Raw genomic sequence first — 57671 nt, forward strand, 5'->3', positions numbered from 1 at the left:
CTCTCTGCCTGCATCACAAAACGCTGGTTCCGAGTCTGCATTTCAACACGCCTAATCCACACATTCCCTTTGCTGACTTACCGCTCCAAGTCCAGAACGTTACAGAATCGTGGCAAACAACGCATCGTCAACACACAGCAGCAGTCAGCGCTTTTGCCTTCGGGGGAACGAATGCTCATGCCGTATTGCAATCAGCTCCCGCGATCGCCGCTACCCATAGCGCTCCTGAGCGGCCTGGTCATGTCTTAGCCCTAAGCGCTAAAACGCCTGAAGCAGTGGAAGCTAAAGCCCAACAGTTTGCAAGTTGGCTACAGCAGACTGAGGAAATGCCCGTCGCACATATTTGCCACACCGCAAATGTGGGACGAGATCAGTTTGCTCACCGAATTGCGGTGAAAGGCACAACGCGCGAGGAACTTATCACAGCTCTACAGCACAGTACCGTGGCTAGGGTTGAACCTAACGCTGAAGTTGTTTTTCTGTTTACCGGTCAAGGGTCTCAGTATGCCGGTATGGGTCGTGAACTCTATGACACCCAGCCTGTTTTCCGAGACACCCTGGATCACTGTGCAGAGCTGCTGACACCCTATCTAGAAGAACCCCTCATCGAGATCCTGTTTGATGCAGGTGATCATCTACACCAGACGGCTTATACTCAGCCCGGTCTGTTTGCATTGGAATATGCGCTGGCAAAGCTGTGGCAAAGTTGGGGCATCAAGCCAGCCGCTGTTTTAGGCCATAGCGTCGGTGAATATGTCGCAGCCTGTATTGCTGGCATCATGAGCTTAGAGGATGCCTTGAGACTCATCGCCCAGCGCGGCAGGCTGATGCAGTCTCTCCCTGCAACAGGAACCATGGCGGCAGTCTTTGCTAGCGAAGCAGCTGTGACTAACGTACTGGCGGAATTGAATGAAACTGTGGCGATCGCCACTATTAATGGCCCTACCAATACCGTTATCGCTGGCACCACATCAGCTATTGAAATAGCTACGACTCGCTTTAAAGCCCAAGGCATTCGGACCCAACAGCTTCAGGTTTCCCATGCATTTCACTCGGCGCTAATGGAGCCTATCTTGCCGGTGTTTGAGCACATGGCCAGTCAGGTGGACTATCGTCCAGCTCAAATTCCGATTGCGCTTAACGTGACCGGAGAACTGCTAAAACCGGGTGAAACGCTGAATGCCACCTACTGGCGACAGCATGCTCGTCAGGCTGTGCGCTTCTCCCAAGGTCTGGAAACACTACAGGTGAGTGGTTTTCGTTGCTTCCTCGAATTGGGTCCGCAGCCCATTCTTTGCGGCATGGGACGGCGCTGTCTGACAGATAGTGACATTATTTGGTTGCCGACCTTAAAGCGACAGCAGAGCGATTGGGTCGGGATACTGTCGAGTCTAACGACGCTCTACACACAAGGCTATTCCATCAACTGGGAGGAGTTCGATCGCCCCTATAGCTACCCGAGACTCAGTGGATTGCCCGCCTATCCATTTCAACGACAGCGATACTGGATTGAGATGCCTGAGCAACTCTCAGTCACGACGCCAACACTCTCAACGGCCAAAGCCGCTTACGCAGACTGTCTGTATGCAGTTGACTGGGAAGTCAGTGCTCTGCCGTCTGAGACTCCCGCTACCAATCTTGGCAACTGGCTCATCTTTACCGATCAGCAGGGATTGGGACAGGCCCTATTAGCACAGTTGAAGGCTCGGGGCGCTACGGTCACTGTGGTCGAGCGAGGGGATGTTTCTCGGCAGATTCAGGGCGATCGCTGGGTTCTTTCCCCCACAGATGCCGATGGATTTTCCCGAGTCACGGCGATCGCAACCTCTAAAGGCCCGTGTCAGGTCGCGTATTTGTGGAGTCTCGATCAGTCATCTCAGGACCCGAATGACCTCACAACCAGCGGACTAGCGCTGTTGCAGCTCACGCAAACGCTGGTCACACAACAGACTCAGGCAAGGACATTATCTCTCTGGATTATCACGCAAAACAGTCAAGCTGTAGCGACGGAGGGTCCGCCGCTCACGCCCATGCAGGCTCCTCTTTGGGGATTCGGTAGTGTTATTGCACTAGAACATTCAGAGCTATGGGGCGGCTTAATTGATGTGGAATCGCCAACCACAGACACTGCTAATTTGGCAAAACAACTGCTGGCCCACATCGCGGCGACAGATGCGGAAGATCGAGTAGCGTTTCGTCAGGGTCAGCGCTGGGCAGCCAGAGTGCGATCGCTGCCTGCACCCACCGCCTCAAAATCCACCACCATCCAATCCACCGGGACCTACCTCATCACTGGAGGATTAGGCTCTTTGGGACTTAAAGTGGCCCAGTCTTTGGTTGATCAAGGAGCCAAGACGCTAGTACTGGTTAGCCGCCGAGGGGAACGTCCCCAACACGCTGAAGCCCTAGCAAAACTGCGTCAGAAAGGCGTCACAGTGCATGTCAAAATCGCTGACGTTGCCGATACCGCAGCCGTCACAGCCTTATTTGCCGATCTGCAAACCCATCTGCCACCCTTGCGCGGAGTTGTGCACGCAGCAGGAACATTGGCTGATGGTCTGTTGATTGGACAAACTTGGGAGCGATTTCAAACCGTGATGCAGCCCAAAATTCAGGGCGCGTGGAACTTGCATCAGGCAGTACAAGACAAACCACTGGACTTCTTTGTTCTATTTTCGTCCGTTGCTTCGCTGCTGGGATCACCAGGACAAAGCAATTATGCTGCTGCCAATGCCTTTCTTGACGCCCTAGCCCGTGTTCGTCATCAGCAAGGACTACCCGCTCAGTCTCTCAATTGGGGACCTTGGCAGGGAACCGGACTAGCGTTACAGAATCAGCAAACCCTTCAACGTCTGAAGAGTCGCGGGCTTGAAAGCTGGTCTCCAGAACAGGGTATTCGTCTGTTTGAGCGATTATTAAGCAACGGAGCTGAGATACCGCCCCAAGTGGGTGTCTTCCAAGTGAATTGGGACACGCTGCTATCTCAATGGCCAACGACCGTGCCGGCCTTTTTCAAAGACCTCACGAAGAAACACTCTGCAAATCAGGATGACAGTACTCGCCAACAGATTGTGTCTCTGAAGGGACCTGAGCGCATTGAAGCGCTCCTGACCTACCTCACAACTGAAGTTGCTAAGGTTCTGGGACGCTCTGATGACATTCCAGCAACCAGTAACCTGCTGGATATTGGCCTTGATTCCCTAATGGTTATGGATTTGCTTAGTCTCTGTAAGCGAGACTTAGGGCTGACGCTATACCCCCGTGAAGTCTTCGAGCATCCAACGTTAGAGGCGCTTAGTCAATATCTAGCTCACGAGCTAGAGCGTATCCAACTAGGACAGTCTGTTCCATCGGCGTCGCCAACTGATGAACAACCCGACTTGACAATTCCGATTTGGGGTCGCGATCGCCAGTTCTCGACCGTAAAATCCCAAAACGAATCAGCTATTTTCTTGTTAAGCAGTCCCCGCTCAGGCTCCACACTGTTGCGGGTCATGCTGGCCGGTCACTCTGATCTTTTTTGTCCGCCGGAACTTCATCTACTTCCCTTTGAAACCCTGGTTGAGCGCCAGTCTGCTTTGGCTAACAGCTATTTGGACCAAGGACTGCAACGGGCTTTGATGGAGTTGAAAGGGCTAGATGCAGACGCGAGTCAGGCTTTACTAGACGAATGGACAGCTGCAGGCATGACAGTGCCAGAGATCTACCGCAAGCTGCAAACGCTAGCAAGCGATCGCCAACTCGTCGATAAATCACCGACCTATGGCTTCAGCGCCAGCACCTTGAATCGCGCCGAGCAGATTTTTAAGGGAGCCAAATATATCCACTTGGTACGCCATCCCTACGCCGTCATCGATTCGTTCGTCCGCAATCGGATGGACAAAATCTTCGACCTGGCGGATACCGATCCCTATCGGCTAGCAGAGCGCGTATGGACGATTAGTAACCAAACCATTCTCAACTTCCTGGCAACGATCGATCCCACTCGACATCATTTCATCCGCTACGAAAATCTTGTCACTCGACCAGAAACCGTTATGAAGCGGCTCTGCAAATTTTTGAGTATCCCGTTTCGCTCTGCAGTGCTTGACCCCTATGAACAACGGGAGCAACGAATGACTGATGGCGTGAAAGCCCAGTCCAGACCGATTGACGATCCCAACTTTCATCAGCGCCGTGCGATTGACCCAGAGTTGGCTCAAGCTTGGAAGCTGGTCGCTTTGCCCCACGAACTATCCCTCGACAGCGAAGCATTGGCTCAGCAACTGGGCTATGCCCAGCTGGAGAAGGCAGATTCTGCAATCGCGGCTGCCCTCACATCAACGGGACACCCACTGGCAACCCTGCAGGAGCACCAGATTCACGTGCGGGGTTTAGACCTTTGTGTTTGCACTTGGGGAGCGGATACAGGGCAACCCATCCTCTGCCTCCACGGCGTACTTAATCAGGGAGCTATTTGGGATGCGATCGCTCCGGCGCTTGTGCAGCAAGGGTATCGTGTTATCGCCCCAGACCTACGAGGACATGGTAAATCCGCCCACGTTGGACCGGAAGGCAACTATCAGCTCTTAGACCATCTTGGCGATATCGACGCCCTAGTTCAACAGTTAGGGCTAGAAACTTTTCCCGTTGTTGGACACTCGATGGGTGCGGTCATCGCAGCATCCTACGCCAGCGCCCGTCCCGAGCAAATTCAGTCGCTGACTTTAGTAGAGCCAGTGGTTCCCAGCGCTGAAACAGATTCCTCTGCTGAGCAGTTGACGACTCACCTTAACTATCTTGCAGTCCCTCCCGTTCATCCCATCTATGCCAGTTTGTCTGAAGCCGCTGATCGCATTCAAAGAACGATTCCAGGGCTGTCTCTAGCCTGGGCTGAAAAACTGGCCGCTCGGATCGTGGAGCCGGTTAAAGGAGGCGTCCGCTGGCGTTGGGATGCCCGATTGCAGGTGCGCACCCGCTTTGGTTTGAGCGGAGGTACTTTTACTCGCGATCGCTACGCTCAACTTTTGCAGCATATCCAAGCCGCCACCACGCTCATCTTTGGTAAACAAAGCGATTTCAACCGCCCAGAAGACTTGACATTCCAACAGCAGAATCTACGCGGTGCCAAAGTCGTCTCCATTCCGGGCGGACACCACTTACCGCTACAGTCTCCAGCAGAAGTTGCTAGCGAGCTTCTAAAGCGGTTAGGCGACCTGTAGAAAAGCAGACTTGTCACTGTTCATCACTACAGCCGCGCGAAACAGACTGCTGCTAAGACAATCAGTCCTAGCAGCACTAGGGGAACCCAAAAATCGATGGGATGAATCATAAAACAAGAGAATACAGCTTCTCAATATCGCCGTCGCTAGTTTCATAAAAACAAAACGGCAGGCCGTCTGGCTATACCGCTAAGCGCCCGGATGCTATTAAGTGCCCATCGCTAGATGGCTAGAGCTATAGCGGTATGCATTTGAGTCAAGCACACCCCATTTCCTATGCCCTGCTCCCTTAAGACACTGAAATGTACTTGACCAAGCTGCACAGGCTTGGATGGCTAAAGCTATAGATTTCTATCGAAGTTTGTCTAAAAGTCCCTGGATTATGGCTCGATATCCGGTGAACGGTGGTAAAACAGGGCTATAGAGCCTGTCAGTGCCTGTTATGAGTTCTTCTTCCCAGCGAAAACGCAACCGATTCCGTACCCAATCCACTCTTAAAACGACATCTCACACTAGAAACAAACCGCAAGATTCTCATCAGACACACCCTTCACCAACGCTTTCAACAGCTCAGGCTGTCCCCACATTGGGGCGTCGGCTATTGGCTTGGGGATTAGAGGTTGTAGTTTTTGGTGCCAGCATTGCAGGTCCTTTTTATCTAGGAAGCCACCTCAACAGAATTAGCGAAGCACAGCGCACAGATCTTTCACCGACGCTCCAGATAGTGCAAGAAGGAGCGGCAAAGGCATTGGGACTATCGCCGCGATCGCTCCCTGAAAAAGTTCCCCCTCTAACCAATCTGTTGTGGTCGTTTTCCTTAGGCTTACCGCTGATACTAGCAGCAGGCCACATTTACAGCGTCAGCCGTTCTGGTCGCAGCCTACCCAAGCGATGGATGGGCGTTCAAGTTCTGGCACTCAATGGACAGATGCCAGGGCTGCGGCGTACTCTGCTACGAGAAGGCATTGGGAAGTGGGGTAGTCCACTACTACTCGCTTATGGCGTTTGGCAACTGAGTGGGGCCTTTCCAGTTGTCGGTGTACTGTTTGGCTTAGGCACTTTTGCATTGCTGGGTGAAAGTCTGACAGGTTTGGGGAATCGTCCTCGGCGGGCTTGGCACGATTGGCTAGCGGGCACCTGCGTTGTTGATCAAGAAACGGGTGCGATTATTCACCTTTCAAGTCTCTGGGATGCAGAGGCGAACTTCTCGGATGCCCGTCGAAGAAATCTCTCAGGTTGGGCACAGGCGGTTGGCCCTACCACAGTCGTCATGAACCCAACACGGCAAACCTGGCGAAAATCTGAGCTGAACTTCTCGAAAATCGGGCTTGGGTGTGGCTTACTGCTAGTGGTTGGAGGACTCATTGGAGTCGGCACTCACTTTTTGGCCGGGCGATCGCTCATCGCAGCTCAGTCCGCCGAAGAAAACCTCTACGTCAATCTTGTTTCAACGCTCACGAACCCAGAACTTGACCCGGCAGCTCGACGCTCCGCTGTTCTGGCCTTAGGCAATCTACCGGACGATCGCGTTACCCCTTTATTGGTTGACCTTATCGCGCAAACAGACGATGACCTCTGGCTAGATGCTCTCCAGCAGGCCCTCGTAGCGCGGGGAACAGAAGCCTTTCCTTACCTGCGTCGTTTAAACCAAAGTTTGACAACCGACTTAGCAACTCAAGGCGATCCCACCCGCCGTCGCATTTTGATTGTTCGTCTGCAAACGGTGAATCGGATTGTCACGAAGCTGCTGGTGCTTGAAGGCAGCGATCGCCCATCATGGCTCGACCTCAGCCGTATGCACTTGGGCTATGTTGCTGGCAACAATAGCGACTTCAAACTTGTTCTCAAAAATCAAGACCTGTCAGATATACAGTGGCAGGGATCCGTTATGACCCAGGCTCAACTTCAAGGAGCCAAGTTCTACAGTCCTGGAGCAGACGATCATCCTGATACTTATGACGATCGCATGGCAGACCTCAGCGGCGCAGACCTAACGGACGCTAATTTGACTGGGGCTGACCTTTCCCTCAGCCAGCTTGTCAACTCAGGGTTATTACGAACTAACCTGAATCGAGCCAATCTCACACTGGCGAATCTCAGTGGAGCCAACTTGGAAAATGCCACTTTGATTCAGGCTCAATTAAATGAAGCTCAACTCATTGAGGCTAAGCTATCCAAAGCAGATTTGACTGAAGCAGAACTCTTTAGGGCCAATCTCACAGGAGCTCGCTTAGCAGAAGCAGATGCCGCAGGTGCTCAGATGATCGGGGCAGACCTACAAGGCATCACAGCCCGTTCAGCCAATTTGAAGGACAGTGACCTGAGCAATTCGTCGCTAGAGAATGCAGATTTTTCTGGAGCCACTTTACAGGGAGCTAATCTCAGAAATGCTGACTTGACTGGCACTAATCTCAGAGATACCGACTTGCGGGGAGTCTGGCTACAGGGTGCGATTCTGGATAGGACAGACCTAGCAGGAGCTATTTTGATGGAAAGCGCCAGGAGTAGCGATCGCGGTTTCGTCGAGGCAGTTCCTAATTTGACCCATCAGAACCAATTTGAAGGAGTAGACTTCAGTCAGGCCCTCAACCTAACGCCTCAGCAAATAAGTTTTATTTGCACCCAAGGAGGCATCCATCCCACCTGTAGCCGACCGACCCAGCAGTAACCGCTATCATGCAACGAACTCGTTTATCCACTCTGATTGAATCTGTTTCAGCTCAATTTGGTCGCTGGATATTTAATCCTTGGCGACGGCTTTCCCTCGTCATTATTGGGCTTTTATTTGGCAATTTCTTGGGTATTGCAATTTCTTCAATCGCCGGACAAGCAGCTGAATTGGATGTGATCATCTCAGCCATTCTGCTGCTTGCGGTCGAATTCGTGAGTTGGCTCGTCTATCGTCGCCCTCCCCGAGGTGTAGATAAGCGCAATAGTTTGCTCATTGAAACGCTTAACGCGCTAAAACTCGGCCTCATCTACAGTTTGTTTGTGGAAGCATTCAAGCTAGGGAGCTGAGATCGCTTGCAAGCTTTTCAAAAAGGTCAGCGATCGCGCCTGAATAGTCTCCCAATCACGCTTAGCCAACAAGTCTTTGGGGAACAAGCTACTGGAAACACCGACTGCGATCGCTCCAGCATGAATAAAAGCTTGCCCCTCCTCTAATAAAATCCCGCCTGTAGGAATCAGAGGAATATGCCTTAGGGGTCCCTGTAGGTGACGAATATAGGCTGCACCCCCCACGGATTGACAGGGAAAAACCTTAATACTGCTTGCTCCTAATTGCCAAGCCGCCATAATTTCAGTTGGCGTCAGCGCCCCTGGAGTGACCGGAATATCATGATGTTGACAGAGCTGAATCACATCCGGATCCGTATAGGGCGCAAAGCAAAATTCTGCTCCAGCGATAATTGCCGCTTTCATGTCCGTGCTGGATAGAATAGTGCCCACACCAACTCGGCAATGGGAGGGCAACCCTTGACGCAGTTGGCTAATTAAATGGGCAGGGCGATCGCTATTCCAAGTCACTTCAATGAGATGAAATCCGCCTTTCGCTGCTGCGTGCGCCATCGCAATTCCCATGTCTAACGTTGGGGCACGCAGCACTGCGATCGCACGATGTTGCTTTAGCATTGCTAGCCAAACGTCTCTATCCATAGCTCTTCGGAAACGTACGCCTAGTCTAACTCCGTAGAACAGACGCAAAATTCCTATAAGCCAAGAAACCTGAAGTCAACTCAAATAGTTGACCTTTCACCGTAGTTGTATAGCGATCCTATTTAGATTTTGCATCAGGTTTTCCTAGGAAAACCTGATGCAAAAAGCCTTCCCGCCAAAAGAATCATCTGGGATGGCTATATGACTTGGAGACTAGCGAGAACGATAAACCCCGTACCGTAAAAGAATCATTGAGCTGCTCCTTATCTCCTAACTTTTGCTATAGATTTTCCCTATTGATTCTATTGATATGACATCAAAATTTTTCAGAGTGTTGCCTCGCAAAAACCTCAGACTCTTAACTCAAAAAGTTACAGCGGTTAGGCAAGAAATTTCAGGCAGGTTTCGTTAATATTCAATTGCGTATGGCATGAGGATAAAATGATCCTGCTGATTCAGTAGGATTTGGAGCTTTTGAAGCACACTTAAGAACCACAACAAGCATTCGTGGATGAGATAAATTGCTGCTGCTCTGACACCAGATTGACTAACAAAATTAATTAACCGTTCAAGTTCTAACCCCTGTGTTCTCCAGCCTATAGCTGCTAATCACTCGCTAATTTGAGGGATTTTACGCAGTTTTTTCCAAATTATTCAAAACGTCCAAGCTAATGCTATGACTCTGCCTTCAGGATCAGAAAGAGAAATCGAAGATGCCAAGCTGCTGCTTGAAGAGTACAGCTTTGACCTGAGCGGGTTTCAGGCAGGTGAGCTAGTGGCGATTTGGCAACAGCGACTAGAAATGAGTCCTAGCTGGATTCGTTCAGCTGTTCTAGAAGCGCTATATCAAGGACGATACAAAGCTTTTTCGGTGGAACAAATTTTACAAGGTTGGAAGCGGCGGGGACATCCTATTCGTCATTTCAATAGTGAATTTGAGCGGATTGTTTTGGGTCCAATCGATCCAACTGTCAGCAAGTACGCTGCCATGACGTCTTTGCGCCCGTCGGAACTTATGGCCCCACAGGTCAATCAGGCTCCTGGTGTACCGTCCACAGAAACAGCGCCAACCAACGAAAAACGGGCGGCAACTACTGCTGCGGAAGATTCTCCGATCAGTTCCCCACTGAATCAAGCGGACGAGTTACCGCCAGATGAGCCGCATACGAAAACGTCTGAGTCAGAGCCGGCATCAAAAACAGCAGCGGTTGACGTTGTTGAAACAAGTGTTTCGGAAGCAGATATTCCTGATGCAAACGCTTCTAAAGCAGATATTGCTGAAATAGAAGATAAGATTGTGCCTCCTTCAGCTAATGCGACTGTTCAGGGTAACAGCCAGTCCTTCCTCTTCAACCAGCCCGAACCTATTCAGAAGTTCGTTCCTCATCTGGAAGCTTCGGGATTCTATGACCGTTTACAATCAGTTTTCCGACACTCACTGTAAAAGTGAGTTTTAGCGTAACGAGCTGCAGCTGAATCAAGCTCATCGAGACTACACTCCCGCATTAAAGAGCTGATCGGCTGTCAGGCGCAATGAGATTGCGGGTACCATTACGTTTGCTACTCACTCAATCTACCGGTTAGCATAGGCAGCCATTGGTTCTTTGATAAAGCGAATATAGAGATGCTTGAAAGTAGACTTGACCACGCGGGGCATCCCAAAATCAATTGGCATAAGCTGGGCAGGAAACTGCCAGTCCGCGATCTCCAATATCTCTGGACGCTGCAATGGAAAGTCAATATCCTCTAGATCTGGACAGAGTCCCAAGCGCTGAGACTGAGCCACGGTTGGAATTGCCGCCGGATCGCCCTGAAGAACCTCTACCAGTGCCCGATCCAATGCAAAAACGTCCGTTGAGGCACCTAATAATCCCAAAGCACGCGGTTCGCCACCACTGGGACCGTTCCCTTCATGACCGATGATGCCATCCACAATGGTGAGTTGGGGAGAAATCGCACGAGCGGTTTCAACGAGCATTGTGCCGAAGCGATCGCGATCTTTACCGGCCTCCATGTGCCACCACGCTTTCATCTTGCCGGGAACACAGCCAAACAGGTTTTTGACGCCTAGCGTCAGCGTTAACTGGACGTGAGATTTCACCTTAGGCAGGTTAATCACGACATCCGCATTCATCGCCTCTTTAGACAGTCGTAGATGAGCAAACTCTCCACTAGCAGACGTTGCATAGCGCTGCCCTTGCAGTTCCCGTACAGGCACCTCAGCTTTTTCTAGCCAAGGTAAATAACCGTTAGCCTCCGCTACCCCATGAGCGCTCCCAAACGCTGGACTATCCCCCATGAAAGGATGCCCCCCTGCTGCTTTGACCAGTTCAGCAACACAGTAGACAATCTCAGGACGAGTGACACACTCCTTGGTGGGTCTAGCTCCTGTCAACAGATTGGGTTTGAGCAAAACGCGATCGCCCGGCTTCACAATCCCTTCCATACCCCCAAAAGGCGCTAATAGCTGTTGAAGTTTCGCTGTCACCTCATCGGTAGCGTAGCTTTGCGCTTGCAAAAGGGAAACGGTTGAAGTCATGGAAATTCTTCTAAAAAGCTATCTATTTTCTCTAGAGTAACCTGAGTTCAGATTAAACAAAACGCTGTAATCCCTGTCCAGCAGGAGCATTTAAAGAATACTTCTGGTGATTGCCATCAGAAGGTTCTCAATAAGGTGCCGAACAAAAATGCTTTCGGCTATTCACCCCTATGGGACATCTAAACCAAGAGCAAGCGAATCGAATTCCTTTGAAAGCCTTAAATCGCAAGAGTTTCTTAACTCGAATTGAGATTGGATTATGGCATATAGCCGTCGCCAGTTCCGTTATGATGGACTCTTCTGTATTCCTCCATCTTTTCTCTTTATTTTGAGCTGTAGAAACTGAAAATTAAGGACACAATCCAAAAACCTATGACCAACGGTCCTTCTCCAAACACACAATATCCATCTGGCCAAACTCGGTTGGTTTATCTCAAAAGCATTATTACCAATCCTAATATCATTGTTGGCGACTATACCTACTACGATGATGCCGATGATCCGACAAACTTTGAGCGCAATGTGCTTTACCACTTCGATTTCATCGGTGACAAGCTAATTATCGGCAAGTTCTGCTCCATTGCCTCCCAAGTCAAATTCATCATGAACGGGGGCAACCACCGGACAGACTGGTTCACAAACTATCCTTTTCCCGTGTTTGGGCACGGATGGGAAAAAGCGATGCCTCAGGAATGGCCCTATAAAGGGGACACGGTCATTGGACATGACGTCTGGATTGGCTACAGGGCCACCATAATGCCCGGAGTCCAGGTTGGAGACGGAGCGATCATCGCGGCTCAATCTGTGGTGACCAAATCAGTCGCTCCCTATACTATCGTTGGTGGTAATCCGGCCCGAGAGATTCGTCAGCGATTTGACGATGCCACGATTCAAACCTTGCTGGATATTCAGTGGTGGCATTGGGATATTCAAACCATCACCCAAAATCTCCAGGTTATTTGCGGTGGCGATTTAGATGCGCTTCGACAGGTCACCCCGAGTTAGATCTCTACTTACTGAGGACATCCAGGCGGAGCATTGAGACTTGAAGATGGCCTAAAGAACAGACCCAACGCAGAGCGAAAGCCGAGCATTCCATAACGATGATAGGAACACCCGGCTGGGAAAAGGCTATTTGAACTGAGACGTTGGTTTAACCGAGCGCCTCTAGATAGTCACGAATGCGGTTACGGCGCTTGGGTTGACGCAGTTTTTGCAACGCTTTAGATTCGATTTGGCGAACACGCTCACGGGATAGCTCAAGAGCGCGACCAATTTCAGCCAGAGAGTAAGGCGTGCCATCCTTCAGACCAAATCGGAGATGAATAACATCCCGCTCTCGCTCAGTCAGTTCAGACATGAGCTGCTTCAGATCGCGACGCAGCGATTCCCGCATCATCAGCTCTTCTGGAGAGATGCTATCAGTCTCCAAAAGTTCGCCTAGTTCAGTATCACGCTCCTTGCCGACCTTAGTATCCAGAGAGACTGAGCGCGGTACTCGCACCAGCACCTCTCGGACCTGATCGGGCGTCATATCAAGTTCCTTAGCCACATCCTCCAGGCTAGGGGTATGGCCCTTATCTTGAGACAGCTTACGCTGCGCCTTTTTAATTTTGTTGAGCTTTTCCGTGATGTGAACGGGCAAGCGGATGGTGCGGCTTTGGGTTGCGATCGCCCGCGTAATACCCTGGCGAATCCACCAATACGCATACGTGCTAAAGCGATATCCCTTAGTTGGATCAAACTTTTCAACAGCTCGTTCCAGACCTAGCGTACCTTCTTGAATGAGGTCCAGTAGTTCTAGCCCACGATTCTGATACTTCTTTGCCACAGAAACAACCAAACGTAAGTTGGCCTTGATCATGTGATCTTTAGCCCGGATGCCTTCCCGAATGACCAAATCCAACTCATCCGTCGAGATATTAGCAAGACTGGCCCAAGCCCGCTTCCCTTCAGACAGCGTTGGCTTAAGTTCTGCCAGAGGAACGTCCGACTCTTTGGCCCAGCGCTCTAGTGAAGGACGATAGCCTAGATGAGAAGTCAGGCGATCGCGCGTTCGCATTAAACGGGCATAGGTTTCTAGAACACCCCCGCTCTTTTCACCCGTGCTGTCGCGCAACTCAATCAATTGCATATAGCGTTGTACGTGTTGCGCTTCTGAAACTTCCTCATCTCTCTGCAATAATCGAACACGTCCGATTTCCTGCAGATAGAGACGTACCAGGTCCGTTGTGCGACGAGTTTTAGTTTGGTTAACGCCTACAGTGTCACCTTCCATCAGATCGTCATCTGATGACATCAGCTCCATATCCTCGGGAGGAGTTACTTCATTGAGATCTTTGTCATCGAATTCATTGTCGGTCAGAGCCTTCATATCAGAATCTGGTTGGCTGGTTGTATAAGTCATAGGACGTTTTGAGGTAGCTCCAGGGGTGCACAACGAGGCTGGCGACTTCAGACTTAATATGCCCAGTTGCTCGTGACCAAGCATCAAACAATTAAGTTCCGGCTTTGATGCATGCAATTGCCCCAGAAAGATCAGGAGGGGGCTGGCCCAAGTCTAGAGAGTCAATTTCAGACCTTAAGTGACTTGAATCAGGTCAGTAGCATAATCTACGTCACGCGATCGCCCAATTCCAGATTTTTCCGCCGAAGATTCACAGGATTTTTGTCAACGGAATTTACACAAAATATCTACATATAGAGCAGCCACTATCAGCCCTGCACCAGTTCCAGGGTCAGGAGGACTTAGCCCGATAGATCACAGTTCACTGCTCGGGGCAACTGATTCTTCCTTCAAAGGTCTCTAACAACAATCCGTATATTTTTTAACCTTTCATAACTAAGTCATGAAGTCACAATGACATATCTAGCTCTGCCTATCCCCAGCGTCCTGGATTGAGTCGCTGTTGGGGATCAAACTGCTCTTGCAAACGAGACATCAGCATGCTGACAGACTCCTTCAATGCCCAAGGCTCTATCGTGGCTTTCCAGTCGGCTGGCGCTTCCAGTAGCGTCAAATAACCACCAGTCCCTTGACACTGCGATCGCACTGCTGCCAGCCCTTTGAGAAACGTTGGGTCACCGTCTAACCACAAGGTCCCAAGGCCACTTCCTGCATGGATTCGAGCCTGCCAGGTATCGACGGGAAACGTAGAGTGAAGCGTCTGCATCAAATCAACAGCTTTTGCTGGCAGGATGCCAAGTTTTGCGATCGCGATTCCAGTTCGTTTGTCCGCCGAAAATAGGGTCTGGTTGATGTTCTGCCAAAACTGAGTGTCGTTCTCATCACTCAAAACCTGAGATCCTAAATCGTAGGGCTGCGCAATTTTCCCTAATAGCTCTACTTGCTCAACAACACCAGCCTCAATGCTCTGAAATTGTAGGGCCAGTCCAAAGGTATCAGCGTCTCGCTTGGATAATAGTCCTGACGACACCAGATCCATAGCCACAGGTGTCAGTGAAGACTGCAAAACATCAGCTGCAACAGACTTGATAGACGCGGCATTTCCCACTAGCAGTACCGTTCTGGATACATCGGGTAGTGGATAGGTCCGAAACGTGAGCTGAGTGAAGACCCCCAAAGTACCAAAGGAACCACTCATCAGCTTCATTAGGTCATAGCCTGCAACATTTTTAACAACACGGCCTCCAGCTTTCGCCATTTGACCGTCATGACGCACAAAAGAAATACCAATCAGCATGTCGCGAATGCCACCGTAACGCTGTCGTAAGGCTCCGGTATCTCGCGTCGCAACAATGCCACCCAAGGTTGCCCGTTGAGGGTAGGCTGGGTCGATAGTCAGAAACTGTCGAGTCTTTATTAAGTTAGCTTGCACCTGAGCAAATGACGCTCCTGTTTGCGCTGTGAGGGTTAAATCACCTTCAGCGTGTTCAACGACCTGATTGAGTTTTTGAGTGCTGACAACCAAGTCAACTTCGCTGACTAACGCCCCCCACGTTAGCTTACTGCCACTTCCGCAGGGCATAATGCGCCACTGATTCTGATGGGCGCAAGTCATAACTTCTGCCAGTTGCTCAGGATTTTCAGGATAGGCAATGCAGTCTGGCGAAGATTCGGATGCGATCGCCCCTTGTATCGTCTGTCGCACTGGCTCAGCTAATACGTCCCAGGAAGTAACCTGCGCGTCCCCCAGAATAGCTTGTATTGTTCGGGTGATAGACCCCATGACATATCAGCTCCCGCCTACCTTCTCTTAGTGTAAGACAGCCACGCATTCTCCCTGATACTCTCTATTTCGCTGCCATAGCTAACCTAGTGAGGTCTATCTAGCTTTAGCCCTGTAAGCTTGTGCAGCAAGAAAGCATCTATAGCCTTGTGCAGCAAGAAAGCAGGGAATAGGGAATGGGGTGTGCTTGACTCAAATGCATGCCGCTATAGATGCGCCAGATGGCTCGTCGTCTTGTCTTAACGGAACTGGCGACGGCCATATGTGCGAGTATCAAAACGGGTTAGACCAAACCGTTATGGGTAACCTCCGAATCAACAGCAACTTTGCATTGTGAAGGTGATCAATGCCTCTAGCACGTTGCTCCCAGATTAGATAGAGTGTCTAACAAAAGAATATTAGGCAGTGGCATAGACTATGAAAATTGCTCTCACAGCAGCTAGCCTCATGAGCAGTCTCTCACTTTACGGATCTCCTGCTCTAGCCCAAACTACCGACTATTTTTGTTACATCGTTCAGCCCAATGGGCGTTTAGTGGACTTGACGGAATTTTGTGGAGGTTACGAAGAGATTTCCACAGCTGTAGGTTCCGGCATGTCTCCTAACAACACTTCGTCACCGGCAACGCCTAATTCTATATCCGCCGCACAGGGTGACTTGCCGATGAATTGTAATTTTAGCGATCCTCAGGTGGTCGACAATACAACCTCGTTAAGGGTGTCTTACGACTTTTCCTGCTTAGCACTGGACGATGTTCAAGCGAGCGACATCACTTTAGAACTTGCGATCGCTGATGATGCGGTCAGCTTTGGCTTGCCTGTCATACAAGCAATGCCTCCCCTGGCTGCTGGCGCAACTCATAACTCCAGTGTGACGTTCAACAGCGTTGGACGCCCTACTGGAGAAACGGTTGTGTTTGAATTGTCTTATGTTGTCCAAGAGCGCCCGCTTTAATTGATTCTGGCAGCAGAGACATGCTCAACATGCCTCTGCCAAAACTTTAGAGTCCCTTTTTAGTCAATGTTGATGGAAGTCGGGCCGCTACCGCCACTGGGAGCACCTACACGAACCTTGCGGCAGGCGAGGTAGAGGCGATCGCGCCAGTCAAAGAAGGGTTGATAGCTGATGTCATCCGCTAAGCCAGGAACCCCCTTGCCACAGATACCTTCCGGCAAATCGACATACTGGCTAGAGGGGAACTTGATATACATCGTGATGCCTGCAACAGCCAAATCCGCCAGCGTCGGCTGATCGCCCACCAAATAAGGGTGGTCCGATAACATCAGACAGAGTGATTTCAGTGCTTGTTTGAGCACTCGGGTCGCTTCTTTGATGTCTTCGGGACCAAAACCAACACCTGCCCCCAAGATGCTCAAGATGTCGCCAGGCACAGCGCCCACCAGATTTTTAACCAAATCGGGAGTCGCCGCAGGTAACAACGCTGTTCGGAAGTTAGGATGCTGGCTGAATGCGCCAATCATGGCTTTGCGCCCTTGAATACCCAAGGATTCGTCCGCCCAATCTTCTATCGCCAAGCACAAACCTTTCTGATAGGAATCGGTCGGCAAAAGGGGACGTTCGGGATACTTCTCTTCTAAATAAAGGGCAATCTCAGTGGAATCCGGAACCACCTCGGTGCCATCTTTGAGGACAGGAACTTTGCGCTGACCTGACATTTGAAACAGTTCAATTTGCCCTACCCCAGGTGTGACTTCAATAGCCTTATAGGGGAGCTGCTTGTAGTCGAGAATTAGCTTGACCTTTTCACTATAGGCAGAGGCTTCAAACTGATAAAGCTCTAGCATTGCAATACCTATGCACAACCTCGTTTACTGTATCGTGCTTGCCCCAGCAGCCGCACAGGTTGTGTTGGCAGAAGGTTGTGATTCGACAATGACCTGGGCGTATTCCGTATTTTGTAGAAGTTGCTGCACAACTAGCTCAGCGCGATCGCTCGCCTGCTGGAGAATACCTTGATCGCAAGCCGCCTGCAACAAACGCTGAAGCGCCACTTCTTGGGCTTTGTCCTGCAATTCTGGAGCCCGATCAGGCCCTAGACCCAGAAAACCTCGGTCGTAGTCAAATACTTGGGAGCGACTAACGTCGATCTTGCTATCCAGTATCTTAGGCCCAGGCAACGTAACCCTCAGGACATCACCACCGTCTTGAACATTCTCTGGCGCAATTTCACTCAAATCGACGCCCGCCCGCACTTCTCCATTGGCGATGTAAATCAGCGTCGTTTTACCCACCTCATAATTTGCAAACGTGCGGGTGCTCGAAGTTGGGACAACAGCCTCCATGGTGAAAACCGCAGTGGTAAGGTCACTTGCTCCGCGAATCTGCTGCACCACGACTGTTTGAACATCCGCCTCTTCCACAGGTTCAGCAGGCATAAAGGCTGATCGAATACTGTTGACGAAATCTTCTCCAGAGCGCCATAGCCCAACTCCGGCAATCATCCCAATCAGCAGCATCCCACCTGACAAGCTGCCGGCCAAAGTTTGGAGAATTCTGAAGATTAGAGGCGATCTCCGAGATGGGGGTGCCTGTTCCTCCTCCCGAACGCTATGAGAGTGCTCTTTCCGCAAAGGTCGCTCTTTTTTGGGAGGGGGGGGTTTCAGTCGCATGGGCAGTTGCTCCAGATGGATGATGGCAGTATTCAGTATGCCGTAGAGCCAAGCTCACGATAGAGGTTAGCAAGAAAATAGATGCTTCAAATCAGCAAAATCCGATCTCAAGCAGACTAGTTCAAAGGTATCACACTTATTTTAAGGTCTGTCCTGTTGGTCTTATATAGGCGTCGCCAGCCCCGTTAGAACAAGACGGCGAGCCATCTGGCTAAAGCTACCTATATTAATATGACGTTCTTTTTGAGAAAAAGATGCGATCGCCTCCTTAGTCCACCATGATGGAGAATGTCAATTGGCAAAACGAAACCCTTGAAGCAGTCCGGCAAAGTTTATCTAGTGGGTGCAGGCCCAGGTGCTGCAAATCTATTGACGGTTCAAGCTCATCAGTTGTTAAACCAAGCGGAAGTCTTAGTCCACGATGCCTTGGTGAATCCTGACGTGCTTGCTCTAGTGCCAGATGAATGCGAGATTCACGCAGTGGGAAAACGAGGGGGTCAACCAAGCTGGTCTCAATCAAACATTGACCAGTTGCTAGTCAATCTATGCCAGCAGGAAAAACAGGTTGTTCGCCTTAAAAGTGGGGATCCCTTTATCTTTGGTCGCACGATTTCCGAAATTCAGGCCCTCAAAGCGGCGAACTGCGAGTTTGAGGTGATTCCAGGCTTGTCATCGGCAACAACGGCGCCCTTATTGGCCCACATTCCCTTGACCGATGCAGTTTTGGGGAGTCAATTCACCGTGTTGACTGCCCATGATTTAGAACTGCATGACTGGCAAGCTTTATCCAAGATGGCCACGCTCGTTATTTTGATGGGCGGTAAGGCATTGCCAGAAATTTGCGATCGCCTTATTCACTATGGGAAACGTCCTGAAACCCCCGTTGCCATCATTCGCTGGGCCAGTCAGCCTCAACAGCAAATTTGGACAGGCACACTACTGACGATTGTCCAGCAGACTAAAGGAGAGCAGCGATCGCCCTGCATCATTGTTATTGGAGAAGTCGTGGGTCTGCGTCCTTATTTGCAGCCGTTGTAGAAGCGTAGAGGAATTATAAGAGAGATATAGCCCTATGCAGTCTGGTCAAGTCAATCTCAGTGTCCTAGGAGAGCAAGGAATAGGGAACAGGGAATGGGGTGTGCTGACTCAATACGTGCCGCTATAGGCGTGGGAGTAAAGGAGGCTAAGGGGTCTTGGTTCAGCATTAGCAACAGCCATGGCATGTCGGTCTTACACCGATTTTGTAGGACTACCCCTCACCCTCAGACTCCCTATCTCCCTAAAGCCTCACGTCATCAACTCAACAAATCACCGGTCTCTTGCAGCATGTGCAGGCGGTGATAGAGTCCGCCCTGGCTAAGCAAATCATCATGACTGCCCATCTCCAAAATGCGGCCCTGATCAAGGACAACAATGACATCAGCATCTCGAACGGTGCTGAGACGGTGAGCAATGATGAGCGTTGTGCGGGTTCCGAGAATACTTCGCATCGCGAGCTGAATTGCCCGCTCTGACTCGTAATCCAAGCTTGAGGTCGCCTCATCGAAAACCAGCACATCGGGATTCATCAACAGAGCGCGAGCAATGCCCAACCGCTGCCGCTGTCCTCCTGAAAGGCGCACACCCCGCTCACCGACCACTGTGGAATAGCCTTGGGGCATCAGCTGGATGAACTCGTCTACCCGAGCGATCGCACAGGCTTCGTCCACTTGGGCACGGGTCACGTCGGGATTGCCATAGGTCAGGTTGTCCATTAGCGTTCCGTTAAACACGTCCACCTCCTGGTGAACGATCGCTAGTTGCTTACGATAGCCTGTGATGTCTAGCTTGCGGATATCTTCGCCATCAATCAGAATGCGGCCCTGCTGAGGTTCAAAGTAGCGGAACAGGAGTTTGACTAAAGTCGATTTACCCGAACCGGATCGCCCTACCAGAGCCACGGTTTGCTTAGGTTGAATCAGGAGATCAATATCTTGTAGTACGGGTCGGTCTGCGTCATAGCCAAAGCTCAAGTGCTCAAAGTGAACCTTACCCGTGAACTGATAGTGGGTGATTGCGTCAGGATGCTTGGCGACACTTGCTGCTTCAATTCCGGTTGGAAGCTGAAGAAACTCGTGAAAGCGCAGCATGGCAGCATACCGACGGGCAAAAATCTCTGCCAGGCCACTAATCGGCTCCAGTTCGGCATAGGCCATGCTGGATACCGTCAGGGTAGTAACGAAGTGGCCGAGAGAAATTTGTCCCCGCAAAGTGGCTATCAACGTCAATACCAATACGCCAAATACGCAGCTTTGAATGAAGAGTTCTTGCCAGGTTAGCAACACGACATAACCCCGGTGGATGATTTGTTCCACAACGGTCAGTTCTCGTTGTAATCGTTGTCCCTGACGAGCTAATTCGTCATGTTCAGCCGCAAAAGCTTTAACCGTTTTGATATTGGTGATGATTTCAGAGGTCCGGCTCTCGGTTGTCTCCATGTAGCGATCTAAGGCTTGTTCTTTACGATTCAGCCGAATGAGGTCCCGCATACTGTAGGCCAGAATCACCACAAAAGACAGGAGAAAGAGACCTGCAATGCGCCAGTCGATAATCCAAATAACGCAAAAAATTCCGAACACTCGCACTAATTTAGGCAAGAGCTGACCTGCGATTTCAGGGTAGGTCCAAGTGTGGTTTGATAACCCTCGGGCGACCCGTCCCGCAATGCGTCCCGGATTATGCTCATCGTAGAAACCGACAGGCAAACTGAGCAGCTTACGAACAACGTCTAGAGAATGGTCGCGACGGCTTCGAAGAGCGATATCCCAGTGGAACCAGACGCCTAGCCATGGCTCAATAGGTGCTCTAACAACAGTCACGATGAAAATCATCCCCAGAAGTAAGCCCAAAGTGAGCGATCGCGTCACCTCTTGGCCGGTTATGATCGCCAATCCTTCAACTAATCCCTGCGCCAGCTTATCTACAGGCTGGTCAGAGAGGAGATTTAGCAGCTGCCCAATTGCATAGGGTACGACCAAATCCACCAGCTCAAACAAGCTGCTGGCAACAATACTGAAGACCGCGATCGCTTTATAGTTTTTGTAGTAGTGAACAATGTCTGCGAACTTTGCCATGATGAACCCGTGAGTTCTGCGAATTTGTCTAGCATATACTACATATACTACAAACGACTACATTTTCAGATAATTGATTGATCGCTTTAGCTATCTAGTACTACTACGCGGAATTCAAAAGGCAAAATTCACCATCCAAAACTAGATTTGAAGGGTGAGCCTATTTCTGCCGTAGTGTTCTAATAGTCTGTCGGGCTTGAGTTCTGGAAAAACTGAAGCGATCGCAACGCAGTCCCGACACAAGCCGCAAGGAAGACCATCAAGTTTTAGGATCTAACCTTTTTGACTTTGAGCTTGCGGGTCAGTTTCTCTAGACTTAAAGCTAGAACGCCTAGAGTCACTAAAATAACGCCAATCCACTGGATGAAGTGAAGGGTTGATTTTTCACCCGGTGTAATCAGGTAGGCCAGGATAGCTGTCAAAACAGGACCACTGGAGGCCACAATAGAAGCTTGAGCTGCCCCCATCAGTCGCACTCCGTAGTTGTTGAACAGATAACCCAACAAAGTGAGCGTGCCCAGCAACACGCCTGATAAATAGAGTCCTGAATAGCTATTGGGTTCTCCCGTTTGGAGACCGAAGAAGGAACCACCGATCAGAATTAGACTAGTGAGCGAAAAAATAGTTGTGAATTGCACAACACTGACAGGAACAGGATGAAATCGTCGAAAGCTCAACTGCATTGAAATGAGATAAAGCGCAAAAGCAGCACTGGAGAGCAATCCTGCAACTATACCCCAGACCGAAACAGGCCCAAAGGTTAGGTCGTTCGTGATGCGGGGAAGCGCTGTAAATACAATGCCGACCGTGATTGCGAACATAACCAAGCCCCGTAGAGGGGTAGGGCGATCGCCAAAAAGGAACCAGGCCAGAGGCACCGTAATCAGCGGATACATAAACAGCAGCGTTACCGCCACACCAGGACCAATGTCTGAAATCGCTTTGTAGATCAGCACCTGCGACATGAACAGGAACCCACCACTTGCCATTACTTGAAAAAGCGGACGCTTATCGTTTGCCTTGAAGAATTGGCGAATATCTGACCACACTCTGGGATAGATGCGCCCTGCTACCAGCATCATGAGTGGCAGCACAACCAACATTCTCAGCCAGAGCAGCATCAATGAATTGGGAATATTGAGCGGAAAAATACCCTCGATGGGAATACGTCCAAAAATCTGTCCCCCATAGCCAATAATTCCAACTAGAACGTTGTGGAAAGACAAGGCCAGTGTAGACAAGATGATAAAAATCAATCCCTTCTGAAAAGCAGACGTGGAATTGATGGCTTTGGCCGACTGGGCTGCGGAATTCTGACCAGCAGATGACGCCCGCGGAGCAGACATCGACTGGGGCGAACCTGCTGCATTCGACGAAAAGGCAGCAGAGTGCTCATGGGGTAACGAGGGTCGAAAAGGACCATCTGACTGCTGATAGCCGTAGAGTTGTGCGGGAACTGGACCACCATGCCCGTTGCCGATAGACGGAATTGCTTGAGGACGAGCAATTTGGGTTTGCAGTTGAACACTGAGACGATTAACTAAAGCATCTAAGATGGCTTCACCCTGTTGCTCCATGCTGTGCATACGATTAATTTGCTGAGACAAGGAGCTTTGATAGCTGTTGAGGTCTTGCTGTAGGGAATGTAAGGTTTCGTTCAGGCTGGAATCTAATGAAGACAGTAGCTGGTAGGCATGCTGCAGAGATTCTTGTTGCGCCGAACCATTGATCGCGCCGCTATTGTGTAATCCTTCCACTAGGCGACTTTGCAGATGAGACGCGAGAGCCTGAGCGAGACGCTTCGCCCAAACCTGCTGTTGAGCCAACTGCTGGCGACTCAGTTCGGTTTCCTCTTGGCTCTTCAAAGCCGTGTATCTCTTTTGCAGCGACTGATATTCTTCCTCAAGGATTTCAATGTCGTTGAGTAGACGATGCTTCGTTCCTTCTAAGCGAACAATATCCTGCTTTAACTGTCCTGAAAGGTCATCTTGTAGCGCTCTCAGGTCTCGGGAAAGGCCCCGCAAAACCTCACGGGCGGCTTTTCCCTCATCTTGTGGATTATTGGGTTTTTTATCCGATTGGCCCATGAATATAGCTGCCTCTAATCTGGCGCGATCGCCCTCTCTAAACTACCTAGTCAGTTAACGCTATTCCTAACTTATTGCTGCTATTGTGCTCAAAATTTTGAAAAAGATCTCGTTTATTTAAGAACTGCGTTGTTAACTGAGCCTTCCTTCGAGACCTTCATAACTCATTTCTGACAAGCTACCGGTGTCCCCATATCTCCAACTTGGCCCCCTGTTTTCCCACTTTGAAATAAAAGAAAGATCTCGTTTGGACTGCACACGTTGCCTAAAACGATGATATACCTCCCAAAAACCAATGATTGAATTTTCCTAACCACACAATCCACCTCAAAAACGGGATGGGCGCCTCAATTTTATGTTAGAAGAGTGAAGTAGCTGTCTTGTCAGGAAACCTTTTAGCGATGTTTTTTCCCGGTGCTGCTGTGCGCGTGGTTAACCTTAGCGATACCTACTACGGATTTCAAGGGCAGGTGCAGCGAGTTTCGGATGGTAAGGTTGCCGTTCTGTTTGAAGGAGGCAACTGGGACAAGCTAGTTACTTTCAATGCTTCTGAGTTGGAGCCGTTGGATAAGCGTCGCGGCAAGAAGTAAATCAACAATTGGGGTTCTGGTTGTAGTGCCTGTGAAGACGCACTGAATATTTCAGAGACAACAGGATGGCAGTGGTTAAACTAGAGGGGCAATTTTATTTGCCACTGTAATGCTATGCCTGACTACCCTGGAATTAGTCGCGATGCTTTTCGCCATCCCCTGGACCAGCAAGCTGAAGCTACCCTTAGGTCTGTGCCAGGGTTTGACATCGTTGCGCGGAAATTCGTCGAGTTCATGTACGAGCGACCCCAGTTTGTTTCGCTCATGGGCAACAATGTGCAGGTTGGGCCTCAGCAATACGCTAGTCTCTATCAAATGTTTCGCAACTGTGTGCGGGCACTAGATGTGCAGCCGGAACCTACGCTTTTTGTTGCTCAAAATCCTCAGGTAAATAGCTACGCAATTGGGGAAGAGCATCCCTGCATTGTCATCAACACAGGATTGCTGGACCTTCTGAGTGATGATGAAATTCGTACCGTAATGGCTCATGAGCTGGGGCATGTCAAATGTGGTCATACGACTCTGACGCAAATGGCAATCTGGGCCATGAATACGGCGTCTGTCATTGGCGAGCTAACCTTTGGGATTGGTAATGTTGTTAGCACTGGTCTCATTTACGCCTTTTATGAATGGCGACGGATGGCTGAGTTGTCTTGCGATCGCGCCGCATTACTGGTTACTGACAATTGGCAACTTGTCGGTCAAACGATGATGCGCATTGCCGGTGGCAGCAACCGCTTTGCCCATGAGTTGAATTTTGCCGCGTTTGAACAGCAGGCTGAAGCCTATCAGCACCTTGATGAGGATGGGCTTAGCCAGGTCTACAAATTCCTGCTCTACAACGGCAATGGTCAGGGGCCAATGCTGAGCCATCCGTTTCCGGTTGATCGCCTCAGCTACCTGAAGTCTTGGGCCAATTCTGACGAGTATCATCGGATTAAAGCGGGCCATTATCAGCGATCGCATACCGATGGAACGGTTAATGTGGGAGCCACCGCCAGAAATGGTGAGGTAGATCGGCTGCGCCGAGAACTCGCCGATTTACAGGATGAATTGGAAAGGCTCAGACACTTATAGCTCAGCACTTTGAGAAATAGGCTAGTGGTGAGTCAATGATTTATTGACGGGTAAAGGTGACATTCATCGAGCATCCCATTCGACGGCAGCATCCGCCACTGCTTGATCTACGGTCTTTTGTCCTAGCATGGCGGCTTGCAAATTAGTGTAGATAGCTTTTTGCAAGACTTTGACATCTTCCATCGCTGGAATCAGAACCTCAGCATCCTGCATTTGTCCTGCACTCACTGAACGCGCCACTGTCACAGGCTGGGCATCTGCTGGAGGCTCCGTGAAATAGGTATCAGATAGCGCGGCTGTTGTTGATGGCAGAACATTAGCCGCTTTTGCGAAAGTCAACTGGTTGGCATCATTCGTGACATAGAGAGCAAACTCAAGAGCAGCTTCCGGTGCATCGGTAGAGCGAGGAATCACTAAGTTCATAACAGCAACGTTTTTCTTGCCGGTCTCTCCAGTGATTTGAGGACTGCTAGCGGTTGCCTCTGCAATCTCTGGTGCGTTCTTCTCAATAGTGCTGAGGAATTCAGCTCCTGCCGCAAGAATGGCAGTTTCACCGGCCTGGTATAGCTCTACTGCACGCCGATGCCCTTGGGTCAGTACTTCGCGCGGCAGCAACTCCTGTTGATATAGGTCTGTCCAATATTGGAAAACGGCCTTGCCTGCTGGCGTATTAAAAGCAGCATCGCCATTGTCGTCCACTAGAGGCACGCCCATTTGCACAAAGGACTGCAATACGTCGGCAGCATCTTCTGGGACAAAGGAGATGAAAAAAGCATATTTGCCCGTTTTTTCTTTGATCTCTCTAGCTACGGTTGCCAACTCAGCATAGGACGTGGGTGGCTCAGTAATTCCGGCTTCTTCGAACAGAGACCGGTTGTAAAGGGTGACACGAGTGGTGAGGTACCACGGCAGCCCAAAACTTTCGTCGTCTAAGGTGTTGGCAGTCCAAATTTTGTCGAGATAGAGGGCTTTTGCATCGGAAGAAACGCGATCGTCCAGAGGCAGCCAGGCTTGTTTACTCGCCAACTGAGAAGCAAAATCCGGGTTCAGGTTGACCACGTCAGGGGCTGTGCCTGCAGAAACTGCCGTTAGAATTTTGCTTTGCATATCTCCCCATGGCACATCAACCCAGCGCACGGTGATCTCTGGATTTTCGGCCTCAAACTCAGCAATCAGCGTATTGAAGTAGTCGGTGAAGTCTGGCTGTAGCTGCATGGTCCAGAATTCGATTTCTTGAGGACCATCGGAGGCAGCACCAGAAGTTGAATTGGGGTTGCCGCAGCTGATGAGCCAGCTAGCCAGTAGACCGATCGCCATCCAGAGACCAAAGCGTTTCCAGATACGGGAAATGTGAGCCATATGTTTTTGGAACTGTGGGAGAGACGATTCAAGGATAATAGAACATCGTGACCACCACTAGACATTAGGATGGCGTATTACAGGGGCTGTCATCATTTAGCGCTCAAATATTTTCGACAACCTGCGAATACTGCCATTTTGAATGCTGACAAAGCATTAAGTGCGGGAATGGATTACTGCCCAAATACACCTACAGGAGGACGGTGACTTGACTGGCGCAAGCGATCGCTCTTTCTCTGGCTTCTGCGACGGTATCTCCCAGCGCTAGCGCCACTCCCATACGACGATTGGGATAACAGCGGGGCTTGCCGAATAGCCGGAGCTTGCTGGTGGGAACGGTAAGGGCTTTGGCCATGCCTGTGTAGCGGGGATGATCGCTGGAGCCAGTAGCCAGAATGACGGCTGAGGCTCCTGGTTGCACCAGCGTGATGTCACCGATGGGGAGACCTGCGATCGCTCGCACATGCAATTCAAACTCGGAGATGTTTTGGCTGATCAGGGTGACCATACCTGTGTCGTGAGGTCGAGGACTAACTTCGCTGAAGTAGACCTTTTGGGGCTGATCCGGTGCTCCAGCAATGAATAGCTCTACCCCAAAAACGCCCCATCCGCCTAAAGCATCCGTGATGGTTTTGGCGATTTGCTGACATTCTGTCACCGTCTCGGGATGAAGCGGACAAGGCTGCCAAGATTCCCGATAGTCGCCAGATTCTTGACGATGTCCAATGGGAGGGCAGAAGAACGTGCCATCTTGAGCACGAATGGTCAGCAGGGTAATTTCGGTCTCAAATTCGATGAAGCCCTCGACAATGACTCGGGTCGCCTGTCCCCGACCAGCCTTGTGGGCATAGTTCCAGGCAGCATCCATATCCTCGGGCGATCGCACTAAGCTCTGCCCTTTTCCTGACGAACTCATAATGGGCTTAACCACACACGGCAAACCGATGTCGTTTACAGCTGCCCGATAGGCTTCCCAAGTCTCGGCAAAGCGATAGGGTGAGGTCTGCAAATGCAGTTCTTCCGCTGCCAAACGACGAATCCCTTCTCGGTTCATGGTGAGACGGGTCGCTTTAGCTGTTGGAATGATAGTCCAGCCCTCTTTTTCTAAGTCCACTAAGGTGTCTGTCGCGATCGCCTCGACCTCAGGCACGACTAAACTGGGTTGCTCTTGCTCAATCACTGTCCGAACCTGTGTCCCGTCCAGCATGTTGATCACGTGAGCACGATGAGCTACTTGCATCGCGGGAGCATCCGCATATGCATCAACAGCGGTAACTTCTAACCCAAAGCGCATGGCCTCTAGAGCAACTTCTTTTCCTAATTCACCCGATCCCAGCAGCAGCAAGCGTTTTGCATCCGATAGGGTAGGGGTTCCCCAAATAGACTCATCGCTTTGAGCAGCCATCTCACGCATAACATCACACCCAATCAGGACAAATCGATAGATTTTTTCGATTTTTTCTTATATTAGTTGGTTCACTTTTCTAGATTGTGTGTAACATCTCAGGTGAATCAATCAATAAGTTTCCAATTTTGAACGATTTTGGTTGGTTCTAAAGGAGTCTTTAGTGAGTCAACCAAAAGTTTTTTGGGGTTAATGATCGCATTAACGACTTAAAAGGAGGGGTGCAGATTCTCGGCTTGCTCTAAAGTCAGGTTGAGAAAGACATAATTGAATCGGATCTAATGCGATCGTCTATGGGGAAGCAGTCGCTTTGCTGATGCCAAGCTTGGCGTTTGCTGAAATTACGGATAAGTGTGTCAAGCTCGAAAATCGTATTTTTAGCGGCGATCGCTCTTCGAGAGCTTTCCTGATCCCTGAGAAATTGTGTCCTATTTAGTTCGGTAGCAATTCCGACCTAAATTATGTACTATGCTTTAGCACAATTTTTGTAAACGTTTACTTCAAAATTGGCTTAGCAGAGTACAACTAGACATCCGTTTTTGTTAATGAAGGTGTGAACGGAGACGACGGTGAACATCATTCAGTCCCTATTTTCCTCCAAGCGTCAGAGTGTAGGTATTGAGCTTACTCCTGAACGGGTTAATATCGCCCAGGTACGAAAACAGGGGCAAAAGCTAAAGCTTGAAACAAGATCTTCTGTTGAATTGCCTGAAGGTGCTTTTCAAGAGGGGCAGATTATTGATGCTCCTGCAGTTGCAGAGGCCATTCAGACCGGGTTGGTCGAGGGGCGATTAAAAACAAAATATGCTGCGACGGGTATTCCAGGTCGAGCCATTACTCGCGTCATTCCAGTTCCTTCTGAACTGGATGAAAATGAGCTTCGGGAAATGGTCCTAAATCAGGAAGCCAGCCTCTATTTGCCTTTCCCCCGAGAAGAGGCAGACGTTGATTATCAAAAGCTAGGATTTTTTGTTGACGAGGATGGAATTGAAAAGGTCCAAGTTTTGTTAGTTGCGGTCCGAAAAGAAATTACAGATTCCTACATCGAGACATTTCAGCAAGCAGGGATCAATCTTGCAGTATTAGAAACAACCAGCTTTGCGCTGATCCGAACGATTCGCGATCAGCTACGGCAGTTTACTCCACAAGAGGCTGCTGCGATCGTCGATATCGGTTTTGAAAGCACAGAAATTTCTATCGTTGTCGATGGCATTCCTCATTTTTCCCGCTCGGTTCCCATTGGAACATTTCAAATTCAGGGGTCTTTAAGTCGTGCCATGAACTTGCCGCCGTCCCGCAATACTGACTTGCTGCAAGGAATGACGGTTCCTACGACGCCTATGGATACAGTTGGATCGCCTCAACCCATTACAGGCGGGGCTTCAAATCCAGGGACTGCTGCAATGCTCAGGATTTTAGGCGAGCTTTCAGATGAATTAAGGCGCTCAATTGATTTCTACCTCAACCAAGCTGAAGATATGGAAGTCGCTCAGTTGCTGTTAGCTGGGCCTGGGGCGGCGATTGGGCAACTGGATGAATTTTTTGCTCAGCGATTAAGCCTCCCTGCTAGCCAGATAGATCCAGTGGCAGCGCTTTCGTTGGACGTAGCCGAGGACATTGCGCTAGAAGAGCGTCCTGGGTTAGCGACGGTGATTGGTCTTGGGCTAAGAGAGGTATAGGGCATGTACGGTCTAGACATCAATTTTCTGAAAGATCGGGAAATCCGGCCTGTTGAGGTGACTCAAGTTAAGCGAGCGTCCCCAGCCGGAAATCGAACCCCCCTGTTCGTTGGATTGGCAGTGGCGATCGCGGCGTTGGGTTTAGTCGGCGGATACTGGCTGTATCTCCAAAACGCAATCCAGCGCTTGGAAGCACGAGAACAGGAGCTAGATGCTGCCATTGCCACCATTCAGGAGCAGCTTCAGCAGATTGAAACTGTGCAAGCGCAGATTGAACTGGTGCGGCAAGAAAACCAGGCGTTCGTGAACGTCTTTAATCAAATCCGTCCATGGTCTGCATTCTTAAAGGAATTGCGCGATCGCACTCCAGCCCGCATTCAGATCGTCTCGGTCTCCCAAACAGCGGGTACTCCAGTACCCACGAGTGGAGTTGAAGGCGAAGGCACTCCCCCACCAGCAACCGGAGGCGTCAACGTGAGTGGGGTGGCTTGTTCTTTTGATGATGTCAATGACTTCCTATTGACGCTACAGCGATCGCCTTTATTGGAAGCGAGCAGTGTTGCGATCGCCAACGCACAAAAGCGAGATGAATTACTCGATCCTGATATTGATGGCGTCTGTCCCAATTCTCCACCCAATCGACCTGAAGTATTGGTGGACTTCACTCTGGAAGGAAACTTCTCCGATGTTCCTTCTGCCGATTTGCTAGACATCCTAGACCGTCAGGGAGCTGTGGGTTTGGCAACTCGAATTCGTGCCCTTCGAGATTCAGGAGTAATCGAGACACCATGACATACAACGACGATTTTGTTCCTGTTGAGGACATGGAGGATCTTGAAGGCCCGAGTTATCCAGTGGCCTTCGGTGTTGAGCTAACGCCCAAAGTTCAAGGAATTGCTTTGGCGGTGCTGGGATTAGGTGGAGCCGCTTTCCTGTTCACCCGCATAGTGACACCACTGCAAATCGAGAAAAACGATTTGGAAGCCCGCATTGAGCAAAAGCAAAACACCCTGGACAATCAGGAAGAAAGCTTACGGCGAATTGAAGAGGTCCAGGCTGAGCTAGATCGTGTGCTGACTCAGCGAGAAGGCATCTACAGCCTGTTGGGCGACCCCAACAGTCTAGACACGCTGCTGCTAGATACCAATCAACAAATCGAAAGGAGCAACGCTTCGATCGCTGAGGCGATCGCTGGCAATTTGTCTGAAGCCCAGGCCGCTACACTAACGTCCATCGGTCTGAGTCAGCAGCAAGTTGATCGCATCATTCGCGAATTTGCGGCTGATCCAATTGCCCAACGACAAGTCTTCACGTCAGAACTGATCAGCTTTGACCCCGTTGGCTTACCCAGTCCTGTTGGGGATGAGTATGGTCCAGAGCTGAACGGCAAGTTAGAAAAGCAGATTGTCAACGTAAACCTTCGAGGTCTCTTCCCTCAAACGCAAAACATTCTTTTCAACCTAGAGCGACTGGAACCCTTGCTCATCATTCGAGATTTCAATCAATCGCTGGCAGATATTCCAGCAGGCGTTGAAACCGAGGAAGAAGAGTTCAATCGCTTAGGTGTCCGTCCCCTACAAACATCCTTCACGATGGAAGTTTTAGTGCCCATCGGCGACCCCCGAGAACCTCCCATCCCCCCTGCTCCTGTGCCTGCCGAGGGCGAAGAAGGGGCAGAAGGAGAGGCCCCTGCCGAAGGCGAAGCGGCTCCAGAGTCATAGTGGTTCGATTGTGAGGAGTGAGCCAATGTCTGCAGGGGGGAGTCAATCATCATCAAAATCCAGAACTTTTGTGAGAGGGAGTGAACTGTGAAACGATTACTAGGATATGGAAGTTGCTTGGCGGGCAGTACCCTGTTGGCTCTAGCCGCGCAACCAGTGTATGCAACATCCACCATGATCACAGGGGTAGAAGTTATCCCGACTGATGGTGGAGCGCAGATCATTCTGCAAACGGAAGCAGGGGATGTTCCAGAAGTATTTGCGGTCAACCAGGGGCATACTCTGCGAGCCGATATTGTCCGAACCCAGCTCCGACTAGCCGAAGGAGAGCAGTTCGTACAGCAAAATCCAGCTCCTGGAATCGAGGCGATCGCACTGACGCCGTTGGACGGTAATAGCGTTCGACTGACTGTGGATGGGAGCGATCGTATTCCGATGGGAACCATCGGCGAATCCAGTAATGGCGGTATCATCATTGACGTTGCTGCTCAGCCTGAAGGAACGGTCCCTCAAGCCAGTACTCCGGTCCCTGACGAGTTAGTGACCGTTCCTGGTGAACCGGAAGCCGCTGACGATATTATCGCCGTCCCTAATCCAGAAACGGTCGCTCAGGCAGAGACTCCTGATGCGCCGCCAGAGACGCTTGCCGAACCAGAAGAGGCAACTGAGGGGGAAGTAGACTCCACGGCACCTCAACCGGATGTTTTGGTTCCTAATCCCCAAGTCATTATTGAGGGTGTGCCAGTACCTGCCCCTGAGGTGCAGGTGACGCCGCCATTCTTACCCGCCGCAGTGGCTCCTCCGGTTGGAGATATTGCCGTTTCGGAAACTGTTCCTGACTTCGGTGTCATTGATTTGGGCACTGCTGAACGGGTTCCCAGACTAGTTTTGCGAGATGCTCCCTCACGGGAAGTGCTGTCTTTGCTGGCAAGAGCCGCCGGTCTAAACCTTGTCTTCATTGATGCCAATGGGCAAGAAGAAACCGAAGAAGCTGCCGCTGCCGCCGCCGGAGAAGGGCCTCCCATCAGTCTTGATATTGAAAACGAATCCGTTCAGGACGTCTTCAATAGCGTTTTGCGCGTCACCGGTTTACAAGCCAACCGTGTAGGCAGAACCATTTACGTGGGGCCGAATCTCCCCACCTCAGCTCAAAACATTGTTGTCAGATCTCTGCGCTTAAACCAAATTGACGCAGCGGTTGCTAGTAATTTCTTGGTGGGCTTGGGAGCTGAAAGCGCTGTTAGCCGGGAACGACAAGTCACCTCTGTTAACGCAGTCTCCGTTGAAGAGGGTGTTCCCCCCATTACAGAAACGCAGACGACCACTGAAGAAAGAATCGAAACTCAGCGGGCTGAATATGAGGATAGCAATCCTATCTTCCGTGGTCTTCAGGTCATCGCTGAAGAACGAACCAATTCAGTCACGCTAGTAGGCTCACCTCAGCTAGTTGAACTCGCTACTGCTCAGCTGGTCCGGCTCGACCTCCGCCGCCGTCAGGTTGCTGTCAACGTCAAGGTCATTGATATTGATCTGAATGCTTTGGATGCCTTTGGCACCAGCTTCTCATTCTCGATTGGCAACTTTGACTTCGCTTCCCAGGGTGGTGTTGGCGTCATCAATTTTGGCGGACAAGCTCCCGGTGGAACAGGCTCAGTTCCTGAGCCTGGTGTGGTTCCCATTGGTCCTCAAGACCTTTCTGGGAACAATCCTGCTTTATCAACAGGAGACTTTCTCTTCCAGGTCCTGGCTACTGTTCAAGAGGGGAATGGCAAGATTCTGACTGATCCGACCCTGATTGTGCAGGAAGGCCAGACCGCCTCTGTGCAACTGACGGAGGATGTGATTACCGACTTTGAAGTTGATCAAGAAGTCACTGATACTGGACAGGTTTCGCAGACCCTTAGCGTAGAGACAGAACCTGCTGGACTGATTCTTCAGGTGGATGTTCAACGCATTGATGACAATGGTTTCGTAACGCTGTCTGTAGCTCCCTCAATCTCAGCTCCGACAGGGGTCGCAACCTTCGGATTCACCGGGGTAGACAATGCCTTCGTAACCCTTCTGGCCGAACGTCAGCTTTCCTCCGGTCAGATTCGTGTCCGAGACGGTCAGACATTGGTGCTGTCAGGCATTATTCAAGAAACTGATCGAACCACGGTCACAAAGGTGCCGATTCTGGGTGATTTACCTTTGTTAGGTGCGCTTTTCCGGAGTACGAACCGTGAAAATTCTCGTCAAGAGTTGGTTGTGCTGCTGACACCTCAGATTCTAGATGATTCTGAAGAGTCGACTTTCGGTTATTCCTATACACCTAGTGAAGAAGTCCAAGAATTACTGGAGCGCTAACACTTAGCCATCGTTTTTGAGTTCACACACCTCCTGTTCTGGTAAAAAGGCCAAAACCCTCTCTCTTAAAGGGCTTTGGCCTTTTTTTTCGCTTTGGTAGGAAGGCGGAAAGGACGTAATTACGTTACCTTTCGTAAAAAATCGCCGGAATCGATATAAATTAAAGCTTTCAACGATCCATATTTTGAAAGTTGCCCTTAGAATGGGGCAGTGAAATTCCGGGATGTCAGGGGTTTCAGCGATTCGGGCAAAGAGACCTCTTTGTTTCGATCGCCGCCCTGAGATCTCTGTTCCCCAGAAGGAGACTCACAAACATGAACAAAGGTGAATTGGTTGATAAGGTTGCCGAGAAATCGGGCGTTACCAAAAAGCAAGCTGACTCAGTTCTCACGGCTGCCATTGAAGCCATTATGGAAACGGTGTCTAGCGGCGATAAAGTAACCCTGGTTGGCTTTGGCTCTTTTGAGCGTCGTGATCGTAAAGAGCGGGAAGGTCGCAATCCCAAAACGGGTGAAACGATGGTTATTCCTGCAACTAAAGTGCCTGCCTTTTCTGCAGGTAAGCAGTTCAAAGAGATGGTGAGCAAATAGAAATCAACAATTCCGTTGGAAGATATTCCGTTTAATACTCGACCTAATCATGGGGGGAACGTTGAGTGGGCTGCCCAAGTGGCCCGCTGTTCTCCCCATGATTTGCTTGATTTCTCTGCCAGCATCAATCCTTTGGGTCCACCGGATTCAGCGATCGCAGCCATCCACAATAATCTCGATCAGCTATCCCGCTATCCCAATCCTGACTACAGCACTCTGAAACAGGCTCTGGCACACCACCATGGTATTTCTCCAGCATGGATTCTCCCTGGCAACGGAGCCGCCGAGCTGTTAACTTGGGCCGCTCGATCGCTGGCTGAACTAGAGGCCGTCTATTTTTTTACGCCTGCTTTTGGCGACTACCAGCGATCGCTGACAACCTTTAATGCTCCAACGGTTGCTTGCCCAATCTCCCTTACTGCGGCGGAAAATAATGCCGTTGATTGGGTTACCACGCTTCATCAGCAGCTATGTCATGCCTCTAATCGTTGTGGACTCCTGCTAAATACCCCCCATAACCCGACTGGGTTGGTCATTCCTTTAGACCTGCTGACTGAACTCTTAGAGACGTTTGCCTTAGTCGTGGTGGACGAAGCCTTCATGGATTTTTTGCCGCCTGAAGCTCAATGCAGCCTGATTGATCAGATCGAACGATGGCCCAATCTAATTGTCTTGCGATCGCTCACCAAGTTTTACAGCCTGCCTGGATTGCGTTTAGGCTATGCGATCGCTCATCCCGATCAGCTTCAGTGCTGGCAGCAGTGGCGCGATCCTTGGCCTGTTAATATCCTTGCAGCAGCGGTGGGTGCAGCCGTCTTGCAAGATCACGACTATCAACAGCAAACCTGGGAATGGCTGGCGACTGCCCGCTCAAAGCTATTCGAGCAGCTTCAGGCTATTCCTGGCTTGCATCCCCTACCGGGACAGGCAAACTATCTTCTGATTCGTTGCGATCGCCCTGGCTCGCAGCTCCAGCTTGATTTACTGAAGCAACATCGCATTTTGGTCCGCGACTGCTTAAGCTTTCCTGAGTTGGGCGATCGCTACATTCGCGTTGCCGTCCGCTCTGCAAAAGAAAACGCGATACTTGTCAAAGCTCTCACTCAGTGCAAAACTATACCTTCTTAGTCCACAACAACCCAAAAAGCTGAAGCCATTGCAATGAAGAGGATAAGCTCTTAACTCAGACCTTTGCTATAGAACTTTTCACGGACAAGTTTCAGGCTTGTTTTTATACTGATTCAATTGCGAAAGCTAGTGACCTCATGGGAATTCTGACAAGGAATCTTCCATCGTTACGCGAGGTCATATGTTCGGGATATTAGCATCAGTTTTAGTAGCTCAAGTTTCTACCACAGACTGGGTCTGCTGGATGGATATGGGATATGGCCCTGTTGATATGAGCAATATTTGTGGAATAAGTGCCAATGCCGAAGCATCATCAAATCAAAGTGAAGAAACAACCGCTGAATCAAATACGCAAAACGAGCCAGCCTTTGCTTATGGCACATTTATCCCATTACCTGGTGTCTGGGAATGCGCAGAGGCAAGATCCGACCAAGTTATCAATAGTGCCGCCCAAACTTATGAAGTTGGTATGTTTGAACGTTTTTTGGATCAGTGCGCTGCTGAACTAGGGGTAATAGCTACCTTCAATTCTCCGAGCGGTCGGCTAGAAATTGTTGAACCAATAAGGAATGAAGGATTTTGGGTCAGGGTTCCAGATGATCGAGAGGGTTATGGACCCTTCGAGCGACGGAGCGAAGCTCAAGAGTGGGCCAAGGAAAACTTTGTACAATTCTTCTAAAACTGCAAAGTTTACCTCACTTAACTCCGTGACCTGGTTTATCCTGATCCTATTGGTTCACGAGAGAATTTTCCGTGTTTGAATACCTGCTGCGACGATATCAGCCTACTCCAGGAGACGTTCTAGAGGTACTAGAACTACATCAGTTGGCTATTGAATTTAAGCAGGAGCAGCATTATCGAGAGGCCTTAGAAGCTCACTATCAGGAATACGATCAGCTCGTCGAACAAAACCAGCGAGATCATGCCGCAATGCAGCAAGAACCAAATCTATTTGCGCTCTTCTGCAAAAAGCGTCAATAGGTTGACAACGACGCTGGCTAACCTAGAACTTCCAGTTCGTTTTCTCTCAAGTGAGCTTTGAAGGGACGCTTTGCGCCCTCAACCTGAAATTGAACAATCACCGGAAAATTAGCGCTGATAGGGCGACCTTGCCAATCGGATAAGACAGCCGTGACTTCACCTTCTAGCCCTTTGCCATCATAGGCGGTATTGCGATGCAGGGGATGATGGTAGAAAATAACCGATTCTTTGATGCGAACGCGATCGCCAACCTGCATTGCCAACTCAGCCTCCTCTCAGCACTAGCTTCCGCCCTCACTAGAATGGAGCGGCTCGCCTCTTTTCACAGCTTTACTATCTTGACACAGGTTGTTACAGAAACTACTTTTAGCCGTTGACTTCTTCATTCAATGGCTGAGACTCCAACTCATTTTGCAGCTGTGCCAAGATTGCATACTCTGGCTGAAGTTTTTCCAGCAATCGCTGATAGATAGGAATGATCCTCTGATAAACCTGAACGTTTTGCGCTATGGGCCGATGCTGATAGGTGGTGCCAATCATGTCCGAAGCAACATCCAGACTATCAATTTCTCCTAGTGCCAACAGTCCTAAAATAGCGGCCCCAAAACAGGAACTCTCATAGCTCTCGGGAACCATAACTTCGCGATTGAAAACATCGGCTAGCATTTGTCGCCAAAGCTTGGAACGAGCAAACCCACCTGCAGCCCGAATGCTATTGGCCTCTCCAATGGTGTCCTGCAAGGTTTCCAATACCAAGTACAAGTTATAGACGACGCCCTCTAATACAGCTCGAATCATGTGAGCCTTATTGTGGTGCATCCCCAGACCTACGAAGCTTGCTTTTGCATTGGCATCCCACAGCGGCGATCGCTCACCTGATAGATAAGGATGAAAGATCAATCCCTCAGCGCCCGGACGAATCGTATTGGCGATCGCGGTCAACATGTCATAGGGATCCCTACCCAACAGCTTTGCCGTATCGATTTCTGCATCTGCAAGCTGGTCTCTAATCCATCTCAGGGCAATACCACCGTTATTAATAGCGCCGCCAATAACCCAATGATCTTGAGTCAAGACATAACAAAACAGAACTCCATCCGGGTCTGTCTTAGGTTGATCGACAACAGCCCTGACCGCACCACTGGTACCCACTGTTGTCGCCACTACTCCTGGCTGAATAGCACCAACACCCAGATTCGCCAACACACCATCACTCGCACCAATGACGACGGGTAAATCAGCAGGCAGCCCTATTGTGTCCGCACAGGACGTTCGCATTGTCTGACAGATATGTGTCGTTGGCACAAGGGTCGAAAGTTGTTTGGGCGAAACTCCCGCTATCTCAAGCGCCTCACTGTCCCAATCCAGCGCCTGTAGATTCAGTAGTCCCGTGGCAGAGGCGATCGAGTGATCCACCACATACTGCTCGAAGAGTTGATAAAACACATACTCCTTAATGGAAATAAACCGAGCAGCTTGCTCAAACAATTCAGGATGCTCGTTCCGTAGCCACAGCATCTTAACTAGCGGAGACATGGGGTGGATAGGGGTTCCCGTACGTCGATAAATTCTTTGACCCTGCTCTGAATTTTTAAGCTTGGTAGACCACTTGGCGCTGCGGTTGTCGGCCCAAGTGATGCTTTGGGTCAGGGGACGGTGCTGTTCGTCCATCAGGATCAGGCTGTGCATAGCCGCACTAAAAGACAGGCAAAGAACCTGCGCCGGCTCTATCCGACTAACAACATCTCGTAGCGTTTTGATGACAGCCGAAAAGATTGCTTTGGGGTCTTGTTCCGCTGTTGCGTGGGTTGGCGACAACAAAGGATAAGGAACAGCGCTTTTGTGGACAACTTCACCACTTTTTGCAAAAAGGACAGATTTAGTGCTGGTAGTGCCAATATCGACACCGATGACATACGGGTTCTCAAACATGACTTTATAGGAAAAAACTTGCGACAAAAACCACTCCAAATCCCACTGCTCCCAGGATTGTTTCCATGACTGTCCAGGATTTGAACGTAGCAGCTTCGTCCATGCCGAAGAAGCGACCCACTAACCAAAAACCAGAGTCATTGACGTGGGACAGTACAGTCGCCCCAGAGGCGATCGCAATCACCAGTGCTCCTACTAGTGGAGCCGAATAGTTACCAATTTCAATAGCCGGAGCGATAAGGCCAGCAGCCGTTACCATCGATACTGTTGCCGAACCCTGACTCACACGGACAACTGTGGCAATCAAAAAGGCTAGGAGAATAATCGGTAGATTGGAAGCCGCCATGAGATTGGCCAACGCTTCTCCAATTCCCGTTGCAACCAAAACTTTACCGAAAACGCCACCTGCCCCCGTGACCAGAATGATGAGGCCAACCGGTTCGAGCGATCGCGTTGCAAACGACTGTATTTCGCGCATGGAATACCCCAATCGCGTTCCCAAGAAATAGAACGACAGTAACGCCGCTACAATAAGCGCTGTAAAAGGGTGACCAATAAAACTAATCCAGCCGCGAATGGTACTGTCCTCAGGCAACAAAACGGTCGAGAAAGTGTTCAATAAAATGAGTACCAGAGGAACCGCAATAATGGCGACAACCAAACCGAAATTGGGGATGCGCTTCTTCTCAGCGGTATCAGCTTTAGGATTATGTTCGTCAAGAATATGGGTAGGAACATCCAAGTGAATCTGCTTGGAAATGTACTTACCAAAGAAAATGCCACCAATCAGAGTGGCCGGAATTCCAGCTATTAAACCAAACAGGATAACCCATCCTAAATCGGCTCCTAAAAGGGATGCGACAGCCACAGGACCAGGCGTTGGAGGGATAAAGCTATGAGCAACAGCGATGCCCGCAACAAGCGGAATTCCGTAGTACAGCAAAGATTTTCCCGTTCGTTGCGCCAAACTGTAGACCAGCGGAATAAACAAGATTAGAGCAACATCAAAAAAGACAGGAATGGCCACGATGATGCCAGTAGCCGCGAGTGCCCATTGGGCTTTATCTTCACCAAATCGTTTAACAAGGGTGTTAGCAATTTGTTCAGCCCCTCCTGAAACCTGAAGGATTTCGCCAAACATCGCCCCCACACCAATCACAATGGCGATGTATCCGAGCGTACTGCCCATTCCTTGCTGAATAGTGTCAGCAATTTCACTGGCAGGAATACCGCCTAAAATTGCGACTACAAGGCTAGAAATCAGCAGCGCAATAAAGGCTTGCAAGCGCAGAAAAATAACCAGAAAGAGCAGTAGGGCAACACCCAAAACTGCAATAAAAACGAGAGAAAAGGTAGACATTTCCAAAAAAACTGTTTCAAAAAAGCTGAGCCACTCAAAGGATTTCAGCACATATGGCTAGCAGGAAAAATACTATTCACCAACTGGTAGTGACAGGAGCAAATAGCCAATTCGTCGCTGCGGCATAAGGTATTTGATTGGCCTTATTAATAGGGTTTAATTAAACACCCATAAAAACATCCTTCTAGGGAAAGAGGCCCTACAAAAAAGTGCCCTGGTTTACAGTTACAAGCAGGATGTTTTGTAAACTAAAATGAAGCTTATGCTAATTCAATTTGAGGGCTTGCAACCCATCAATTTTTGTAGAGCAAGCGGAAACTTGTTCCTCAAAACACTTCACAGAGAACGTGATATAGTCCCATGGCAATAGGTTCGGCTACATAGCTGTCGCCAGTTCCGTGAGGACAAGACGGTGAGCCGTCTAGCGATGTGCATCTGGATGCGATTAGGTGCACAAGTCTGAAAGGCTAAAGCTATAAAAATCCAAATAGCCCTCCCTGAACAATATCAGGGAGGGCTTTGAAGTTAAGGTCTTAGGAAATCAGCAGAAGACCTTAGGCGTTTGCCTTTGCCAGGATACGATCGCGCAACGCATCCGGCACCGGATCAAGATGATCATAGTGCCAGCAGAACGTTCCTACACCCATTGAGAGCGATCGCAGTTCTAAAATCAAGTTCTGCATTTCTGATTCTGGGATATGGGCTGCAACAGTGTCCCAACCCTGCCAACCAGCTTTGGCTTCATAGCCCAAAATCTGGCCGCGATGGGTGCTAATTAGCTTCAAGACCCCTGCCGTAAAGCTATTCGGTACAGAAATCTCAACCGCATCGACCGGTTCCAGCAAAACTGGCTCACACTTCGGCAATCCCTCTTGCATAGCAATCCTCGCGGCTTGCTTGAATGCCTGATCGGAACTGTCCACCGCGTGATACGAGCCATTCGTCAAGGTCACAGCGACGTCCACCACTGGAAAACCTAGCGGCCCCTGACTGAGATATTCCCGCACCCCTGTCTCAACGCTGGGGATATATTGACGTGGCACCACTCCACCCACGATCTTCTGATCGAAGTTAAAACCTTGGCCCCGCTCTAGGGGACGAATGTCTAGGCATACATCGCCAAACTGCCCGTGGCCGCCTGTTTGATGTTTATAGCGACCGCGAATTTCTTTGCCCACTTTACGAATGGTTTCTTTGTAGGGAACCCGTGGTAAGTGAGTCGTCATCGGCAAGTTGTACTTGCGACGTAGCCGATCTAGAGAAATGTTCAGATGAACTTCTCCTTGGCCCCAAAGAATCACTTCGTGAGTATCGCCGTGCTGTTCCCAACGGAGAGAAGGATCCTCCTCCATCAGCTTATTCAGCGCATCCGTCAGCTTCACTTCATCACTGCGATTCTCGGGCGCGATCGCCAATGCATACACCGGAGCCAGTTTTTCTGCCGTTGGTAGCTCAACATTAGGCGTTGATTGAGTCGATAGGGTTGTACCCGTGTGGGCATGGTCCAAACGAGCAACCGCTACGATATCGCCAGCGTTCGCTTTTGAAAGACTCTCTTGCTGTTGTCCCATGAGTCGATAAAGACCGCCCATGCGATCGCCATTCAAGCAGTCGCCATCACTCAAACTACCCTGCCAAATTCTGACCAGAGACAGTTTGCCGCCTTGGGGCGAATAGAACGTTTTGAGGACTTGCGCCAACGGCTCAGTCACTGAAGCATCAACCCCGCGGTTTTCAGCCGTTACGGAGGCATCCGGTGCTTCTTTAACTAAGGCATCCCAAAGGGGACGTGAGCCAAAGTCTTCGGAGGCAATTCCAAAGAGAACCGGCACGATCAAGTCAGCACCTAAGTCTTGCTTCAGATCGCGGAGAATTTCCTCTTCAGGAGGCTGAATATCTTCTAGCAGTTCCTCCAGTAAATGATCATCAAAATCAGCTAAGGTCTCTAGCATTTCTTCACGAGCCGCCTGCTCCTGCGCCTTCAAAGACTCAGGTAAAGGAACGTGATCAGCTGGAGCATTAGCATGATAGTGGTAGGCTTGCTCAGTGATTAAATCAATAAAACCAACTAGTTTTTGGTCCTCTCGAATGGGATATTGTTGCGGCAAGATAGGTCGGCTAGAAACGGTTTTTAAGGCCTTTAAAACCTCTTGGAATGGAGCCGCAGCCCGATCCATTTTGTTGACCCAAATGAGGTGAGGGATCTCCCAGCTATCAAGAAACTGAAATAAGGGAGCCAGGGTCAATACGCGATGAGGATCGGCCTCGCAGACAATAATGGCGGCATCAACGCCAATCAGTGCATTGTCCGTTTCTTGCTGCAGTTCAACGGAACCGGGACAGTCCACAAAATTAAAGCGAATGCCGCCGTACTCAGTACAGGCGGCATTTAGTTCCACACTCATGGTGCGATCGCGGGCTTCAGGCGTAGCATCTCCTAATGTATTGCCTTCTTCAATTTTGCCCTTACGAGTAATCGCTTGACTGACATAAAGCAAGCTTTCTAAAAGTGTTGTTTTACCACTAGAGTAGGGGCCAACAATCGCAATGTTGCGCGGCCCCGATAAAACTTTCTGAGTCATAATTTACCCCTTCCATTTGGGTAGAACAATCTCAACAAAATTCCCGTAGCGGATAGAAACTGTGTTGACCTTGAAAATCAGTTGATGCGCTGACTTAGCTTCACATTAATCCTTTCATAACCCTAGCGATTTTCTTGTTGAAAAAAATTCACGACTCTAAGTTTCGTGAGTAAGTGTAGAGAAATATGAATCACTGGGCATGCTGTATTACTGCTTTGCGAAGAACAATTTTGGCTCATCAAATCTTAAGAAAAAAGGGTTTTTTCGTGGTTTGTAGACAATTCTTTAGAAAGCCAGGGGTGAAACTTATTAGCATTATTGGCGCGATCGCCATAGGCTGTTTCGCTATTGGCATTCAAAATCAGGCTTCAGCCACATTGCCGACACCAGAAGATCGCTCCGCTCTCAGCTCTGAGAGCATTGCTTACACCGAAATACTCGACTACGGAGCTGCTTTAGAGGAGCTGCAGCGTTCTCTCACATTCAGAGGTGAGCCGCTAAATCCCAGAGCGGTTGCTGCCCTGATTCCTTGGCTATCGGACACATTACCTGGCGCGATCGCGGTAGACCTGGAGGGCACCGTAGCAGACACCAACCAATTTGGTGGGGAGGTCTATCCCTTAGAAGAGGGACGTATCTTTGCAGAATGGACTGACGCTGGAGACAGCAAATTTGTCGGTTATCAGCCTGTCGGTCGCCTTGATAATGGCGTCCATGTGCTGAGGGTTTGGATCAATACAGGCGGTTCCGGTATATTCCCATTTCTCATGTTGGTGAGCTTTGATCTCGACACCGAAATAGACAACGGGTATGTACGGCAGCGCTTGGTGATGACAAGACGAGGTGAATTTGCTTTGGGCGGTGGTTACGACGGCGATATTACGCTTTCGGGGAATACCCTCATGCTGACCCCAGCCCCCCATGGAGAGGCTTCCCAAACTGTTCAATTAGAGTAAATTCACCCATTAGGTAATAGAAGCACTCAGTTTCTGCAAATTCGCCTGGGTAGGACCCAGAATGAGCAGCTATAGTAGTCGAGAGTCTCGCGATCGCTCATAATGCAAACTGCCTCTAGACCGCCTTTAAAGGTTTTTATTTCCTACTCTCATAAGGATGAAAGCTTAAAGCAAGACCTGCTGTATCACCTTGCCGCTCTAAAGAGAGCTAAGAAGATCGAGATTTGGCAAGATCGACAGATTGATGCGGGCATTGAGTGGAACACTCAGATCTTAGAGGAGCTAGATGCAGCAGATATTATTCTGCTACTGATTACGGCCCGGTTTATTGCCTCTGACTTCTGCTATAGCAAGGAGATGAATCGGGCTTTGTTCCGCAACCAACAGGGAACTGCTCGCGTAATTCCTATTGTTATGGCTCCCTGCGCTTGGTCAGAAACTCCCCTTCATAAGCTCAATGCGCTGCCCACAGATGGCAAACCTGTCACTGAATGGAGCAATCAAGACTCTGCTTACACTAACATCGCTAGTGGCCTCTCCAGAGTAGTCAACGCCATTCTGGACAGCCAATACGAGGCAGCACCACGCGAAGATGATGGATGGGCAACTCCACCCCCTCAAGATTCTGCCCCATCAGACTCAGAGACTAGGAAATCGGCTAACCTTAGAGACGAGACTCAAAAGCGATTGGGACTTTTCCAGTTGCTATCAAACTTACCGGGTCCAACCTTCGACTCAGTGGTGTATGCGTTGAACGTGCCACCGCCTCTGCTACCGCCCGCGATCGCCCCTCAAGGACAGCGAGTTCCTGCATTGCTTAATTGGGCCCAAAGTCCCCTTGGGTGCGGCTTAGAAGAACTAGAAGCTGTCGTGAACTCAGTGATTAATCCGGGTTAGCGATCGCATCGCTTCAACTGGAGTGCCTACCCATTGTCATCGACTCGGAGTTTGTTACCTCCTGGCCTGTAAGGAGAACGACTCAATTTCTGGCATTATTCGCTTTGGTAGCGGTCTACGTCTGAGGAAAGATTGATAGAGTATGGGTATTATCAAAACCAGTAAACCTCTCAGGCGCTTTGTGCTTGTGTTCAAAAATGTGGATAAGGTACCAGGCGTTCAGCTCTTACGGTCCCGACCAGCAGCGCTTATCATTCAAACTGCCTTGAAGTGGCAAAGGGATGATTGCTTAGAAATGGGAGCGGCCTTGTCCTACTATGCACTTTTTTCACTCTTCCCCACAGTTCTGATCGTTTTAAGTATTGTCGGTGCGTTCATCGGTCCCGAAAGTGGAGCGTCTGAACAGATCCTGCTATTTGCTAGGAGCAGCCTGCCTCCTGAAGCTTATTCAGTCGTAGACAACACGCTCAGTCAACTTAATCGCAATAGTTTGGAAGCCGGAATTATCAGTTTTCTGATTCTGTGTTTTACGGCAAGTGGAGTTTTTGGTGCTCTCACTCGCTCTATGAACAAAATCTGGCAGGTTCATAGAGAAAGCGAAAATGACGGAGGCGTTAAATCTGCGGCCAAAACATTTATGAGAAATCGCTTTTTAGCGTTTGTTCTGGTCTTCAGCACTTCCGCTTTAATCTTCCTTTCTCTGGTCTCTAAAATTGTGATTGAGGTCGTTATTGAAATTGTCAAAGACTTAGAAAATGCCGTTGGAATTTTTCAAATCGACGACCTCTTAGTGCTCAAGACGCTACAGACAAGTACCTCTTATCTCTGCATCTCAGCCGTCATCATGCTGCTGTTTAAGGTATTACCCAACACTCGTATTAGCTGGCGAGACGTCTGCTTAGGTGGACTCGTCACATCCGGGCTATTTATGCTGCTACAGCACTTAGCCAGCAACAGTATTATTCGTGTGGGCGAGCAATTTTTGTCCTATGGAGCCGTTGGCAGCGTCATGATTCTGCTGTTGTGGATTTTCTTAAGCTGTCAGGTCTTTTTCTTGGGTTGTGAATTGACGTATGTTTACACCTATCTGTTTGGCAGCCGCAATGGGTTGTATTCCTGCCCTGAAAGCTTGAAGGTTGATAGTAAGTAGTCAGCTGAGAGTACTCTAGAAAACGTGATCTAACGGTAAGTCTTCGTCTGCAAAGATTGCTTCAGCATACTCCAAAAGCTGCTTATCTTTGAAGACGTCCCAGAATGAGGTTTCGTGCTCAAAAGTACGCCATCGTTGAGCGAGTTTCATCTTGGTGGCTTCACCGTCCATTCCCGTTTTATCGAAAGAGCTACCACCGCCATATCCTCTAACTTTTTCACGCCCTGCATCGGTGAACTCAATATTGAGGCGGGTTGCGATCGCCCGCCGATAATCGACATCTCGATGCCAGCGGTTAAAGTTCACACACGTCTTTCTGTGACAAAGAAATTGCGTCTCGTCAAGAAACTCTCTAGCGTAGCTCTTCCATAAAGAAACGGTAGTTTGGACACTTTCATCCGACAAACGCACCATATTGGACTTGAGCTGACTGGCTAACAGATTGAAGGGATCTCTAAGGACTAATAGGTCATATCTAGTCTGTGAGCGTCCGACATAGACATCGTGAAAAAGTTCAAACTTTCTAGAGCTAACTTCCGCCAACGGCTGATCTTCATAACTGATAATCAAAAGACTTTGCTGCGAAAAATCGCCTCTTGCGCCTTGCTTTAAAATGTCTTTCTTGCAGTGTTTATAAGCATTTTGGTAAGGATTTTTGCTCGCTGGGGGATGATTGAAATGAAGGGCATATTTGCTATGCTGTGCCCTGATCCAACCAATGACGGCGTGATTACCCGTTCGTCTTAACCCAGCAACTCTAATTTCCTGATTGTTAGCAATTCTCTGGCGTGAAAACAAGGTGTCTGCTAATAGCCGTCGATAGTTGGAAAATTCCAGCAAAAATTCCTGTTTTGCCGCCCGCAACTGATACAGTCTCTTCTGAGAGAGCCGCATAAAGTTACTCCTATCATCAATGAATTTTGGTCAATTAATTCGCTGCTGCCATGCGATGACTGGGGACGTGTTGGCTTTAATTTGCCCAAAGAGGCCACAGAGAACCCATGCTGTCTACGACTTGAGCGCAGCGCGCACTGCCTTCTGCTGGTCTCGACGAGTGATCCAGCGATGGTAGGTGCGATTGTGAATGGCGACAGAGTGTCCCATCATGCGAGCTGCAACCGTGTCAGGTAAACCGATAAGAATAGTCCGTACCGCCCAAGCGTGGCGCAGGTCATAGGGCGAAAAAGGAATGTCATACCGCCGAAACTGTAAGGTGACCTGTTGACCGATGCGCTGTAGGGTTGTCTTTCCAAGGTCAGTTTCAATTTCTGGCAGGATAACTTCTCGCAATCCAAAATCCTCAATCCACTGGGGGGGAAACGGCCAAACATCATGGCTACCTGTTTTAGTCGTCTCCAGGACTTCGATCGCAGCCTCAGGATCTCCATTTATCAAAGAGCCATAGTTGCAGAAAAAGACCTCGTGATTCCGTAGCCCATAGACCGCCATCATGCCATAAACAAACTGCCAAGCCGGATTGGGAATGCGATGGAATCCATCTATGATTTGCTGATCAGTTGGCAACTGACGCATTTGAGTACGACTACTGCCGTATTTACCCCACAAGGTTTTCAGATCAATCGGCAGTTCTAGCTCTAGAAAAGTCGCAAAGGCATCCAGGGCAGTGCAGCAGACCTGGCGACTGCGGGAATTGGCGCGAGTATTTTTCACGGTAGCCACGATCGCTTCTGGCAAACTCAAGGTAGAGCGGCGATCGCAAATGTCTTGTAGCTTTCTCAAATAGGGCGCATAAGCCTTATCCCAGGTCGTCTTGACTGAGGCAGGGTGCTTATCTGGATCAGCCATCCCCGTTTGCAAATACTGCTCTTGAAAGGCGGCGATCTTGTCCACCAGTTCATCAGACCCCAAAACCTGACCTTTTTGAACCAAATAAGGTCTCCAGTCAAAAGTTTGCTCGATCAATTTGGCAGCGATGACCTTGGCTTCCTGTTCAGCTTGCTTCAGAGCTGTCTTGTTTGCGGGCAGCTTGAGTGGAATTCGCTGCTGATGAGAGCGGTGGCGATCGCTGCCAGGGCGGGGGGGCAAAGTGCCTCGCAGGGCTAGCATGTCCCCTCGTCGCTCAATTTTGAGACCCAGTCGAGCGGCTTTGAGGCGTGTGTTAACTTTTTCGATATGGGTATCTAAGGGATGGGTCATAGGAATAAAGCGAATTGGACTACCCGTTGTGCCAAAGAATTTGAGGCGATCTGCTCACACCGATAGCCCTCAAGCTTTATTGCGTAAGTCCTGGAAAGGCTGGGCTGGGCCTCTAACTTCTGAACTTGCGATGGCAAGACATTACCCGTTTTCAGTGGATAGACCTCAAAACTGTAGAATTAAGTCTGCGAATAAAACGCTTCTTGACCAATCAACTTCAAGCATAGGAGATGGATCTCGATGGGTGGCGAAATTTTCAGTACAGCTATTCTACTGTTCACGCTAGTGCTCGTTGGCCTAGGGTTAGGCTTCTTGATGCTACGCCTGCAGGGTGGAGAAGAATAGAGGTTTGGGAAAATCCCCAGGCTGGATAGATGAGACACCTGGGGTTCATCTGGTATGGTTATAAAAACGTAAACTTTTGTTTCTAATTTTTCATGAAACTCTTGGTCGTAGGTGCTACTGGCACGCTGGGCAGACAAATCGTTCGGCGAGCGCTGGATGAAGGGCACGAAGTGCAGTGTTTAGTGCGGAGCTTTCAGCGGGGTGGTTTCCTGCGAGAGTGGGGAGCACAGCTGCTACGAGGTAATTTGTGTGCGCCTCAAACACTGCCGCCTTCACTGGAGGGGGTTGACGCTGTCATTGATGCTGCAACTGCTCGACCAACAGACGCGATCAACAGAGTTGACTGGGATGGCAAAGTCAATCTCATCAAGGCCGCAAAAGCAGTTGGAGTTAACCGATACGTTTTCATTTCCATCCTAGATGCTGAAAAATATCCAGAAGTGCCTTTGATGAACATCAAGCACTGCACCGAGAAATTCTTAGCCGAATCTGGACTGGATTACACTATTCTGCGCCCGTGCGGCTTTTTGCAGGGTTTGATTGGTCAATACGCAATTCCTATTTTGGAAAAACAGGGTATTTGGGTCATGAACGGAGCAGCTCCGATCGCCTACATGAATACCCAGGACATTGCTCAATTTGCCGTAGCCGCTTTGAATCACCCAGAGACGATCAATCACAGCTTTCCGTTAGCGGGTAGTCGAGCTTGGAATTCAAACGAAATCATTCGACTATGCGAACGTCTAACGGGGCAGGATGCCCGAGTTTCTCGAATGCCGTTGGGACTGCTAAGGAGCGTGCAAAAAATAACCTCTTTCTTTGAATGGGGTTGGAACGTAGCTGATCGCCTAGCGTTCACTGAGGTCGTCGTTGGTTCAGAACCGCTAACGGCATCGATGGATGGGGTCTATGAAACGTTCCACATCAATCCTGATGAAATGACCACCGTCGAGGAGTATCTGGGCGAATATTTCAGTCGCATCCTGAAGAAGCTAAAAGAGTTGGACTACGATCGCGAAAAAGCCAGCAAGAAAAAGCTACCTTTCTAGGTGCGATGTTGGCGATAGCCTTCTATAGCCGTCTTGCCCCATGGAACTGGCGACGGCTATCAACGCCTTCAAAGGCTCAATTCACTTTACTTCCCTATAACATCTTCCACAGCATCCTTAGCTTTCTCCACTAGGCTTCTGTTGCCTTCCTTGGGGTCAACTTTGCCTTCAGCCTGTCGTTTCTCTTCCCTTAAACCAGCCGCTTCACTAATGGTGTAGGCACGGTCTAGCCGTTCTTCGTCACTTAATGGAGCACCTTTAGGACGCCCTGTCAGGTCCTCCAAAGTTTGACCATGCGCCTCTTGGGAATCAAAAGGAACCTGAGCATAGCTGGGAGCTACTGCGATCGCCATCGCACTGACCAGACTCAGAATTCCGACTAGACAAACCGTGAATAGGCGCTGCAACGAACGATGACGAACAAAAGACATGAACTGCATAAAACTCTCTCGTGCATGGATGATAGGGAGGCGATCGCAAACCGCCTGAGCAATAGCCTACCGACGAGGAGTAGTTCACCTATTCCACCCAAAGACACATTTTCCAACGACCATCATCGGGATGTGTGTCGAGAAGGTGTGGAGGGTTTTCCTGACACTATAGCTTTAGCCATCTAGGCTGGTGCACCTAATAGCATCTGAGTGCTTAGCCCATCGCCGCCTTGTCCTAACGGAACTGGCGACGGCTATACCAGAGCGTGCAGATTAAGAAAATGAGCTATGCAGGGTAGCGTGAACGGAGTAAACCCCAAAATCTGCAATCTTCGATGGCTGGATCCCCTGATGCGAACCCAACCCACATTTCTAGAACAGTCAATCCGCTATGCGCGATCGAGAATGAAAAAGTAGGGCGTTCCTGAAGCCTTGTAGTCCATGAGACCAAACACAGTGTCATCGCTGACTTTTCTGAAGGCATCGTGAATGGGTAGATAGTCATAAATCATCGTGGCGCTGACTTTGCCGCGATGTTCCATCATCCGCAAACGAGCCTGACTTTCTTCAGTTTTAAGAAGCGTTGTGAGAGAGGTATAAACAGGCTTTAGAGCTTCGTTTCTGGGCAGAGGGGATTTTAGCGCCAAGTTCATCAAAAACGCCTGAGGAGCAACTTTGAACAACTGATCGTTATTGCCTGAAAATAGGAGTGGGTGAACGCAATCGGGACTCACAAACTCTTTGCCGTACCAATTGGTAGCAGCAAGCAGACCATCCATGGGGTGCCCCGTCAATAGTTCAGAGCCACGCCACCGTCCCATCATGAAGTCCAGATCAACTGGTTCAAGCTGATCGAATAGCGCCAAGGCTTCTGCTACGGTCGTTCGACCCTGTAGACGAATGGTGTCAAAATTTTCTAACGTCAGCATCTTTTAGCAATGAATTAGACTACAGCGTATAAAACCGGACTTAATCTAACATCCTCAGGGCTTGGGCAAACGAACGATTCGACGCCCAAAACTAGCTTAGGGCAAGCATTGCCATCCTAGCTATGACTATTCTGAGTAAAACACAATCCTCTCAATCTTGATTCTGAAAGACTTTGCTGATCATCCATCGCAGTCCTTGAGGAAAGATTCGATAACTCCCTTCAGAGAGCTTGGCACTGCCAACCGTAACGTCGCCGCGCTTATTTTCAACCGCATCCCAAACTGCTTCAGCCACCTTGTCTGGCGTCTCGACTAACGGCACTTGGAGGACTTTTTCAACTTGCTCGCGACGCTGCTGCATATCCTCTTGGCTGTTTCCTTTAAAGATTGCCCGATCCAAGAAACTACTTTTGATGATGTTGGGATAGATGCCGCAGACGTGAATACCTTTGTGCTCTAGTTCAGCCTGCAAAGATTGAGTCAGGCCCGCGATCGCAAACTTGGAGGTTGTATAAGGTGCCAAATACGGCAGCGGAATCTTGCCACCGATGGAGCAAACATTGACGATGGTACCGTTTCTGCGTTCTTCAAAATGGGGTAGCAGAGCATGAATGGTATGAATATAACCCCACAGATTAGTGTCGATCGCCTGATGCCAATCGTCTAGAGAAAACTGACTCGCTGGACCAGAGATATAAATACCCGCATTGTTCACGAGGACATCAACCGTACCAAACTGAGCCAAAGTCTTCTGCACCAAAACCTTGACTTGCTCAGGATCGCGAACATCTGTGGGAATCGCCAGCGACGAGTGATGTTGAGCCTGGAGTTCAGCCGCAGCCTGTTGGAGGCGATCGCCCTGACGAGCGGCCATCACAACATTAAAACCGTGGCGAGCAAACTGGGTTGCGATCGCTCGACCAATACCTTGAGATGCTCCTGTAATAAGAACTGTTGAAGCCATAACAGACGTCACTAACACGAAGGGTGAACCTTTCTTTAGCGTGACGAAGAAAGGATGCTTCACCGTCTCACCTGAGTTAGATTCCCCGTCGTCATTTGTCAGACCAACGTCGAGCACTACTCTGTTGCGGTTTCGGGAGACGCTTCAACCAGAACGGGCTGATGATAAGAATTAGGCTTATCACCAACAGCAGCACCGCCATGAATCATGCCTTGCAGAGTGGATTCAAAAAACGTGTAGGGAAAACGAGATTCAGGGCGGCTGACATCCTCTAAGCGCTGCTGAAGCTCTGTAGGAATCTCAAACTCCAGGGCACCCAGATTATCTTTCAGCTGGTGCAGCTTGGTAGCGCCGATGATGACGGAAGCAACGGCAGGACGATTAACAACCCAGTTCAGCGCAACTTGGGCCATGGAGCGATCAAGTTCTTTGGCAACCTGTTCCAACTCTGCCACGATCGCCCAGTTCTTCTCGGTAAATTTGTTGAACGCCGGATTACCACTGTCTGCCAGCATAGCCAACCGTCCGGAGCCTGCTCCCCCGTCTTCTGAGGGTTTGTATTTGCCGGAAAGCAAACCACTCGCCAACGGCGACCAGACCATAATGCCCGTGCCTAAAGCATTTGCCATCGCCGTGTATTCATATTCGATATTGCGTTCCGCCAGCGAATATTCCAGCTGAACGGTGCTGATGGGTTCCCAATGACGTTCTTGCGCGATCGTCTGAGCCTGAGCCACGTACCATGCAGGGGCATCAGAAAGAGCAACATAGCGGACTTTGCCTGATCGCACCAAGTCATCCAGGGTTCGCATGACTTCCTCGGCAGGGGTCACTTGATCCCAAGTGTGCAGCATGTAGATGTCGATATAGTCTGTATTAAGCCGTTGGAGGGATCCTTCGACCGCTCGCAGAATGTTTTTGCGCCCGTTGCCGCCTGCATTGGGATTGCCTGGCTCGGCGTTATAGCTAAATTTTGTGGTGATGACGACGCGATCGCGGCTACCACTCTCGGTCACAAATTTCCCTAGCATGCGCTCGCTGTTGCCGTTGGTGTAGAGGTCGGCTGTATCGATGAAGTTGCCGCCCGCCTCCAAGTAGGTGTCGAACAGTTGACGGGCATTGGACTCATCCGCGCCCCAACCCCAATCATCGCCAAAAGTCATCGTGCCCAAAGCCAGACGGCTAACGCGGAGTCCAGTGTTGCCCAGGGTGTAGTAGTTCATTTTGTGCTCGCAATCAGGTGTACAGTCGTTGCTAGGGGACAGCGTTTAAAATGATTCTTGAACTAAACTACTCAGTTTCGGGACAAAATTGCAGCGCCAGCCAACGGATTTGAGTAAATTCCATTTCTCCCGGTTGTTCAAAGACATCGTCGAATTAATACCCCTCTAATACGTGCTGAAACGCTACGTTGATCATGCAGCCCATAGGCTTAAACAAGAGGATTGCGCGATCGCTTAAGTTGCCCACACCTTTGGATTTGCCGATCAGTCTCACTTCACCCGAGTATTCAAACAGGTCAAGGGAGTCACACCCCGAAATTTTCAGAAGCAAGAGAAGTAGCGTCATTGCCCACATCAGGGCTATTTCCATGTTGATAAAAAGAGTGTTCTGGATCGGTCTCTTGGTGTTGTTTTGCTGGTTATGCACGATCGCCGTTAGTACTGCACAAACCAACAGCATTCGCCTAGAGTCCCGTATTGATCAACTGGAGTCCGAACTGTCACGGGTGCGATCGCAAATCACTCGATTAGAATCTCAAATCAACAATCCTGGCCGTCCTGTTGCACCAGTCGAATCCACAGCCCTGCCCAACGAACTCTCCTTAGAGGAACAGTTTGATAATTTGGCGACGTTGGCGATCGAACTGAAGCTGGACGTCCGGGAGTTGCAAGAGCGCGTCAGTCAGCTAGAGCCAAGCGAATAGAGGTCTGACTTGCCAAGGCTAAAGCAGTCAAAGCCACAGCCATAGCCATCTCCCCCGGACAATCAAACATGCTGGAACCTAAAAGCCTTACTCATGTTGCTTAACTACAGGGGAGTAGGGAACGAGTGTACTTGTTTCACTTGCATACCGCCATACACTGTGCACAGCAGTAATTGATTCGTTTGCTGTTCCATACGGTTGTCCTGGGGGATCAAATGAATTATTATCACCAACCATAGCTGCCTCCGTGCAGCTTGCTGTCCCCGAACGTTTGGTCGGCGGCACTGGCAAGTGGAACCAACACAAACCAGCGCCTAACCCATAGACAGAACCAACCTGTCGTACGGGCTTTGCCTATTTTAGGTCGCCCCACGAAGCGCTTCGTCTAAGGGCGACTGAATCTTCGGGGATTCCAACCCAAAACGATTCTTGGAGGAATCCTCGTGATTACCATTCAATACTTCTTGCCGTCTCATCATACTGAGGCGGCACCGCCGTCGCTGCCCAGCAATCCTGCTCATCCCCAGCGACGACACAAGCGGCTACGTCTTTACTTGGTGGGCACTGAAGCGGACACCCAAAGCGCCATTGATCTGTTTCACCTGCGGAACTGCATCGAACGCATCGAGTGGAGTCCGAAGATCGACGTGCCGGAGAACGGTGTGCTGATTCGCCAAGACCCTGGTGACGTGTTGCGATACTTGCAGCGCGACAGACTGTTCGAGTAGCACGCTAAGAATTAGCCCCCCGGTTTTTATTAAGAATTAGCCCCCCGGTTTTTATCAGAAGGTGGATTGTTGGTCCGAGCTTTTATGAGAAACCGAGGGGTTGAAGCAGGGGAAGGCGGGGCGATCGCGCTAGCTCTATTAGTCATATCAAAACAGTTTTTGCGGACTAACATAGCTACTGGCACTTCTCGAACCGAATAGGAAGACACGACGGTTAGGCTGACGAACTTCCACCTAACGGCCCGTATAAGTTGCTTAAGCTGACGAATGTTTACCTAATCACCCGCATCCAAGGGTGTTTGCAGAACTGTTCCCTTCAAGTATGTTGCTGTGCCCTCAAGGTAAAAAGCCTATGTATAACCAAGAGTTCTGGAATGAGCGCTACATCACTGAGCAATATCTTTACGGAAAGGAGGCAAATACCTTCTTAGCAGAAAACATAGATTTGCTTAGGGGGCCAGTTCTTTCGCTAGCTGAAGGTGAAGGACGAAATGCTGTTTTCCTAGCGTCACAGGGTCTAAATGTTCTCGGCGTTGATTGCTCGAAAGTTGGGTTAGAAAAAGCGCAATTACTTGCCAGATCTAAAGGCGTAGCGATCGAAACCGAGGTAGCCGATCTCGCCCACTATCAGCCTAAAGAACGACATTATGGCTCCGTTATTTCCATCTCTGCCCACTTACCCAGCAGTATCCGCCTCCGGTTGTATCCCCTTATCGAGGCAGCGCTAAAACCCAATGGGATTGTTCTACTTGAGGCTTACTCAGAAAACCAGTTAGCAAAAAATACTGGCGGCCCAAAAGATATTGATATGCTTATGTCTGTTGCAAAACTTCGTCAAGAATTCCCAAATCTCAAGCCAATTCTGGCTCAAGAAATTGAACGCGAAGTATGCGAAGGGGAAGGTCATACTGGCCTGTCATCTGTGGTTCAGTTCATTGCTAAAAAAGAAGCCTAATAACACCTTGCAGTCGTCCTATCTTCTGCAACTTCCCTTCGTCGCTTGCTCTATTGAGCGGCTGAAAGAAAGCGTTGTGCAGCGTAATTCCCTGCAGAGGTGTAACCAAGATCGGATGAATTATTGGGCTATTCAGTAAAGAATTACCAGGGTGGAGATGTGATGTTTTTAGAACCGATGCCGACTTTCTAGTACACAACGGCAGAAATAGGCTCACCCTGTAAAGCGATCGGAAAGCTTATCTGCCTTAGTTTTGAATTTTGAACTTTGAATTTTGAATTTCGCGTAGTGGTACTAGAAGCACTGGCAAGCTAAAGATGGCTTAGCAACATTTCAGGTCCATGTTTGGGCAATGCTTAATCCGTCTGAAAGCAGCGATAATAGATGGAGTGTGCTCTGATACTTTAAGTGAAATGGCAATGACTGAGTTACTTGAGCGTGCGATAGCTAGATTGCAAATCTTGTCTGAGAGTGAGCAGAACGCGATCGCTTCAATCATTCTGGACGAGATTGAGGACGAACGACGTTGGGATGAGGCATTTTCGCGTTCGCCGGATGTTCTGGCAAAACTTGCAGATTCCGCAATGGCTGAGTATCGTGCAGGTAAAACTCAAGAACTTGACCCAGAGGCATTGTGAACTCGCGTACTACTACCGAGTTCCGCAACTTGTTCGCTAGTTTACCTAAACAGGTTCAAGAGCAAACCCGCGCCGCATATCGTCAGTTTAGGGACGATCCAAGCTATCCAAGTCTTCGTTTCAAGAAGGTGCATCCAAAGTTGCCAATTTATTCCGCCCGCATCAATAAAAGCTATCGAGCGTTAGGTCAGTTAGATGGAGATACAGTAATTTGGTTTTGGGTTGGTTCACACGCAGAATATGACAGGTTGTTAGGGTATTTATAGCAGCGCGGCATAACAATTCAAATGCAGCAGACAGTTGAAAGCATCGGTGCTGAGTTTGAAGTTACCTGATGCCACTGATTTGAACCGTTAGATTATCGCTTTTGATAGGCTTTAGGCGTCACTCCCGTTATCTGACGGAAGACTTTTGTTAGATGCGTTTGATTGGCAAAGCCACAATCTAGGGCAATGGTGCTAATTGCAAGCGATCGCTGTTTCAGTAATTGTTTGGCTCGTTCCACACGTTGTCGCAGCAAATACCGATAGGGTGCAATTCCCATCGATTGCTTGAAAGAGCGGCTGAAGTGGGATTCGCTCATATTGGCCAGGGCCGCCAAATCCAAAATTGATATATCTTTCGCCAAATTCGCCTTCATATAATCAATGACTCGCTCCAGCTGTGATTGCGGTAAGCCGTTGGCTTTCAATTCAGGCTTGTTGACGGCATAGTTCTGAACCAAACGAGCGGCAAGCGCTGTTCCTAATGCCTCGCCATACAATCTGCCAGACAGACATCCCGTTTGGATTTCTATCTTGAGCGCAAGGGCCAACTGTGCGATGACCGGATCATCAATTGCACACTGGGGAACCAGTTCGATATCATGCTGCATCGATTCTTGAGCGGCCTGATTTAGCACTGTTGGGCAAATCGCAATCACTGAAAATTCAACTTTCCGATTCCAGTTTGTGGAATGACTTAGAAATGCGGGAACAACATCTACGCGACCGTTGCCGTGGACGTAGCGTTTAAGTCTACCGTCCAAACGACGTTCTGCCTGAAAGCAACTTTTGGGGTTTGTGATGACCAACGAATGCTGTAGCAGACGATGCTCCACCGTTTCGTAGGGAGGATGACAGTAGTGAGTGAAGGTTAACCCTTTCCACCCAGTAGGGTAACTCGCAATTAAGGGTGCCTGTGGAAGGACTTGCGCTGCATCCACCCGGTTTGTCAAATCAACGGTGAAAGTTGTCACCATAACTGTGTCCTGTTGATTTCACGTCTCAAGCAACAGTCTCAAGCAATATTGGGATAACTTTAGCAGAATCGGACAAGACAGCAGGTTGGGGCTACGCCTACCTTAGGGATGTCTCATCTCCTTCGCTGATCGCTTATGTCAAACCAACCCGCACCCGAAATCGAACTGTTACGCACAGCGTATGCGGCCTTTAATGCGCGTGACATTGATGCCGCGATCGCTCTTATGACTGCCGATGTGCACTGGCCAAGAGCATTCAAAGGTGGTTTTGTCCGTGGACCTGAAGAAGTCCGCGCTTACTGGACGGAGCAGTGGAGCGAGATCGATAGTCACGTCGAGCCCGTTGCTTTTCATACAGAGGGTGATGGTCAAATCTTGGTCGAGGTGCATCAGGTCGTGCGCGATCTGGGTGGGACCGTGCTTGCCGATGAGCACGTCGGCCACCGCTTTACCCTTGAACAAGGTTTGATTCAAGCCATGGAAGTCTGCTCACTTTCATCATCTGGCCTTGGTGCCTAAAAACGCCTGCACACATCGATGTTGTCGATTAGTAGAGCATGCCATTGCCGCTCTGGGTTAACCATCTCGATTCCGATAATGCGATCGCTGGTGGATATGGCTTGTCTTTGGCAACGTCTACCAATCACGATAGCTTCAGCTCTCTAGGCTAATACCGCTACGCGGAATTCAAAGTTTAAAATTGAGAATACTCTTCGAGAAGAGCAAAGCTCTACAAAACTAAGGCAGATAAGCTTTCCGAGCGCTTCACTATGGAGAGCCTATTTGTGCCGTAGTGTACTAGTCAGTACTATTCGGATGCTTAGCGCATCGCTAAAGGATTCGCTGTCCTGACAGAACTGGCGACAGTTACATGTCTTTGTGCCGATAACTATATCTTTTGGAAGTCACGGCTAATGCTAAATCCAGGTCTAATGGACGGAGGATTTTATTGATCCGTCGTTTACTTCATTCCCTTCTTGTCAAAAGTCAAATTTAGTTTCATTGAACTGCATGGTTTGCGAAGTTTGTGAAATTCAGGGCTTGAGCATGGGATTGTTCGAGCAATTGGTGAGACGTTCCACTTCTGTTATAGAGGAAGCTTTTTCCTCAGCTAACCCTGTTCCACTAATTTGGGAAC

Annotated in this window: 50 protein-coding genes (1 of these 50 only partly in view); 28 read left to right on the forward strand and 22 right to left on the reverse strand. The window is 49.6% G+C overall.

The annotated features are described in order from the left end of the window. The 3 genes from PN498_RS24810 to PN498_RS24820 form a co-directional block, all read left to right on the forward strand. Nucleotides 1-5201: the 3' portion of a type I polyketide synthase gene (locus PN498_RS24810; protein ID WP_272066138.1), read on the forward strand. The gene continues 1159 nt to the left of window position 1, outside the view; 5201 of the gene's 6360 nt are visible here — the last part of the coding sequence; the start codon falls outside the window, past its left edge; the stop codon is at nucleotides 5199-5201. 442 nt (nucleotides 5202-5643) lie between these two features. Further along, nucleotides 5644-7869, forward strand: a complete 2226-nt coding sequence (locus PN498_RS24815; protein ID WP_272066139.1) for a pentapeptide repeat-containing protein — start codon at nucleotides 5644-5646, stop codon at nucleotides 7867-7869. 8 nt (nucleotides 7870-7877) lie between these two features. After that, nucleotides 7878-8219: a DUF565 domain-containing protein gene (locus tag PN498_RS24820; RefSeq protein ID WP_272066140.1), complete on the forward strand. Its 342-nt coding sequence runs from the start codon at nucleotides 7878-7880 to the stop codon at nucleotides 8217-8219. Here the strand turns inward: PN498_RS24820 and PN498_RS24825 are convergent. Continuing rightward, nucleotides 8208-8858 (reverse strand): bifunctional 4-hydroxy-2-oxoglutarate aldolase/2-dehydro-3-deoxy-phosphogluconate aldolase, encoded by a 651-nt coding sequence (locus tag PN498_RS24825; protein ID WP_272066141.1) that lies wholly within the window; start codon nucleotides 8856-8858, stop codon nucleotides 8208-8210. The genes PN498_RS24820 and PN498_RS24825 overlap by 12 nt on opposite strands. 676 nt (nucleotides 8859-9534) lie before the next feature. Between PN498_RS24825 and PN498_RS24830 the strand changes: the two genes are divergently transcribed. Beyond that, entirely contained in the window at nucleotides 9535-10302 is a 768-nt protein-coding gene (locus PN498_RS24830) for a hypothetical protein (protein WP_272066142.1), read from the forward strand. Nucleotides 10303-10431: 129 nt separating this feature from the next. Here PN498_RS24830 and PN498_RS24835 read toward each other — a convergent pair whose 3' ends face one another. Further along, the gene (locus PN498_RS24835) at nucleotides 10432-11397 is read right to left on the reverse strand and encodes a DUF362 domain-containing protein (RefSeq protein WP_272066143.1); all 966 of its coding nucleotides are present in this window, start codon (nucleotides 11395-11397) and stop codon (nucleotides 10432-10434) included. A gap of 372 nt (nucleotides 11398-11769) precedes the next feature. Here PN498_RS24835 and PN498_RS24840 point away from each other — a divergent pair, with 372 nt between their 5' ends. Continuing rightward, nucleotides 11770-12402: a CatB-related O-acetyltransferase gene (locus PN498_RS24840; protein ID WP_272066144.1), complete on the forward strand. Its 633-nt coding sequence runs from the start codon at nucleotides 11770-11772 to the stop codon at nucleotides 12400-12402. A gap of 148 nt (nucleotides 12403-12550) precedes the next feature. Here PN498_RS24840 and sigC read toward each other — a convergent pair whose 3' ends face one another. Together sigC and PN498_RS24850 are read right to left on the reverse strand one after the other, a co-directional pair. Further along, nucleotides 12551-13804 (reverse strand): RNA polymerase sigma factor SigC, encoded by a 1254-nt coding sequence (gene sigC, locus PN498_RS24845; RefSeq protein ID WP_272066145.1) that lies wholly within the window; start codon nucleotides 13802-13804, stop codon nucleotides 12551-12553. Between the two features lie 472 nt (nucleotides 13805-14276). After that, nucleotides 14277-15587, reverse strand: a complete 1311-nt coding sequence (locus PN498_RS24850; protein ID WP_272066146.1) for an FAD-binding oxidoreductase — start codon at nucleotides 15585-15587, stop codon at nucleotides 14277-14279. A 417-nt stretch (nucleotides 15588-16004) separates the two neighbouring features. On the opposite strand from PN498_RS24850, the gene PN498_RS24855 reads away from it, so the two are divergent. Further along, nucleotides 16005-16541 carry a hypothetical protein gene (locus PN498_RS24855; RefSeq protein WP_272066147.1) on the forward strand — a complete coding sequence of 179 codons (537 nt, stop codon included), beginning with the start codon at nucleotides 16005-16007 and terminating at the stop codon, nucleotides 16539-16541. 59 nt (nucleotides 16542-16600) lie between these two features. Here PN498_RS24855 and PN498_RS24860 read toward each other — a convergent pair whose 3' ends face one another. Together PN498_RS24860 and PN498_RS24865 are read right to left on the reverse strand one after the other, a co-directional pair. Beyond that, nucleotides 16601-17392, reverse strand: coding sequence for a glutathione S-transferase family protein (locus tag PN498_RS24860; RefSeq protein ID WP_272066148.1), 792 nt, complete (start codon nucleotides 17390-17392; stop codon nucleotides 16601-16603). Nucleotides 17393-17416: 24 nt separating this feature from the next. Next, nucleotides 17417-18217, reverse strand: a complete 801-nt coding sequence (locus tag PN498_RS24865) for a DUF4230 domain-containing protein (protein ID WP_272066149.1) — start codon at nucleotides 18215-18217, stop codon at nucleotides 17417-17419. A gap of 288 nt (nucleotides 18218-18505) precedes the next feature. On the opposite strand from PN498_RS24865, the gene cobA reads away from it, so the two are divergent. Continuing rightward, the gene (gene cobA / locus PN498_RS24870) at nucleotides 18506-19255 is read left to right on the forward strand and encodes a uroporphyrinogen-III C-methyltransferase (protein ID WP_272066150.1); all 750 of its coding nucleotides are present in this window, start codon (nucleotides 18506-18508) and stop codon (nucleotides 19253-19255) included. A 257-nt stretch (nucleotides 19256-19512) separates the two neighbouring features. On the opposite strand, the gene PN498_RS24875 is transcribed toward cobA, so the two are convergent. Together PN498_RS24875 and PN498_RS24880 are read right to left on the reverse strand one after the other, a co-directional pair. Further along, a complete protein-coding gene (locus tag PN498_RS24875; RefSeq protein WP_272066151.1) occupies nucleotides 19513-21330 on the reverse strand; it encodes an ABC transporter ATP-binding protein in 1818 nt (605 codons plus the stop codon). A gap of 266 nt (nucleotides 21331-21596) precedes the next feature. Then, complete coding sequence (locus PN498_RS24880) at nucleotides 21597-23417, reverse strand: DMT family transporter (protein ID WP_272066152.1); 1821 nt, start codon at nucleotides 23415-23417, stop codon at nucleotides 21597-21599. A gap of 401 nt (nucleotides 23418-23818) precedes the next feature. Between PN498_RS24880 and PN498_RS24885 the strand changes: the two genes are divergently transcribed. Then, nucleotides 23819-24007: an NAD(P)H dehydrogenase subunit NdhS gene (locus PN498_RS24885; protein WP_272066153.1), complete on the forward strand. Its 189-nt coding sequence runs from the start codon at nucleotides 23819-23821 to the stop codon at nucleotides 24005-24007. Between the two features lie 114 nt (nucleotides 24008-24121). Further along, the gene (locus tag PN498_RS24890; protein ID WP_272066154.1) at nucleotides 24122-25084 is read left to right on the forward strand and encodes a M48 family metallopeptidase; all 963 of its coding nucleotides are present in this window, start codon (nucleotides 24122-24124) and stop codon (nucleotides 25082-25084) included. Nucleotides 25085-25147: 63 nt separating this feature from the next. On the opposite strand, the gene PN498_RS24895 is transcribed toward PN498_RS24890, so the two are convergent. Then, nucleotides 25148-26443, reverse strand: a complete 1296-nt coding sequence (locus PN498_RS24895; RefSeq protein ID WP_272066155.1) for an ABC transporter substrate-binding protein — start codon at nucleotides 26441-26443, stop codon at nucleotides 25148-25150. A 190-nt stretch (nucleotides 26444-26633) separates the two neighbouring features. After that, the gene (gene purT, locus PN498_RS24900; protein WP_334312288.1) at nucleotides 26634-27857 is read right to left on the reverse strand and encodes a formate-dependent phosphoribosylglycinamide formyltransferase; all 1224 of its coding nucleotides are present in this window, start codon (nucleotides 27855-27857) and stop codon (nucleotides 26634-26636) included. Between the two features lie 560 nt (nucleotides 27858-28417). Between purT and pilM the strand changes: the two genes are divergently transcribed. The 8 genes from pilM (at nucleotide 28418) to PN498_RS24940 (ending at nucleotide 36293) form a co-directional block, all read left to right on the forward strand. Further along, complete coding sequence (gene pilM / locus PN498_RS24905) at nucleotides 28418-29527, forward strand: type IV pilus assembly protein PilM (RefSeq protein ID WP_272066156.1); 1110 nt, start codon at nucleotides 28418-28420, stop codon at nucleotides 29525-29527. Nucleotides 29528-29530: 3 nt separating this feature from the next. Then, the gene (locus PN498_RS24910) at nucleotides 29531-30319 is read left to right on the forward strand and encodes a PilN domain-containing protein (RefSeq protein WP_272066157.1); all 789 of its coding nucleotides are present in this window, start codon (nucleotides 29531-29533) and stop codon (nucleotides 30317-30319) included. Next, nucleotides 30316-31248 carry a hypothetical protein gene (locus PN498_RS24915; protein ID WP_272066158.1) on the forward strand — a complete coding sequence of 311 codons (933 nt, stop codon included), beginning with the start codon at nucleotides 30316-30318 and terminating at the stop codon, nucleotides 31246-31248. The genes PN498_RS24910 and PN498_RS24915 overlap by 4 nt, the downstream gene beginning before the upstream one ends. A gap of 87 nt (nucleotides 31249-31335) precedes the next feature. Beyond that, on the forward strand, nucleotides 31336-33594 hold the full coding sequence (locus tag PN498_RS24920) for an AMIN domain-containing protein (RefSeq protein ID WP_272066159.1): 2259 nt from the start codon (nucleotides 31336-31338) through the stop codon (nucleotides 33592-33594). 314 nt (nucleotides 33595-33908) lie between these two features. Next, complete coding sequence (locus PN498_RS24925) at nucleotides 33909-34184, forward strand: HU family DNA-binding protein (RefSeq protein ID WP_272066160.1); 276 nt, start codon at nucleotides 33909-33911, stop codon at nucleotides 34182-34184. 15 nt (nucleotides 34185-34199) lie between these two features. After that, the gene (gene cobD / locus PN498_RS24930) at nucleotides 34200-35312 is read left to right on the forward strand and encodes a threonine-phosphate decarboxylase CobD (protein WP_272066161.1); all 1113 of its coding nucleotides are present in this window, start codon (nucleotides 34200-34202) and stop codon (nucleotides 35310-35312) included. Between the two features lie 181 nt (nucleotides 35313-35493). Next, nucleotides 35494-35991: a hypothetical protein gene (locus PN498_RS24935; RefSeq protein WP_272066162.1), complete on the forward strand. Its 498-nt coding sequence runs from the start codon at nucleotides 35494-35496 to the stop codon at nucleotides 35989-35991. 74 nt (nucleotides 35992-36065) lie between these two features. Continuing rightward, a complete protein-coding gene (locus PN498_RS24940) occupies nucleotides 36066-36293 on the forward strand; it encodes a hypothetical protein (protein WP_272066163.1) in 228 nt (75 codons plus the stop codon). 17 nt (nucleotides 36294-36310) lie between these two features. On the opposite strand, the gene PN498_RS24945 is transcribed toward PN498_RS24940, so the two are convergent. The 4 genes from PN498_RS24945 to PN498_RS24960 all read right to left on the reverse strand — a co-directional run bounded on the left by PN498_RS24945 (nucleotide 36311) and on the right by PN498_RS24960 (nucleotide 42167). Next, nucleotides 36311-36550: a ferredoxin-thioredoxin reductase variable chain gene (locus tag PN498_RS24945; protein WP_272066202.1), complete on the reverse strand. Its 240-nt coding sequence runs from the start codon at nucleotides 36548-36550 to the stop codon at nucleotides 36311-36313. Between the two features lie 109 nt (nucleotides 36551-36659). Beyond that, nucleotides 36660-38225, reverse strand: a complete 1566-nt coding sequence (gntK, locus tag PN498_RS24950) for a gluconokinase (RefSeq protein ID WP_272066164.1) — start codon at nucleotides 38223-38225, stop codon at nucleotides 36660-36662. Between the two features lie 4 nt (nucleotides 38226-38229). Beyond that, entirely contained in the window at nucleotides 38230-39585 is a 1356-nt protein-coding gene (locus PN498_RS24955; RefSeq protein ID WP_272066165.1) for a GntT/GntP/DsdX family permease, read from the reverse strand. Nucleotides 39586-40139: 554 nt separating this feature from the next. Further along, complete coding sequence (locus PN498_RS24960; RefSeq protein WP_272066166.1) at nucleotides 40140-42167, reverse strand: elongation factor G; 2028 nt, start codon at nucleotides 42165-42167, stop codon at nucleotides 40140-40142. A gap of 299 nt (nucleotides 42168-42466) precedes the next feature. On the opposite strand from PN498_RS24960, the gene PN498_RS24965 reads away from it, so the two are divergent. The 3 genes from PN498_RS24965 to PN498_RS24975 all read left to right on the forward strand — a co-directional run bounded on the left by PN498_RS24965 (nucleotide 42467) and on the right by PN498_RS24975 (nucleotide 45170). Then, the gene (locus tag PN498_RS24965) at nucleotides 42467-43123 is read left to right on the forward strand and encodes a hypothetical protein (protein ID WP_272066167.1); all 657 of its coding nucleotides are present in this window, start codon (nucleotides 42467-42469) and stop codon (nucleotides 43121-43123) included. A gap of 102 nt (nucleotides 43124-43225) precedes the next feature. Next, a complete protein-coding gene (locus PN498_RS24970; protein ID WP_272066168.1) occupies nucleotides 43226-44020 on the forward strand; it encodes a toll/interleukin-1 receptor domain-containing protein in 795 nt (264 codons plus the stop codon). Nucleotides 44021-44219: 199 nt separating this feature from the next. Further along, nucleotides 44220-45170 (forward strand): YihY/virulence factor BrkB family protein, encoded by a 951-nt coding sequence (locus tag PN498_RS24975; RefSeq protein ID WP_272066169.1) that lies wholly within the window; start codon nucleotides 44220-44222, stop codon nucleotides 45168-45170. 15 nt (nucleotides 45171-45185) lie between these two features. Here PN498_RS24975 and PN498_RS24980 read toward each other — a convergent pair whose 3' ends face one another. Next, the gene (locus tag PN498_RS24980; RefSeq protein ID WP_272066170.1) at nucleotides 45186-46064 is read right to left on the reverse strand and encodes a hypothetical protein; all 879 of its coding nucleotides are present in this window, start codon (nucleotides 46062-46064) and stop codon (nucleotides 45186-45188) included. Nucleotides 46065-46178: 114 nt separating this feature from the next. After that, nucleotides 46179-47327: a site-specific integrase gene (locus PN498_RS24985; protein WP_272066171.1), complete on the reverse strand. Its 1149-nt coding sequence runs from the start codon at nucleotides 47325-47327 to the stop codon at nucleotides 46179-46181. A 240-nt stretch (nucleotides 47328-47567) separates the two neighbouring features. Between PN498_RS24985 and petM the strand changes: the two genes are divergently transcribed. Further along, nucleotides 47568-47672, forward strand: coding sequence for a cytochrome b6-f complex subunit PetM (gene petM, locus PN498_RS24990; RefSeq protein ID WP_272066172.1), 105 nt, complete (start codon nucleotides 47568-47570; stop codon nucleotides 47670-47672). 92 nt (nucleotides 47673-47764) lie between these two features. After that, entirely contained in the window at nucleotides 47765-48721 is a 957-nt protein-coding gene (locus PN498_RS24995; RefSeq protein ID WP_272066173.1) for an SDR family oxidoreductase, read from the forward strand. A gap of 86 nt (nucleotides 48722-48807) precedes the next feature. Here the strand turns inward: PN498_RS24995 and PN498_RS25000 are convergent, their stop codons facing one another. The 5 genes from PN498_RS25000 to PN498_RS25020 form a co-directional block, all read right to left on the reverse strand. Continuing rightward, on the reverse strand, nucleotides 48808-49152 hold the full coding sequence (locus PN498_RS25000) for a hypothetical protein (RefSeq protein WP_272066174.1): 345 nt from the start codon (nucleotides 49150-49152) through the stop codon (nucleotides 48808-48810). Nucleotides 49153-49541: 389 nt separating this feature from the next. Then, nucleotides 49542-50081, reverse strand: coding sequence for a DUF4334 domain-containing protein (locus PN498_RS25005; RefSeq protein WP_272066175.1), 540 nt, complete (start codon nucleotides 50079-50081; stop codon nucleotides 49542-49544). Between the two features lie 151 nt (nucleotides 50082-50232). Continuing rightward, a complete protein-coding gene (locus PN498_RS25010; protein ID WP_272066176.1) occupies nucleotides 50233-51045 on the reverse strand; it encodes an SDR family NAD(P)-dependent oxidoreductase in 813 nt (270 codons plus the stop codon). Between the two features lie 116 nt (nucleotides 51046-51161). After that, nucleotides 51162-52268, reverse strand: a complete 1107-nt coding sequence (locus PN498_RS25015) for an aldo/keto reductase (protein WP_272066177.1) — start codon at nucleotides 52266-52268, stop codon at nucleotides 51162-51164. Nucleotides 52269-52422: 154 nt separating this feature from the next. Then, a complete protein-coding gene (locus PN498_RS25020; RefSeq protein WP_272066178.1) occupies nucleotides 52423-52638 on the reverse strand; it encodes a hypothetical protein in 216 nt (71 codons plus the stop codon). Here PN498_RS25020 and PN498_RS25025 point away from each other — a divergent pair. The 5 genes from PN498_RS25025 to PN498_RS28670 all read left to right on the forward strand — a co-directional run bounded on the left by PN498_RS25025 (nucleotide 52637) and on the right by PN498_RS28670 (nucleotide 55559). Continuing rightward, complete coding sequence (locus PN498_RS25025) at nucleotides 52637-52972, forward strand: hypothetical protein (protein ID WP_272066179.1); 336 nt, start codon at nucleotides 52637-52639, stop codon at nucleotides 52970-52972. The two genes, PN498_RS25020 and PN498_RS25025, sit on opposite strands and share 2 nt — an antisense overlap. A 443-nt stretch (nucleotides 52973-53415) precedes the next feature. Next, nucleotides 53416-53700, forward strand: coding sequence for a hypothetical protein (locus PN498_RS25030; protein WP_272065505.1), 285 nt, complete (start codon nucleotides 53416-53418; stop codon nucleotides 53698-53700). A 295-nt stretch (nucleotides 53701-53995) separates the two neighbouring features. Next, nucleotides 53996-54655, forward strand: coding sequence for a class I SAM-dependent methyltransferase (locus tag PN498_RS25035; protein ID WP_272066180.1), 660 nt, complete (start codon nucleotides 53996-53998; stop codon nucleotides 54653-54655). Nucleotides 54656-55074: 419 nt separating this feature from the next. Beyond that, on the forward strand, nucleotides 55075-55293 hold the full coding sequence (locus PN498_RS25040; protein ID WP_272066181.1) for a hypothetical protein: 219 nt from the start codon (nucleotides 55075-55077) through the stop codon (nucleotides 55291-55293). Next, a complete protein-coding gene (locus tag PN498_RS28670) occupies nucleotides 55290-55559 on the forward strand; it encodes a ParE family toxin-like protein (protein WP_442951447.1) in 270 nt (89 codons plus the stop codon). The genes PN498_RS25040 and PN498_RS28670 overlap by 4 nt, the downstream gene beginning before the upstream one ends. Before the next feature lie 92 nt (nucleotides 55560-55651). On the opposite strand, the gene PN498_RS25045 is transcribed toward PN498_RS28670, so the two are convergent. Further along, nucleotides 55652-56533 carry a helix-turn-helix domain-containing protein gene (locus tag PN498_RS25045; protein ID WP_272066182.1) on the reverse strand — a complete coding sequence of 294 codons (882 nt, stop codon included), beginning with the start codon at nucleotides 56531-56533 and terminating at the stop codon, nucleotides 55652-55654. A 135-nt stretch (nucleotides 56534-56668) separates the two neighbouring features. Here PN498_RS25045 and PN498_RS25050 point away from each other — a divergent pair, with 135 nt between their 5' ends. Then, a complete protein-coding gene (locus PN498_RS25050) occupies nucleotides 56669-57052 on the forward strand; it encodes a nuclear transport factor 2 family protein (protein WP_272066183.1) in 384 nt (127 codons plus the stop codon). Nucleotides 57053-57671 lie beyond the last annotated feature (619 nt).

Origin of the sequence: Oscillatoria sp. CS-180, assembly GCF_028330965.1 — a bacterium.
Classification (GTDB): Bacteria; Cyanobacteriota; Cyanobacteriia; order Phormidesmidales; family Phormidesmidaceae; genus Halomicronema.

Bases quoted from the DNA above. Each gene is read 5' to 3' on its own strand.
- PN498_RS25005 (WP_272066175.1), bottom strand. From the start codon at position 50,081: ATGCTGACGTTAGAAAATTTTGACACCATTCGTCTACAGGGTCGAACG.
- gntK (WP_272066164.1), bottom strand. From the start codon at position 38,225: ATGTTTGAGAACCCGTATGTCATCGGTGTCGATATTGGCACTACCAGC.
- PN498_RS24885 (WP_272066153.1), top strand. From the start codon at position 23,819: ATGTTTTTTCCCGGTGCTGCTGTGCGCGTGGTTAACCTTAGCGATACC.
- petM (WP_272066172.1), top strand. From the start codon at position 47,568: ATGGGTGGCGAAATTTTCAGTACAGCTATTCTACTGTTCACGCTAGTG.
- PN498_RS24945 (WP_272066202.1), bottom strand. From the start codon at position 36,550: ATGCAGGTTGGCGATCGCGTTCGCATCAAAGAATCGGTTATTTTCTAC.
- PN498_RS24860 (WP_272066148.1), bottom strand. From the start codon at position 17,392: ATGCTAGAGCTTTATCAGTTTGAAGCCTCTGCCTATAGTGAAAAGGTC.
- PN498_RS24850 (WP_272066146.1), bottom strand. From the start codon at position 15,587: ATGGGGTCTATCACCCGAACAATACAAGCTATTCTGGGGGACGCGCAG.
- PN498_RS24820 (WP_272066140.1), top strand. From the start codon at position 7,878: ATGCAACGAACTCGTTTATCCACTCTGATTGAATCTGTTTCAGCTCAA.
- PN498_RS25025 (WP_272066179.1), top strand. From the start codon at position 52,637: ATGTTGATAAAAAGAGTGTTCTGGATCGGTCTCTTGGTGTTGTTTTGC.
- PN498_RS25015 (WP_272066177.1), bottom strand. From the start codon at position 52,268: ATGAACTACTACACCCTGGGCAACACTGGACTCCGCGTTAGCCGTCTG.
- sigC (WP_272066145.1), bottom strand. From the start codon at position 13,804: ATGACTTATACAACCAGCCAACCAGATTCTGATATGAAGGCTCTGACC.
- PN498_RS25000 (WP_272066174.1), bottom strand. From the start codon at position 49,152: ATGTCTTTTGTTCGTCATCGTTCGTTGCAGCGCCTATTCACGGTTTGT.
- PN498_RS25050 (WP_272066183.1), top strand. From the start codon at position 56,669: ATGTCAAACCAACCCGCACCCGAAATCGAACTGTTACGCACAGCGTAT.
- PN498_RS25020 (WP_272066178.1), bottom strand. From the start codon at position 52,638: ATGGAAATAGCCCTGATGTGGGCAATGACGCTACTTCTCTTGCTTCTG.
- cobA (WP_272066150.1), top strand. From the start codon at position 18,506: ATGTCAATTGGCAAAACGAAACCCTTGAAGCAGTCCGGCAAAGTTTAT.
- PN498_RS24855 (WP_272066147.1), top strand. From the start codon at position 16,005: ATGAAAATTGCTCTCACAGCAGCTAGCCTCATGAGCAGTCTCTCACTT.
- PN498_RS24925 (WP_272066160.1), top strand. From the start codon at position 33,909: ATGAACAAAGGTGAATTGGTTGATAAGGTTGCCGAGAAATCGGGCGTT.
- purT (WP_334312288.1), bottom strand. From the start codon at position 27,857: ATGCGTGAGATGGCTGCTCAAAGCGATGAGTCTATTTGGGGAACCCCT.
- PN498_RS24865 (WP_272066149.1), bottom strand. From the start codon at position 18,217: ATGCGACTGAAACCCCCCCCTCCCAAAAAAGAGCGACCTTTGCGGAAA.
- PN498_RS24960 (WP_272066166.1), bottom strand. From the start codon at position 42,167: ATGACTCAGAAAGTTTTATCGGGGCCGCGCAACATTGCGATTGTTGGC.
- PN498_RS24880 (WP_272066152.1), bottom strand. From the start codon at position 23,417: ATGGGCCAATCGGATAAAAAACCCAATAATCCACAAGATGAGGGAAAA.
- PN498_RS24970 (WP_272066168.1), top strand. From the start codon at position 43,226: ATGCAAACTGCCTCTAGACCGCCTTTAAAGGTTTTTATTTCCTACTCT.
- PN498_RS24895 (WP_272066155.1), bottom strand. From the start codon at position 26,443: ATGGCTCACATTTCCCGTATCTGGAAACGCTTTGGTCTCTGGATGGCG.
- PN498_RS24995 (WP_272066173.1), top strand. From the start codon at position 47,765: ATGAAACTCTTGGTCGTAGGTGCTACTGGCACGCTGGGCAGACAAATC.
- PN498_RS24890 (WP_272066154.1), top strand. From the start codon at position 24,122: ATGCCTGACTACCCTGGAATTAGTCGCGATGCTTTTCGCCATCCCCTG.
- PN498_RS24835 (WP_272066143.1), bottom strand. From the start codon at position 11,397: ATGACTTCAACCGTTTCCCTTTTGCAAGCGCAAAGCTACGCTACCGAT.
- PN498_RS24980 (WP_272066170.1), bottom strand. From the start codon at position 46,064: ATGCGGCTCTCTCAGAAGAGACTGTATCAGTTGCGGGCGGCAAAACAG.
- PN498_RS24825 (WP_272066141.1), bottom strand. From the start codon at position 8,858: ATGGATAGAGACGTTTGGCTAGCAATGCTAAAGCAACATCGTGCGATC.
- PN498_RS24910 (WP_272066157.1), top strand. From the start codon at position 29,531: ATGTACGGTCTAGACATCAATTTTCTGAAAGATCGGGAAATCCGGCCT.
- PN498_RS24875 (WP_272066151.1), bottom strand. From the start codon at position 21,330: ATGGCAAAGTTCGCAGACATTGTTCACTACTACAAAAACTATAAAGCG.
- PN498_RS24955 (WP_272066165.1), bottom strand. From the start codon at position 39,585: ATGTCTACCTTTTCTCTCGTTTTTATTGCAGTTTTGGGTGTTGCCCTA.
- PN498_RS24830 (WP_272066142.1), top strand. From the start codon at position 9,535: ATGACTCTGCCTTCAGGATCAGAAAGAGAAATCGAAGATGCCAAGCTG.
- PN498_RS24985 (WP_272066171.1), bottom strand. From the start codon at position 47,327: ATGACCCATCCCTTAGATACCCATATCGAAAAAGTTAACACACGCCTC.
- PN498_RS24815 (WP_272066139.1), top strand. From the start codon at position 5,644: ATGAGTTCTTCTTCCCAGCGAAAACGCAACCGATTCCGTACCCAATCC.
- PN498_RS24840 (WP_272066144.1), top strand. From the start codon at position 11,770: ATGACCAACGGTCCTTCTCCAAACACACAATATCCATCTGGCCAAACT.
- PN498_RS24935 (WP_272066162.1), top strand. From the start codon at position 35,494: ATGTTCGGGATATTAGCATCAGTTTTAGTAGCTCAAGTTTCTACCACA.
- PN498_RS25040 (WP_272066181.1), top strand. From the start codon at position 55,075: ATGACTGAGTTACTTGAGCGTGCGATAGCTAGATTGCAAATCTTGTCT.
- PN498_RS25010 (WP_272066176.1), bottom strand. From the start codon at position 51,045: ATGGCTTCAACAGTTCTTATTACAGGAGCATCTCAAGGTATTGGTCGA.
- PN498_RS25045 (WP_272066182.1), bottom strand. From the start codon at position 56,533: ATGGTGACAACTTTCACCGTTGATTTGACAAACCGGGTGGATGCAGCG.
- PN498_RS24915 (WP_272066158.1), top strand. From the start codon at position 30,316: ATGACATACAACGACGATTTTGTTCCTGTTGAGGACATGGAGGATCTT.